This window comes from Methylobacterium sp. J-092 (assembly GCF_022829325.1).
Classification (GTDB): domain Bacteria; phylum Pseudomonadota; class Alphaproteobacteria; order Rhizobiales; family Beijerinckiaceae; genus Methylobacterium.
The window spans coordinates 1-56652 of sequence record NZ_JAKSXU010000180.1; the positions used below are offsets into that span (position 1 = coordinate 1).

Annotated in this window: 50 protein-coding genes, 1 tRNA gene and 2 pseudogenes (1 of these 53 only partly in view); 22 read left to right on the forward strand and 31 right to left on the reverse strand. The window is 69.3% G+C overall.

Annotation, left to right across the window (positions count from 1 at the left end; all coding sequences use genetic code 11):
- The 5 genes from MKK60_RS21130 to MKK60_RS21150 all read right to left on the reverse strand — a co-directional run.
- On the reverse strand, positions 1-1283 hold a 1283-nt coding region (locus MKK60_RS21130; protein ID WP_243988463.1), incomplete at its 3' end, for an ATP-binding cassette domain-containing protein.
- 2 nt (positions 1284-1285) lie between these two features.
- Complete coding sequence (locus MKK60_RS21135) at positions 1286-2707, reverse strand: M20 family metallopeptidase (protein WP_243988464.1); 1422 nt, start codon at positions 2705-2707, stop codon at positions 1286-1288.
- 50 nt (positions 2708-2757) lie between these two features.
- Positions 2758-3711 carry an ABC transporter permease gene (locus MKK60_RS21140; protein ID WP_243988465.1) on the reverse strand — a complete coding sequence of 318 codons (954 nt, stop codon included), beginning with the start codon at positions 3709-3711 and terminating at the stop codon, positions 2758-2760.
- Positions 3708-4622: an ABC transporter permease gene (locus MKK60_RS21145; protein ID WP_243949671.1), complete on the reverse strand. Its 915-nt coding sequence runs from the start codon at positions 4620-4622 to the stop codon at positions 3708-3710. Before MKK60_RS21145 ends, MKK60_RS21140 begins: the two co-directional genes overlap by 4 nt.
- Before the next feature lie 51 nt (positions 4623-4673).
- Complete coding sequence (locus tag MKK60_RS21150) at positions 4674-6200, reverse strand: ABC transporter substrate-binding protein (protein ID WP_409567437.1); 1527 nt, start codon at positions 6198-6200, stop codon at positions 4674-4676.
- Between the two features lie 171 nt (positions 6201-6371).
- On the opposite strand from MKK60_RS21150, the gene MKK60_RS21155 reads away from it, so the two are divergent.
- Positions 6372-7280, forward strand: coding sequence for a LysR family transcriptional regulator (locus MKK60_RS21155; protein WP_243949675.1), 909 nt, complete (start codon positions 6372-6374; stop codon positions 7278-7280).
- A 30-nt stretch (positions 7281-7310) separates the two neighbouring features.
- Here MKK60_RS21155 and MKK60_RS21160 read toward each other — a convergent pair whose 3' ends face one another.
- Complete coding sequence (locus MKK60_RS21160; RefSeq protein ID WP_243949676.1) at positions 7311-8321, reverse strand: 1-aminocyclopropane-1-carboxylate deaminase; 1011 nt, start codon at positions 8319-8321, stop codon at positions 7311-7313.
- 343 nt (positions 8322-8664) lie between these two features.
- Here MKK60_RS21160 and MKK60_RS21165 point away from each other — a divergent pair, with 343 nt between their 5' ends.
- The 3 genes from MKK60_RS21165 to MKK60_RS21175 all read left to right on the forward strand — a co-directional run bounded on the left by MKK60_RS21165 (position 8665) and on the right by MKK60_RS21175 (position 12453).
- Positions 8665-9936 carry a D-serine ammonia-lyase gene (locus tag MKK60_RS21165; RefSeq protein ID WP_243988467.1) on the forward strand — a complete coding sequence of 424 codons (1272 nt, stop codon included), beginning with the start codon at positions 8665-8667 and terminating at the stop codon, positions 9934-9936.
- A gap of 472 nt (positions 9937-10408) precedes the next feature.
- Entirely contained in the window at positions 10409-11074 is a 666-nt protein-coding gene (locus tag MKK60_RS21170; protein ID WP_243937460.1) for a winged helix-turn-helix domain-containing protein, read from the forward strand.
- Entirely contained in the window at positions 11071-12453 is a 1383-nt protein-coding gene (locus tag MKK60_RS21175) for an ATP-binding protein (protein ID WP_243988468.1), read from the forward strand. The genes MKK60_RS21170 and MKK60_RS21175 overlap by 4 nt, the downstream gene beginning before the upstream one ends.
- On the opposite strand, the gene MKK60_RS21180 is transcribed toward MKK60_RS21175, so the two are convergent.
- The 3 genes from MKK60_RS21180 to MKK60_RS21190 all read right to left on the reverse strand — a co-directional run bounded on the left by MKK60_RS21180 (position 12437) and on the right by MKK60_RS21190 (position 15772).
- Positions 12437-12784 carry a cytochrome c gene (locus MKK60_RS21180; protein WP_243988469.1) on the reverse strand — a complete coding sequence of 116 codons (348 nt, stop codon included), beginning with the start codon at positions 12782-12784 and terminating at the stop codon, positions 12437-12439. The genes MKK60_RS21175 and MKK60_RS21180 overlap by 17 nt on opposite strands.
- Before the next feature lie 15 nt (positions 12785-12799).
- Positions 12800-14032, reverse strand: coding sequence for a molybdopterin-dependent oxidoreductase (locus MKK60_RS21185; RefSeq protein WP_243988470.1), 1233 nt, complete (start codon positions 14030-14032; stop codon positions 12800-12802).
- 1086 nt (positions 14033-15118) lie between these two features.
- Entirely contained in the window at positions 15119-15772 is a 654-nt protein-coding gene (locus MKK60_RS21190) for a pyridoxal 5'-phosphate synthase (protein WP_243988471.1), read from the reverse strand.
- 654 nt (positions 15773-16426) lie between these two features.
- On the opposite strand from MKK60_RS21190, the gene MKK60_RS21195 reads away from it, so the two are divergent.
- Genes MKK60_RS21195 through MKK60_RS21205 form a run of 4 tightly spaced genes read left to right on the forward strand, consistent with a single transcriptional unit; the run spans position 16427 to position 19451 of the window.
- On the forward strand, positions 16427-17296 hold the full coding sequence (locus MKK60_RS21195) for an alkene reductase (protein WP_279604199.1): 870 nt from the start codon (positions 16427-16429) through the stop codon (positions 17294-17296).
- Positions 17293-17490: a hypothetical protein gene (locus MKK60_RS28520; protein WP_279604200.1), complete on the forward strand. Its 198-nt coding sequence runs from the start codon at positions 17293-17295 to the stop codon at positions 17488-17490. Before MKK60_RS21195 ends, MKK60_RS28520 begins: the two co-directional genes overlap by 4 nt.
- A 45-nt stretch (positions 17491-17535) precedes the next feature.
- A complete protein-coding gene (locus MKK60_RS21200) occupies positions 17536-18459 on the forward strand; it encodes a hypothetical protein (protein ID WP_243932960.1) in 924 nt (307 codons plus the stop codon).
- Entirely contained in the window at positions 18459-19451 is a 993-nt protein-coding gene (locus MKK60_RS21205; RefSeq protein ID WP_243988472.1) for a LysR family transcriptional regulator, read from the forward strand. Before MKK60_RS21200 ends, MKK60_RS21205 begins: the two co-directional genes overlap by 1 nt.
- Positions 19452-19890: 439 nt before the next feature.
- Here the strand turns inward: MKK60_RS21205 and MKK60_RS21210 are convergent, their stop codons facing one another.
- The 4 genes and pseudogenes from MKK60_RS21210 to htpG form a co-directional block, all read right to left on the reverse strand.
- Complete coding sequence (locus MKK60_RS21210) at positions 19891-21456, reverse strand: tyrosine-type recombinase/integrase (RefSeq protein ID WP_243988473.1); 1566 nt, start codon at positions 21454-21456, stop codon at positions 19891-19893.
- 25 nt (positions 21457-21481) lie between these two features.
- Positions 21482-21685: pseudogene (locus MKK60_RS28740) on the reverse strand (hypothetical protein); the annotation flags it as partial.
- Positions 21686-21774: 89 nt separating this feature from the next.
- Positions 21775-21864: transfer RNA gene (locus MKK60_RS21215), tRNA-Ser, on the reverse strand.
- A gap of 107 nt (positions 21865-21971) precedes the next feature.
- Complete coding sequence (gene htpG / locus MKK60_RS21220; protein WP_243988474.1) at positions 21972-23801, reverse strand: molecular chaperone HtpG; 1830 nt, start codon at positions 23799-23801, stop codon at positions 21972-21974.
- 286 nt (positions 23802-24087) lie between these two features.
- On the opposite strand from htpG, the gene MKK60_RS21225 reads away from it, so the two are divergent.
- Both MKK60_RS21225 and MKK60_RS21230 read left to right on the forward strand, forming a co-directional pair.
- Entirely contained in the window at positions 24088-27522 is a 3435-nt protein-coding gene (locus tag MKK60_RS21225) for an ATP-binding protein (protein ID WP_243988475.1), read from the forward strand.
- Positions 27515-28426, forward strand: coding sequence for a response regulator transcription factor (locus tag MKK60_RS21230; protein WP_243988476.1), 912 nt, complete (start codon positions 27515-27517; stop codon positions 28424-28426). Before MKK60_RS21225 ends, MKK60_RS21230 begins: the two co-directional genes overlap by 8 nt.
- Positions 28427-28462: 36 nt before the next feature.
- On the opposite strand, the gene MKK60_RS21235 is transcribed toward MKK60_RS21230, so the two are convergent.
- From MKK60_RS21235 to MKK60_RS21245, 3 genes are read right to left on the reverse strand one after another with little or no spacing between them, the layout of a single operon-like run.
- Complete coding sequence (locus MKK60_RS21235; protein ID WP_279604201.1) at positions 28463-29122, reverse strand: peptidase C15; 660 nt, start codon at positions 29120-29122, stop codon at positions 28463-28465.
- Positions 29119-30108 (reverse strand): methylmalonyl Co-A mutase-associated GTPase MeaB, encoded by a 990-nt coding sequence (meaB, locus tag MKK60_RS21240; RefSeq protein WP_147843398.1) that lies wholly within the window; start codon positions 30106-30108, stop codon positions 29119-29121. The genes MKK60_RS21235 and meaB overlap by 4 nt, the downstream gene beginning before the upstream one ends.
- Positions 30105-30431, reverse strand: a complete 327-nt coding sequence (locus MKK60_RS21245; RefSeq protein ID WP_243988477.1) for a hypothetical protein — start codon at positions 30429-30431, stop codon at positions 30105-30107. The genes meaB and MKK60_RS21245 overlap by 4 nt, the downstream gene beginning before the upstream one ends.
- A gap of 80 nt (positions 30432-30511) precedes the next feature.
- On the opposite strand from MKK60_RS21245, the gene MKK60_RS21250 reads away from it, so the two are divergent.
- Positions 30512-31549, forward strand: coding sequence for an alpha/beta hydrolase (locus tag MKK60_RS21250; protein WP_147728879.1), 1038 nt, complete (start codon positions 30512-30514; stop codon positions 31547-31549).
- 94 nt (positions 31550-31643) lie between these two features.
- On the opposite strand, the gene MKK60_RS21255 is transcribed toward MKK60_RS21250, so the two are convergent.
- Positions 31644-32531, reverse strand: coding sequence for a transglutaminase-like domain-containing protein (locus MKK60_RS21255; RefSeq protein WP_243988478.1), 888 nt, complete (start codon positions 32529-32531; stop codon positions 31644-31646).
- A gap of 253 nt (positions 32532-32784) precedes the next feature.
- On the opposite strand from MKK60_RS21255, the gene MKK60_RS21260 reads away from it, so the two are divergent.
- Complete coding sequence (locus tag MKK60_RS21260) at positions 32785-33138, forward strand: hypothetical protein (protein ID WP_147728881.1); 354 nt, start codon at positions 32785-32787, stop codon at positions 33136-33138.
- A gap of 128 nt (positions 33139-33266) precedes the next feature.
- On the opposite strand, the gene MKK60_RS21265 is transcribed toward MKK60_RS21260, so the two are convergent.
- Positions 33267-34187: an acyltransferase domain-containing protein gene (locus MKK60_RS21265; RefSeq protein WP_243988479.1), complete on the reverse strand. Its 921-nt coding sequence runs from the start codon at positions 34185-34187 to the stop codon at positions 33267-33269.
- Entirely contained in the window at positions 34184-35053 is an 870-nt protein-coding gene (mdcB, locus tag MKK60_RS21270) for a triphosphoribosyl-dephospho-CoA synthase MdcB (protein WP_243988480.1), read from the reverse strand. Before mdcB ends, MKK60_RS21265 begins: the two co-directional genes overlap by 4 nt.
- Before the next feature lie 171 nt (positions 35054-35224).
- Between mdcB and MKK60_RS21275 the strand changes: the two genes are divergently transcribed.
- Positions 35225-35788 carry a DUF533 domain-containing protein gene (locus MKK60_RS21275; RefSeq protein WP_147843403.1) on the forward strand — a complete coding sequence of 188 codons (564 nt, stop codon included), beginning with the start codon at positions 35225-35227 and terminating at the stop codon, positions 35786-35788.
- A 103-nt stretch (positions 35789-35891) separates the two neighbouring features.
- The gene (locus tag MKK60_RS21280) at positions 35892-36956 is read left to right on the forward strand and encodes an esterase (protein ID WP_243988481.1); all 1065 of its coding nucleotides are present in this window, start codon (positions 35892-35894) and stop codon (positions 36954-36956) included.
- 16 nt (positions 36957-36972) lie between these two features.
- Here the strand turns inward: MKK60_RS21280 and MKK60_RS21285 are convergent, their stop codons facing one another.
- Genes MKK60_RS21285 through MKK60_RS21295 form a run of 3 tightly spaced genes read right to left on the reverse strand, consistent with a single transcriptional unit; the run spans position 36973 to position 39691 of the window.
- Complete coding sequence (locus tag MKK60_RS21285; protein WP_147843405.1) at positions 36973-37842, reverse strand: SDR family oxidoreductase; 870 nt, start codon at positions 37840-37842, stop codon at positions 36973-36975.
- Positions 37839-38969 carry a tRNA epoxyqueuosine(34) reductase QueG gene (gene queG / locus MKK60_RS21290; RefSeq protein WP_279604204.1) on the reverse strand — a complete coding sequence of 377 codons (1131 nt, stop codon included), beginning with the start codon at positions 38967-38969 and terminating at the stop codon, positions 37839-37841. Before queG ends, MKK60_RS21285 begins: the two co-directional genes overlap by 4 nt.
- A gap of 29 nt (positions 38970-38998) precedes the next feature.
- The gene (locus MKK60_RS21295) at positions 38999-39691 is read right to left on the reverse strand and encodes a glutathione S-transferase family protein (protein WP_243988483.1); all 693 of its coding nucleotides are present in this window, start codon (positions 39689-39691) and stop codon (positions 38999-39001) included.
- A gap of 259 nt (positions 39692-39950) precedes the next feature.
- Between MKK60_RS21295 and MKK60_RS21300 the strand changes: the two genes are divergently transcribed.
- The 5 genes from MKK60_RS21300 to MKK60_RS21320 all read left to right on the forward strand — a co-directional run bounded on the left by MKK60_RS21300 (position 39951) and on the right by MKK60_RS21320 (position 44586).
- Positions 39951-40754, forward strand: a complete 804-nt coding sequence (locus tag MKK60_RS21300; protein ID WP_147727639.1) for an undecaprenyl-diphosphate phosphatase — start codon at positions 39951-39953, stop codon at positions 40752-40754.
- 112 nt (positions 40755-40866) lie between these two features.
- Entirely contained in the window at positions 40867-42738 is a 1872-nt protein-coding gene (locus tag MKK60_RS21305; protein WP_243988484.1) for a methylmalonyl-CoA mutase subunit beta, read from the forward strand.
- A gap of 109 nt (positions 42739-42847) precedes the next feature.
- On the forward strand, positions 42848-43234 hold the full coding sequence (locus MKK60_RS21310; RefSeq protein ID WP_243988485.1) for a hypothetical protein: 387 nt from the start codon (positions 42848-42850) through the stop codon (positions 43232-43234).
- 182 nt (positions 43235-43416) lie between these two features.
- Positions 43417-43839 carry a hypothetical protein gene (locus MKK60_RS21315; RefSeq protein WP_147843604.1) on the forward strand — a complete coding sequence of 141 codons (423 nt, stop codon included), beginning with the start codon at positions 43417-43419 and terminating at the stop codon, positions 43837-43839.
- 24 nt (positions 43840-43863) lie between these two features.
- Complete coding sequence (locus MKK60_RS21320; protein WP_243988486.1) at positions 43864-44586, forward strand: glutathione S-transferase family protein; 723 nt, start codon at positions 43864-43866, stop codon at positions 44584-44586.
- Positions 44587-44638: 52 nt separating this feature from the next.
- Here MKK60_RS21320 and MKK60_RS21325 read toward each other — a convergent pair whose 3' ends face one another.
- The 4 genes and pseudogenes from MKK60_RS21325 to MKK60_RS21340 all read right to left on the reverse strand — a co-directional run.
- Positions 44639-44971: a DNA-binding protein gene (locus MKK60_RS21325; RefSeq protein WP_243988487.1), complete on the reverse strand. Its 333-nt coding sequence runs from the start codon at positions 44969-44971 to the stop codon at positions 44639-44641.
- The gene (locus tag MKK60_RS28745; RefSeq protein ID WP_243988488.1) at positions 44971-45144 is read right to left on the reverse strand and encodes a type II toxin-antitoxin system RelE/ParE family toxin; all 174 of its coding nucleotides are present in this window, start codon (positions 45142-45144) and stop codon (positions 44971-44973) included. The genes MKK60_RS21325 and MKK60_RS28745 overlap by 1 nt, the downstream gene beginning before the upstream one ends.
- A 3-nt stretch (positions 45145-45147) precedes the next feature.
- The gene (locus MKK60_RS28750; protein WP_243988489.1) at positions 45148-45297 is read right to left on the reverse strand and encodes a hypothetical protein; all 150 of its coding nucleotides are present in this window, start codon (positions 45295-45297) and stop codon (positions 45148-45150) included.
- 65 nt (positions 45298-45362) lie between these two features.
- A pseudogene (locus tag MKK60_RS21340) lies at positions 45363-46265 on the reverse strand (YifB family Mg chelatase-like AAA ATPase); the annotation flags it as partial.
- Between the two features lie 79 nt (positions 46266-46344).
- On the opposite strand from MKK60_RS21340, the gene MKK60_RS21345 reads away from it, so the two are divergent.
- The 3 genes from MKK60_RS21345 to MKK60_RS21355 all read left to right on the forward strand — a co-directional run bounded on the left by MKK60_RS21345 (position 46345) and on the right by MKK60_RS21355 (position 50363).
- Positions 46345-47715 (forward strand): hypothetical protein, encoded by a 1371-nt coding sequence (locus tag MKK60_RS21345; RefSeq protein ID WP_243988490.1) that lies wholly within the window; start codon positions 46345-46347, stop codon positions 47713-47715.
- A gap of 47 nt (positions 47716-47762) precedes the next feature.
- Positions 47763-49547 carry a recombinase family protein gene (locus MKK60_RS21350; RefSeq protein ID WP_243988491.1) on the forward strand — a complete coding sequence of 595 codons (1785 nt, stop codon included), beginning with the start codon at positions 47763-47765 and terminating at the stop codon, positions 49545-49547.
- A gap of 192 nt (positions 49548-49739) precedes the next feature.
- Positions 49740-50363: a hypothetical protein gene (locus MKK60_RS21355; RefSeq protein ID WP_243988492.1), complete on the forward strand. Its 624-nt coding sequence runs from the start codon at positions 49740-49742 to the stop codon at positions 50361-50363.
- Between the two features lie 19 nt (positions 50364-50382).
- On the opposite strand, the gene MKK60_RS21360 is transcribed toward MKK60_RS21355, so the two are convergent.
- The 5 genes from MKK60_RS21360 to MKK60_RS21380 form a co-directional block, all read right to left on the reverse strand.
- Complete coding sequence (locus MKK60_RS21360) at positions 50383-52191, reverse strand: tyrosine-type recombinase/integrase (RefSeq protein ID WP_243988493.1); 1809 nt, start codon at positions 52189-52191, stop codon at positions 50383-50385.
- On the reverse strand, positions 52191-52646 hold the full coding sequence (locus MKK60_RS21365) for a helix-turn-helix domain-containing protein (protein WP_243988494.1): 456 nt from the start codon (positions 52644-52646) through the stop codon (positions 52191-52193). The genes MKK60_RS21360 and MKK60_RS21365 overlap by 1 nt, the downstream gene beginning before the upstream one ends.
- Before the next feature lie 435 nt (positions 52647-53081).
- A complete protein-coding gene (locus MKK60_RS21370) occupies positions 53082-53336 on the reverse strand; it encodes a hypothetical protein (protein ID WP_243988495.1) in 255 nt (84 codons plus the stop codon).
- Positions 53323-55302: an AAA family ATPase gene (locus MKK60_RS21375; protein WP_243988496.1), complete on the reverse strand. Its 1980-nt coding sequence runs from the start codon at positions 55300-55302 to the stop codon at positions 53323-53325. Before MKK60_RS21375 ends, MKK60_RS21370 begins: the two co-directional genes overlap by 14 nt.
- Positions 55303-55875: 573 nt before the next feature.
- Positions 55876-56652, reverse strand: partial view of a ThiF family adenylyltransferase gene (locus MKK60_RS21380; RefSeq protein ID WP_243988497.1) — the end only. The gene runs 1467 nt beyond the window's last position; the window shows 777 of its 2244 coding nt (coding positions 1468-2244); its start codon lies off the right edge, out of view; its stop codon occupies positions 55876-55878.

Below are 56652 nucleotides of genomic sequence, written 5' to 3' on the forward strand. Positions count from 1 at the left end.
CCGCCGGAGAAGGCGTTGGGGTAACGCTCGGCCGCGCTCGCCGAGAGGCCGACGAGGTCGAGGAGCTCGCGAGCCCGGGCGCGGGCCTCCCGCCGGGGCGTGCCGTGCGCGATCGGGCCTGCCGTGATGATCTGCTCGACGGTGCGGCGTGGGTTCAGGGATGCGAACGGGTCCTGGAAGATCATCTGGATGCGCCGGCGCTCGTCACGCAGCGCGCGCGGCGCCAACGCCGTGTAGTCGAGGCTGCCGAGGCGCACCGTGCCCCGGTCCGGCTCGATCAGCCGGATCGCGAGGCGCGCGGTGGTGGACTTTCCGGAGCCGGATTCGCCGACGAGGCCGAGGGTCTCCCCGCGGCGGACGTCGAAGGCCACCTCCTTGACCGCCGCGACCACGCGCGGCTTGCCGAACAGGCCGGCGCGCGTGGCGTAGGTCTTGGTCAGCCCGATGGCCGAGAGGGCGAGGGGCTCGGCCTCGCGGGAGGCGCGCGCCGGCGGCACCAGGCTCGGCACCGCCGCGAGCAGGGCCTGGGTGTAGGGGTGCTGCGGATGCTGAAGGACGGTCTCGGCGCTGCCCTGCTCCACCAGTCGCCCGCGCTGGAGCACGGCGACATGGTCGGCGATGTCCGCCACCACGCCGAAATCGTGGGTGATGAACAGGACGCTCATGCCGCGCCGCCGCTGCAGGTCGCGGATCAGCTGGAGGATCTGGGCCTGGGTGGTGACGTCGAGCGCCGTGGTCGGCTCGTCGGCGACGAGGATCGAGGGCTCGAGGGCGAGCGCCATGGCGATCATCGCGCGCTGGCGCTGGCCGCCGGAGAGCTGGTGCGGGTAGGCGCGCACGATCTGCCCCGGATCGGGCAGGCCGACCTCGGTGGCGAGCGCGACGGCCCGGGCCCTGCGCTCGGCCGGCGTCAGGAGGGCGTGCGCCTCGAACATCTCGGCGATCTGGTCGCCGATGCGCATGACCGGGTTGAGGGCCGTCATCGGTTCCTGAAACACCATGGCGATGCGGCGACCGCGAAGGCTGCGCCAGCCGCGCTCGTCCAGGGTGAGCAGGTCTCGCCCCTCGAACAGGATCTCCCCGCCGACCGGCTTCAGCGCGCGGGGCAGGAGGCCGGTGAGCGCGTAGGCGCTCATCGACTTGCCCGAGCCCGACTCGCCGACGACGCAGAGGATCTTGCCCGGCATCAGGTCGAGGGAGAGGTCCTCGACCGCGTGGGGACGGTCCGAGCCCTTCGGCAGCGCCAGGGTGAGATTCCGGATGCGGACGACGGGCTCGCTCATGCTCAGGCTCCCTTGAGGGCTTTGCGCCGGGCGAGCACCGCCGGCCCGGTCTCGGCGAGGTCCCAGTACAGGCCCGCCATCAGCATCAGGGCCTCGCGCGAGGGCGGCCCGAGCAGGTGCTCGTCGGGGCCGTGCTGGAGGCAGGCCGGGTAGGAATGCGGCACCCACAGGGTCGGTAGGCCGAGGATCTCGGAAAAGGCGTCGTTGGGCAGCGAGCCGCCGAGGTTCGGCAGCAGGGCCGGCCGCTTGCCCGTGCTCTCGGCGATCGAGGCCAGCGCCCAGTCGACCCACGGGTCCTCGACGGGGAGCCGGGTGGCGCGGAACACCTCCGTGCGCGCGGCACGGACCTCGACCATCGGGTAGCCGTGGGCGTCGAGATGGGCGCGCAGAGCCGGCAGGATGCCTTCCCAGTCGGTGCCGACGACGAAGCGCAGCTGCAGCGTCGCCTTGGCGGTGGGCGGCACGGCGTTGAGCGGTCCGTCCGGGTCGCCGGTCTTGAAGGCCAGCACCTCGAGGGTGTTCCAGCCGAACACGCGCTCGGCCGCGGTCAGTCCCGGCTCACCCCAATCCGCGTCGATCTTCGGCGCGGTCGGATCGGTGCCCACAGTGATGTCGGCCAGCGCCGCCCGCACGTTGACGGGGAGCCCCGGTGGCCGAAGGGCGTCGAGAAGGATTTTGCCGCGTCCGTCGACGAGGGTCGCGATGGCGTTGGCCAGCACCGTGCCGGGGTTGCGCAGCAGGCCGCCCCAGTTACCGGAATGGTGGCTGCCCTCACGCAGGTCCAGCACCATCTCGAAGGTGTAACCGCCGCGCGAGCCCAGGAAGACCGTCGGCCGCTCGGCGCTGACGCGGGGCCCGTCCGAGGCGATAAGCACGTCGGCCTTGAGCGCCGCGGCCTCGGCGCGGCAGAGGTCGCGCAGGCCCGGCGAGCCGGCTTCCTCGCCCATCTCGATCAGCAGCTTGGTGTTGAAGCCGAGGCGCCCGTCGCGCGCCGCCATCACCGCCGCCAGCGCGCCGAGGTTGAGGATGTGCTGGCCCTTGTTGTCGGCGGTGCCGCGGCCGTACCAGCGCTCGCCCTCGATGGTCACGGTCCAGGGGTCGAGGCCGTCGCGCCACTGCTCGGGATAGCCCCGCACGGTGTCGCCGTGGCCGTAGATCAGCACCGTGGGCAGCGCGTCGCCCTCGTGGCGCTCGGCGATGAGGAACGGGCCGTGGACGCCGTCCGGGTTGTCGAGGATGCGGCTGGTGAAGCCGAGCGGCGCGATCCGCGGCACCAGGAAGTCGGTGAGGTAAGCCTTCAGCTTCGGCAGCTGCCCCGAGGTCTGGCTCTCGGTCGGGCGGGCGACGGCGTCCTGCAGCACGCTGAGGAAGCCGCCCTCGTCGTAGTGGCGCGCGGCGCGCGCGATCGCGTCGTGTCGGGACATGGGCTCACTCGATCTCGGTGCGGTGGGGTTTTTTGCGGGGCAAGGGGGGCTCAGCGCCGCCCCTCGGGGGCGGTGACGTCGCGGATGCCGTCGCCGAGCAGGTTGATCGCCAGGACGAGGATCAGGAGCGCGACGCCCGGGATGGTGATCACCCAGGGCTGGAAGAACATGTACGGCTTGCCCTCGGCGATCATCAGGCCCCAGGACGGCAGCGGCGGCTGCACGCCGAGGCCGAGGAAGGACAGGGCGGCCTCGAGCAGGATGGCGTGCGCCATCTCCAGGGTCGCCACCACGATGAGCGCGTTGAGGATGTTCGGCAGCACCTCCTGGAACAGGATGCGGGCCGGGGAGAAGCCCGTTGCGCGGGCCGCGGCGATGAAATCCTGGTCGCGGATCTGCCGGGTCGCCGCGCGGGTGACCACGGCGAAACGGTCCCAGAGCAGGAAGCCGAGCACCAGCACCACCACCTTCAGCGAGCCGCCGACGAGGGAGGCCATGGCGAGCGCGACCAGCACCACCGGCATGGCCAGCCGCGTGGTCACGACGTAGCTCACCACCGCGTCGACCCGGCCGCCGAAATAGCCGGCGCAGATGCCGAGCGTCGTGCCGATCACGCCCGAGATGGCGGCCGCCGCGATCCCGATCAGCAGGGAGATCTGGCTGCCGTAGATCAGGCGGCTGAGGTAGTCGCGCCCGAGCTTGTCGGTGCCGAGCACGTGGTCCCACGTGCCCTTCGCCTGCCAGATCGGCGGGATCAGGCGCCGCGAGACGTCCTGGGCGTAGGGATCGTGGGGCGCGATCAGCGGGGCGGCGAGCGCGCAGAGCAGGATGGTCCCGAGGATGCCGGCACCGATCACAAAGCCGCCGTGGCGGAGACCGCGCCGAAGCGCCAGGGCGGTGGGCGAGCGGGCGGCGGGCAGCGCCGCCGGCCTATCGGCCGGGAGGGCCGCCGGCGTCTCGGGCAAGCCGGCGCTGAGCGGGGAAGCGGATGGCTGGAGGGTCATTGGCGCAGCCGGGGATCGAGGAAGGCGTTCAGGAGGTCGGCGGCCAGCGTCAGAGCGATGTAGATCATCGCCAAAACCAGCACGATCGCCTGCACCACCGGGAAGTCGTTGCGGGCGATGGATTCCCAGGCGAGCTGGCCGAGCCCCTGGAGCGAGAACACCGCCTCGATCACGATCGAGCCGCCGAGCATGAAGCCGAACTGGACGGCGGCGAGCGCGATCACCGGGATCACGGCGTTGCGCAGCGCATGCCGGATCAGGATCTTTCGCGGCGGCAGACCTTTGGCGCGGGCGGTCCTGACATAGTCCGAGGCCAGCACTTCGAGCATGCCGTTGCGGGTCAGCCGCATCACCGCCGGCATGGCGTAGTAGCCGAGCGCGATCGCCGGCAGCACGAAGTGCTTCCAGGTCGTGTTGCCGGAGACCGGCAGCCAGCGCAGGTTCACCGAAAAGATCATGATCAGGGTCAGGCCGAACCAGAAGCTCGGCATAGCCTGGCCCAGCACCGAGACCGAGAGGGCGGCCCGGTCGATCCAGGTGTCGCGCCGGACCGCGGCGAGCACCCCGAGGGGGATGGCCACGAAAAGCGCCACGGCCAGGGCCACCACTCCGAGGAACAGGGTGATCGGCAGGCGGGCGGCGAGCAGGTCGATCACGCTCTCGCGGAAGTAGAACGAGTTGCCGAAATCGAGCCGGATCGCCCGGCCCGCCCAGGCGGCGAACTGAGCCAGGAGGGGCTGGTCGAGCCCGTACTGGACCCGGATCGCCTCAACCTGGACGGAGGTCGCCTCCGGCCCCGCGATCGCGGTGGCCAGGTCCCCGGACAGGTGCAGCAGCATGAAGCTCGCCACCGACACCGTCACGGCGACCGCCAGGGCCACCAGACTTCGTTGGATCATGAATCGCAGCATGGTCCGGCTCCCTCGGTCGGTCGGCGGTCGGTCGGCTTCAGGCGCCGGCCGTCACTTCCATTGCGCCGCGTAGAAGCGCGGCAGCTCGTCGGGCTGCGCCGTGAAGGTCAGGTCCGACGTGAAGGCGTAGTTCGTCGAGTACGAGAACAGCGGCAGGGCGTAGGCCTGGCCGGCGATGCGCTTGAGCGCTTCGGCGTACTTGACCTTCCGCACCGCAGGGTCGGTCGCTCCGTCCCCGGCTTGGAGAGCCGCGATGGTCTCGGGGTCCTTGGTCAGATCCTCGTCGCCGCCGCGGAAGTAGACGCCCGTGAAGGCCGATACGTCGAGGACCGAGAACGAACCCCAGGTCTGGAAGGCGATCGAGACCTTGCCGCCGCGGATGAGGTCGCGGAGCGCCGCGTAGCGCAGGTAGTTCAGCCGGGCGGTGATGCCGACGGCGCGCAGGTAGCCGATCACGGCCTCGGCGTAGTCGCGCTCGCGGTAGGCGCCGAGATCGATCTCGAAGCCGTTCGGGTAGCCCGCCTCCTTGAGGAGCGCCTTGGCCTTGGCCGGATCGTAGCTGTAACGCGGCACGCCCTCGTCGGTGCAGCCGAACTGGTCGATGAAGCAGGCCGCGTTCATCACCCGGCTCCCGCCGCGCACGAGGTTGTCCACCATGGCCTTGCGGTCGACGGCGTACGAGATCGCCTGCCGGACGCGGGGATCCTTCAGGGGCGAGTTCTCCTTGGCCCGGCCGAGGGTGTCGAACTGCAGAAAGCCGACCCGCATGGTTTCGGCGCTGAGGACCGAGACGTTGGGGGCGCCCTTCAGCTGGTCGGCCTGATCGCTCGGCACGCGCCAGATCCAGTCGATGCCGCCAGTGACGAGCTCGGCCATGCGGCTGTCGGCGTCGGGGATGACGCGGAACTCGAGCTTGCCGATCTTGGCCGCGCCGATCGGGCTGCCGGGCCAGTACTTGGCGAAGCGCTCCATCTTGACGCCGCGCCCGTTCTCGACCGCGGTGATGCGGTAGGGGCCGGTGCCGACCGGCGCCTTGGCGAAGCCGTCGAGGCCGACGCGCCTAAAATAGGCCGCCGGGAAGATCGGGGTCGGCCCGGCGAGGTATTCGAGCGCCGCCGGGAAGGCCGCCTTCAAATGGATGCGGACCGTGTGGGCGTCGACGACCTCCGTCGACTTCATCCAGTCGACGTTCTGCTTCGTCACCGTGCGGGCTTCCGGCGTCAGCACGTAGTTGAAGGTGAAGGCCACGTCTTCCGGGCCGAAGGCGTCGGCGTTGTGGAAGGTCACGCCCTCACGCAGGGTCAGTTCCAGGGTGACGGGATCGACCCACCGCCAAGAGGTGGCCAGCATCGGCTGGTAGGTGCCGGTCTTCGGGTCGCGGTAGATCAGGGTGTCCCAGACGTTGCGGGCCAGGATGACGCCCTCGCGGGCGCTGTTGTGGTAGGGGCTGACGTTTTCCGGCTCGGTGTCGGAGGCGTAGACCAGGGTGTCGTTCGCCTTGCCGGCGACGGCCGGGACGCTGGCGGCCAGCATCAGCAGGGTGAGCGCGGCGCGTGCCGTGGAGCCGTGTCTCGCCATGATCCCGCTCGCCATGATGTCGGTCCTTTTCGCCCGTCCGCGCGATCGGCCTCGTGCCGGCCGCATCGGTATGCCGCTTTTTTCGTCGTGCCATGGTGTTGTGCAATTGGCATCGCAACAAGTAGAATTTCGCGATTGCTGCCGTGCCGTTTCGGCAATCGACAGGTTTCCATGAACGTTTCGGGCCTCCGCTACGTCTTGGCCGTCGCCAGAACCGGGTCGATCGCCGCGGCGTCGACGCACTTGAACATCGCGGCGTCGGCGATCAGCCGGCAGATCTCCAACCTCGAGAGCGAACTCGGCTGCGTCCTCTTCGAGCGGCGCCCGCGCGGCATGGTGCTGAGCCCGGCCGGGGAGCTGCTGGCGGAACACGCGCGCCAGACCCTCCTGCGCGCCGAGCAGGTCGCGGCCGATATTCAGGAATTGCAGGGCCTCGCGCGCGGCTTCATCCGCGTCGCCACCTCGGAGGGCTTCGCCCTCGACCTGCTGCCCAACGCGATCGCGGAGTTCCACGCCGCCCATCCGGGCATCCGCTTCGAGGTGCAGATGCTGCCCCCCGCCCAGGTCACGCACGTCGTGGCGGCGGGCGACGCCGACATCGGCATCACCTTCGCGCTTGCCCCCTCGAGCCTGGTCGCGGTCGCCTACGACAACGCCGTCGAGATGGTGGCGCTCAGTGCCCCCGATCATCCCCTGGCGCGCCGACCCGCGATCCGGCTCGCGGACCTGAAGGCCTACCCGATCGCGGTGCCGACCCTCGACACCACCGCTCGCCGGGTCTTCGACGCGGCCTGCCTCGCGGAGGGCATCACCATCGAGCCGACGCTCACGGCCAACATCCTCTCCGCCCTGCTGCCCTTCGTCCGGCGGACGAAGGGGCTCGCGCTGATGTCGGCCCTCACGGTGCAGACGCCGGTGCGCCTCGGCGAGCTCGTCTGCATCCCGGTGCATGCGCGGATGAGCCTGATGCGGGGCATCCAGGTCCAGGTGATGCGCGACCGCAAGCTGCCGCACGCCGTTCAGGCCTTCCTGCGCCGGCTCGTCGCCGCGCTGCCGCCGACGGAGCCCGGCGGCGTCTGACATCGGTCGGCCGGTCGGGCGCAAGACGGCTCAGCCGTTTCGGAAGGTGTAGCTGTAGCCGTTGAGCGCGGGGGCGCCGCCCAGATGGGCGTAGAGCACCTTCGCGCCCTTGGGGAAGAAGCCCTTCCGCACGAGGTCGATCATCCCCTGCATCGACTTCCCCTCGTAGACGGGGTCGGTGATCATGCCCTCCAGCCGGGCCGAGAGGCGGATCGCGTCCACCGTCTCCTTCGAGGGCACGCCGTAGACCGGGTAGGCGTAGTCCTCGTTGAGCACGATGTCGTCCTCGGCGATCGCCGGCGCGCCGACGAGGGCGGCGGTATTTTTTGCGATCTCCAGCACCTGAGCCTTGGTCTGGGCGGGCGTGCAGGACGCGTCGATGCCGATGACGTTGCGGGCGCGCCCGTCGGCGGCAAAGCCCACCACCATGCCGGCATGGGTCGAGCCGGTGACGGTGCAGACCACGATGTAGTCGAAACGCAGGCCCATCTCGGCCTCCTGGGCGCGGACCTCCTCGGCGAAGCCGACGTAGCCGAGGCCGCCGAACTTGTGCACCGAGGCGCCGGCGGGGATCGCGTAGGGCTTGCCGCCCTTGGCCTTCACGTCCTCTAGGGCCCTGGTCCAGCTCTCGCGGATGCCGATGTCGAAGCCGTCGTCGACGAGCTGCGTCTCGGCGCCCATGATGCGGGACAGCATGATGTTGCCGACCCGGTCGTAGACGGCATCCTCGTGCGGGACCCAGGCCTCTTGGATCAGCCGGCACTTCATGCCGATCTTGGCGGCGACCGCCGCGACCATGCGGGTGTGGTTCGACTGCACACCGCCGATCGAGACCAGGGTGTCGGCCCCGCTCGCGATGGCGTCGGGCACGATGTACTCGAGCTTGCGCAGCTTGTTGCCGCCGTAGGCGAGGCCCGAATTGCAATCCTCGCGCTTGGCGTAGATCAGCACGTCGCCGCCGAGATGGGCCGTTAGCCGCGGCAGGTGCTCGATCGGGCTCGGGCCGAAGGTCAGGGGATAACGCTCGAACTTCGACAGCATGGGCGACGTCCTTTGTTGGTCAGCCCGAGAAAGCTAGCAAAGTCGGTGCGGAAGGTGCTCTCGAAATGCGCCGTTGTTTCCTATTGCGATGAGACAGCCGGCGGTCTTAGCCGAAAGATCGTTGCGCCATCACCCATTGGAATGGAAGGATCGTTCATAAGCGCTCGGCGAGGGCGAACGAGCCGTGAGCTTCGCCGACGGCTTTATGATGGGCGGCCGCATGTGCGATGCCGTCCGGGCCCGGTGGACGAGGCCAGCCGCCCGGCCGCCGATTCGTCCCCGGCCGGCTCAGCACGCCGGCCCGGGCGATCCGAGCCGATTTCCGTCACAGGATACCGCCCGTATGAGCGCCGCCTGCACGCCCCCGCTCGATCTCCCCGATGCCGTGCGGGATGCCAAACCCACGGTCTGGCGCAACCCGCGCCTGGGCCGAGCCGCCGAGATCCTGCCGGGCCTGGCCTTCGGCCTCGCGGACGTCGCGGCGGCCGAGGCGCGCTGGCGCCGCTTCGATCCGCTCCTCGCCCGGCTGTTTCCCGAGCTCGCGACCGGTCGGATCGATTCGGCTCTCCTGCCGCTCTCCGCCGACTTGGCCGCCCTGGTGTCGGGACGCCCGGGGGCCTCGGCTTGGGTGAAGGCCGACCACGACCTCCCGATCACCGGCTGCATCAAGGCGCGGGGCGGCGTCTACGAGGTGCTGGTCGAGGCCGAGCGGCTCGGCCTCGCGGCGGGCTGGCTGTCGGGCGCGCCCTCCTATGCCCGCCTCGCCGACCCGGATGTCCGGGCGGCCTTCGGCGCCCACACGATCGCGGTGGGAAGCACCGGCAACCTCGGGTTCAGCGTCGGGGTGATCGCCCGCGCCTTCGGCTTCCAGGTCGAGGTGCACATGTCCCACGACGCCAAGGCGTGGAAGAAGCGCCGCCTGCGCGACCTCGGCGCCCGGGTGGTGGAGCATGCGGGCGATTACGGCCGCGCCGTCGCCGCCGCGCGGGTCGCCTTCGAGGGCCGCGCCGACGCGCACTTCGTCGATGACGAGAGTTCGAAGGACCTGTTCCTCGGCTACGCGGCGGCGGCCTTCGACCTGCAACGCCAGCTCGAGGCGGCGGGCGTGAGCGTGGACGCGGCCCATCCCCTGTGCGTCTACCTCCCCTGCGGCGTCGGCGGCGCCCCGGGCGGCGTCACCCTCGGCCTGAAGCTGCTCTACGGCGACGCCGTGCGCTGCGTCTTCGTCGAGCCCGTCGCCGCGCCCTGCATGCTCGTGCAACTCGCCGCAGGCTCGGCGCGGTCGGTGAGCGTCTACGAGATCGGCCTCGACAACCGGACCGCGGCGGACGGCCTGGCCGTGGCCGCCGCCTCGATGCTGGTGGCCGGCACCGTCGGCGCCCTCGTCGAGGCCGTGGTGACGGTGAGCGACGCCGACCTGTTCGCCTGGCTGCGCGATCTCTGGGACCGGGCGGGCTTGCGCCTCGAGCCGTCGGCGGCGGCGGCCTTCGCGGCGGTGGGGCCAGCCTGCGGCGTCCTGCCGGACGTCGCCCACGCGACGCACGTCGTCTGGACCACCGGCGGGGCGCTGCTGCCGGAGGCGGAGTTCCAGGCCGCCCTCGCGCAAGCGGCTTGAAATCAAGCAGCGGAGGCTGAGTGCTCAATCCAATGAAGGCCTGTCGTCCAATAAGCTGCGGCGCCGGCACCATACGGCAGACGTCATAACGTGCCGGGGCCGCCGTTCGTCCGGTTTCCTGGGAATTCGCCGACAGCTGTCCGACCGCTTTCCACCCGACGCGGTCGTAGAGCGGACAGACGGGTTCCGACCCATCCCGGTCGTAGAAGCCGGTCATGGCGACACCGCGGAAGCGGACAGCCGCCTCGTTGCCCGTCCGACGAAACGTCGGTCCAAGATGTACCTATTCGGAAGCAGCTCTTTCATCGCGGGAGAGCCGAAGGCGTAGCGTGTTCTTGAGCGCGCCGCGGAGGCATGACCGCAGCCTACAGCCGGATTCCGCGGACTGAACCCACAAAGTTGCCCCAAGCCGCCGCTAGCGTGGTACCTCGGCGCGATCGCGGCACATGCGCAACCCTGAAGCGAACGTTCGGTGCGCATCCTCGTGCTCGAAGACGACCCCGTGCTTTCGGACGGCCTGGTCTCAGGGTTGTCGTTGCATGGCATGACCGCGGACTGCGTTGCCACATGCGGGGACGCGATGTCGATCTTCGATGCAACGCATTACAGCGCGGCGATCTTGGATTTGATGCTGCCCGACGGCTCCGGACTGGACGTGCTAAGCCACATCCGCGCGCGGGACGACGCCACACCGGTCATGGTCCTCACCGCGATCGACGCCGTCGCCGACCGGATCGCCGGGCTCGACCGCGGCGCGGACGACTACATGGGCAAGCCGTTCGACCTGGGCGAGCTCGCAGCCCGGCTTCGTGTCATGATCCGGCGGGCGGCAGGACGCGCCTCTGCAACCTTCGCGTGGCGCGACCTCACGATCGACTTGAGCAGCCGGTTGGTCGCGCGGGCGGGCGTCGCGCTTAACCTTTCGCGCCGGGAGTTCGCCTTGCTGGAGGCGCTGATCGAGCGGCCCGGCCGTGTGTTGTCCCGAAGCCAGCTGGAAGCCCGCCTCTACGGCTGGAACGAGGAGATCGGCAGCAACGCGCTTGAAGTTCATGTCCACAATCTGCGCGCCAAGATCGGACGGGACGCGGTCGAGACCGTGCGCGGCCTCGGCTACCGCATCCGGGAGGAGCGTGCGTGAACTCCCTGCGCATGCGCCTGTTCGTTACCTTGGTCACGGCAACCGGGCTGGTCTGGCTCGCCGCCATCGCCTGGACCTATGTCGACAGCCGCGCCCAGTTCGAGAGCATCCTCGACCGCCGCCTCATGGAGGCGGCCCGCATGGTCGACAGCTTGTTCACGCCGGCGCGGGCGGGGGCCGCACGGCAGGTGGCCGGAAACGGCGACGCCCTTGCGCGGGTAGTGCGTTACGACCGTCATCTCAGCTGCCAGATCTGGTCCCTGGACGGGCGCCTGATCGGCGCCTCGGACGGGTCGCCGGATCCGGTCTTGTCGGACCAGCACGAAGGGTTCTCGAACCGCGTGGTCGAGGGTCAAGCTTGGCGTGTCTACGCCCTGTCCGACCCCGCCAAGGGCTTCCGCATCCTCGTGGGCGACAATCTCGGGCAGCGGCGGCAACTGGAGCACGGCCTGGTCGAAAGCCTGCTGCTCACCGCCGGTTGCGTCCTGCCGATCCTGGCGCCGCTCATCTGGCTCAGCGTCGGCCGGGGCCTGCGGCCGTTGAACCGCGCGACCCGCGACCTCGCCGCCCGGGATGCCGACAACCTGGAGCGGGTCGAGACCGGCCGAATGCCGTCGGAGATCCGGCCGCTGGTCGATGCGCTGAACCGGCTGTTCGGTAAGGTCGCGGCTGCGCGCGAACACGAGCGCACCTTCCTGGCCTATGCGGCGCACGAGTTGCGGACGCCGCTGGCCGGCCTGAAGACGCAGGTTCAAGTGGCCATGAAGGCGCCCGGCGCCGCCATGCGGGATGCCGCCCTCGCCCAGACCCTGCGCGCGGTCGATCAATCGGCACGCCTCGTCGAGCAACTCCTGACGGTTTCGCGCCTCGACAGCGGCGGGCGCCCAGCCACCATCGCCTGGATCCCCGTGGAGGAGCGCCTGCGCGATCTGCTTGCAGGGATGGGCGGCGTGCCGACGTCGGAGCGCGTCGCCTTCGCACCCGCCCTCATCAAGCTTGAGATCCAGATGGACGAGGACCTGTTCGACCTCGCCATGCGCAACCTGATGGAGAACGCCCTGTCGATGACCCCCCCGGAGGGGGCGATCACCTGGGATGCCGCGCTCGGCGCGGATGGAAGCGCCACCCTGTCGATCACCGACGAGGGACCCGGCATTGCCGAGTCGGAGCGCGCCCTGGTGATCCAACGCTTCGTGCGCGGCAGCCGGCGGGCGAAGCTCGGCAGCGGCCTCGGCCTCTCGATTGTCACCATGGCGCTGATGCAATCCGGCGCCCGCCTGCACCTCGACGGACGGGACGGCGGCCCCGGCCTCAAGGCGAGCGCGATCTTCGGCCCCGGGCTCGCCAGGCGTGCTCCGCCCGCTACGGCTCGCCTTTGACTTGGGCGAGGTAGTCGACGATCACCCGCGCATCCTCCGGCGTGATCAGAGCCTTGTAGGCGGTGATCATCTTGTCGACGACCGCATGCCACTCCTCCCGCGAGAGGGCGGGCTGGTTCAGGGTGTGGTCGGCGGAGTGACAAGCCGTGCAGTTCGACGCGATGACGTCGGAGCCCGGCCCGGCGGGGAAACCAACATCGTCGCCGAAGGGCAAGTCGATTTCGGGCGTCGGGCGAAGCTCCAGCGGCGCGGCGGCGAAGGCCGGCACCGGGCCGGCAAGAAAGCCGGCAATGAGGCCGGCCAGCAGGGTGGTGCGGAGGGATCGGGACATGGTCGCGCTCACCCCTCAGGCCGCCACGAGGTCGAGGGTCTCGACCTGGTTGGACATGTACCCCCCCGGGTTCCAGACGCGCCGCATCGGCTGCATCACCCGGTCGGTGTTGATGCAGCGGGCTATCACGGTGTGCGCCCCGCGAGCGGGGAGGCTGATCGTGGCCTGCCATTGCCGGAAGCTGTACGTGCCCTCATCCTTGCCAAGGGTCGTGGGCTGCCAGGTCCGGCCGCCATCGAGCGACAGGTCCACCGCGGCGACCCCGCGGTCGCCCCCGAAGGCGATGCCGCGCACCGGTTGCGGCGCCCCGACCGGGACGATGTCGCCCGGCTTGAGGTTGGTCACGAATGCGCGGGGCAGGTTCCGGGTGATCGGGATCATGCCGAAGCCCTTCTGCCCGGGCTCGACCGTGTAGTGGGGCGTATCAGGCACCCGGTAGCTCCGGGTCGTCCAGACGCTCGGGTCGGGGTGGTCTGTCACTTCGATGTCGTCGAGCATCTTGATCCAGTAGACGGCCGACCAGCCGGGGACGATGAGCTTGAGCGGGAAGCCGTTGAGCATCGGCAGTTGTTGGCCGTTCATCGCAAAGGCCAGCATGACCTCGCCGTCGCGGGCGTGATCGATGTCGAGAGCCTTCACGAATTTCGGTGCGTCAGGCAGCTGCGGCTCATCGAGCCCGCCGAACTGCACATGGGTGGCCCCGGCCTTCACGCCGGCGCGATCAAGGACATCCTTGAGGCGCACACCGGCATAGAGAGCGTTGCTCATGGAGCCGTTCGCCCATTGGGCACCGGCGACCCGGGGCTGCGCGTAGAGACGCGAATTGCCGGCGCACTGGCTGACCGCCGCGATCTCGAAGCGCGGCAGATCGTGGATCAACTCACGCAGCGACAGCGCCTGCGACCGCTCGACGAGGCCGTGGACCTTCAGGGCGAAGCTGTCGGTGTCGATGCGAGTCGGGAAGGTGGCCCAATGCCAGCTGACGAAGTGCTGGTCGTTCGGGGTGAACACGCCGGTGTCGAAGACCTCGAACGGCGTCTCCAGCCAAGGCGGCCGGGTGCGCTGGACGATCATACGCCCCTTCTCGGGATATAACGTGGTCATGGGCCGGGTGCTCGGGCCGCCCGGGATATGAAAATCAAAGGTGTCGGCGCGAGCTCGGCCGGCGAGCAGGCCCATCCCGCCGAGGGCGGCGGCCGACAGGAGGCCGCGGCGGCTCGGCGACGATAACGTGGTATGTTGAGGCATCGAATCCAAAGTTCCGCTGAGCCGGAGCCCAAGAGGCCGGCGCAGGGTCTCCGCGCCCCTCAGCTTAAGGGCACCTTAAATGCGCTGCGGCTCGTCTCGGAACGTGGATGGGTGAAGCGAGGCGTGAGGCTAGTCGCAGCAACAGCCGAGCCGCGTTTCCGATTGTAAATCGCAGACGTCAGCCTCGGTCGACTTGGTGGCCCAATCCCAGAGCGCATGCGCAAGGAGTGCGAAGAGGATCGCGAATGGGCGCGACAGCGTCTGCTTCTTCGAACTCTCGCTCAAAAGCGGACGGTCGCCAATCCACCCATGCTGGTCGCAGATCGCTACCCCAACGTGCAACCCGGAAACAGACGTTCCCAGCTTCGGCAACGGGTGGCTTTCGGCCGGTCTGCTTCTAATCGCTGAAGCATCGCAGCGGACATCGCACGACCTTCGACGGGCTTTGAAAGCAGCGGCGTGCGTTGGATTAGCGCCTAGCGCTCGGGGTATGCAGCGCTTTGAGGGGGGTAGCTGGCCAAGTAACGGGCACGCTCCCAGAGATCGATACCATGGCCGTTGGGCAGCGTTGCCGCGATGGCCTTAGCTTCATCATCGCTTTTCGCCTGGATCGTGAGACTCTCCCCCACGCTCCCATCTACCCTGAGGCTGAACACCCGATACAACCGTGGTCCCGGAGCAGGCTCATCGATACTGGTTGGTGAGCCTGACACGCGAAGAACAATCCAGTGCGGGCGGGACCAGGGATGATCGCCGCCTTGAGTTGCAGACGCCCACGCCAGCGGATCGAGGGGCTATAGAAACACTGGCATGGGCGCCACCGGTAAAACTGGCGAGATCGATTTTGCACAATCGACCACGAACCGCACCCCGGAAAAGTGCTCAAGCCTCGTTGGCCGCCCGCGACTTTTCTTGAGGAGGCGGCAGCGGTCTGAGCGACTGCGTCGGGTCGGATGCGGAATGGCTCGGGGTAGCTTTCCACCAGGTTGCTTCGGGGCGAAAAAGGTATCAGGGCGGTCGTCGCTTTCCCGCGCGCTCAGGCCCCACAACGGACCGTCGCTTGGCCTCACCCTGCCCCTAGGACTATCACGGCCACAGTCGCTCGCGCGTCCAGCCTCCGTGGTTCTCTCGCCGGTATCGCAAACGCGTATGTCTGCGTTCCTCGTCCGCCTGCCAGAACTCGACCTCATTCGGCTTGACGGCGTAGACCGCCCAGGTCGGTGATACGGTGGATGGGTCGGCCTCGATCCGACGACGCTGCTCGGCTAAGCCCGCATCCAATGCTGCGTCACTAACGAGGACGTCGCTCTGCCGAGCGAGCAAAGCGCCCGTACGCGAACCGATAGGGCGGGCCAAGAAGTCCGCCTCACAGATCTCTCGATCCATTTCGATAACCGGACCTCGCAGGCGGACCTGCCTACCCAGCGGTTGCCAGTAAAATGTCAGGGCAGCGCGGGGCTGGGCGGCGATTTGGCGGCCCTTGGGACTGAGCTTTGTGCTGGCGAAGTGCCACCCATCGGCATCCACGTTCTTAAGGATCAAGACGCGGGCATCAGGGTACCCCTGCTCATCGACAGTCGAGAGCGTCATGGCATGGGCTTCGGGTATGCCCCGATTGATAGCATCGTAGAGCCATGTATCGAAAAGACCGCGTGGGTCATCCGGGGTAGCGCCAGCATCGAACGGCGGGAAGGGACCGGCAAGGGACTTAAGGCCGCGAAGCCGCTCTTTGAGTGACATGAACTGCTCCGACATCGACTAACGGGAGGACGGCGCGAGCCAACCGACCGCCAATGAATAGTCAAGCTGTTTCCCACCCAACCCGGAGTTGCTGCGATGCTGTCGAACGGCTGCTTTAGAGAAACGCCGCCGGCAGTCCGAGCGGCTGGCTTGGGTCGAGACCTGTCCTCCGCTCTACGGTTGGGTCTCGCCGAGGATGCTGCCGCCGTCGGCCTCGCCGTCCTGGTGGTGTCGTCGGCCGAGCGCCATTCCCGAATGGCCGGCGCAGTCTCCCGCGCCCGTAGCTAGGGACCGTATGCCTTCACCCTAGATGGCCCGTCGAGGGGGCGCTCGATTGGGTCGAGGATGGAATGATTGACCGTCCTACGATCACCAGGAGGCATGGCGGAGGGAGGGGGGGGCAGCATCACGGGCCCTTGCTGAGCCGGTGCGGCCTACCGACCCCCCTCTTCCCCGCGGACGCAGCGATTGGGGACGTGGCGTCCCCTTAGATCCGATCCGATCCAACTTCCCACGACGTCGGCTGCGCTTATCTCTGATGAACGACGTGCCGCCGGAAGGCACGAACCGGCTGCCCAGTCCGAAAGGAACCTCGTGTCCCCATTGTTCACCCCGTATTCCCTCGCGGGGCTGGAGCTCGCCAATCGGATCGTGATGGCGCCGCTGACCCGGTCCAGGGCAGCGAACGAAGCCGCCGACACGATGACCGCGCTCTACTACACGCAGCGGGCCACCGCCGGGCTGATCGTCTCTGAGGGCACGACCATCAGTCGGGAAGGCCGCGGCTACCTGTTCAATCCCGGCATCTTCTCGCCGGAGCAAGTCGCCGGGTGGAAGACCGTCACTGGCTCGGTGCACGGTGCCGGCGGCCACATGTTCGCGCAGCTCTGGCACGTGGGGCGCGTGTCGCACACATCCCTGCAGAACGACGGGGGCCAGCCTGTCAGCGCCTCGGCCAGAACGGCGGCGGGTGCCAAGGCCTACGCGTACGACGATGCCGGCAAGCCAACCTTCTTGGAGACGTCTACGCCGCGAGCCCTGTCGACGGACGAGGTCCCCCGAGTGGTGGAGGACTTCGCGACGGCCGCCTCGAACGCCGTCGCGGCTGGGTTTGACGGCGTCGAGGTTCACGGCGCCAACGGCTACCTGCACGAGCAGTTTCTCAACCCGCACGTGAACGACCGCCCCGACCGCTACACTGGAGCGACGGTCGCGGGCCGCATCGCCTTCACGCTCGACGTGGTCGACGCCATTGCGGCGCGTATCGGGGCCTCCAAGGTCGGCATCCGGATCTCGCCCTATGGCCGGCTGTTCGACATGCCCGCCTACGACGGGACCGAGGTGACCTACCTCACGCTGGCGGCGGAGCTCGACCGGCGCGGCATCGCCTACATCCACGTCATGGACCAGTCGGGCTTCGACACCGGCGAGATGACGGTGGATGCGATCCCGGCTCAGCCCCCTTCTGGGACAAGCTCCGCAAGGCTTTCCCGACCGGTGCGATCATCCTCGCCGGGGGCATGACCCTCGACCGGGCGAACGCGCTCATCAGCGAGGGGACCATCGACCTCGCCGCCTTTGGGCAGGCGTTCATCGCCAATCCGGACCTGGTCGCACGTCTGCGGGAAGGCTTCCCGCTCGCGGTTCCGGACAAGGCGACATTCTACGGCGGGGGGGCTGCTGGGTACGTCGACTACCCGTCCTACCAGGCCGCTTGAGCCGCTCCCGCGATCCCGCGCTCCGCCTCATCCAAGGATACGATCTTGCCCAAACTCACGACGACCGTCGATTACGCCCACCGCGATAAGCCTATCGCAATCAACTCCTACACTACGGTGCTCCGTCACCCGAAGGTGCCGCACGAGCTGTTCGCCACCTACTGGCGGGACGTGCACGGCCCGCTGTGCTCGCGCATCCCCGGGCTCGGCTGGTACGTACAGAACCACCTCTCCCGCGAGCAGGACGCACGCCTCTGGCCGGCAATGGACGGCATCCGGCCCTTCCCAAACTACGACCTGGATGGCGGCGTCGAGATCGGCTTCCACTCCGCAGAGGACCAGGCCGCCTTCAACGAGGCCTGCCCGATCCTGTTTGCGGACGAGCAGAACATGTTCGCGGCGACGGTCGCCTACGCGCTGCCGAAGGGGTCAACGACGCTGGTCGACCGGGTTGCGGAACCCTCCCCGAACGCTGACGATGGTCTCGACCGCATTCACCTGCATCTCGGTGCCGCCCATGACGATGCGGCAGTGTTCGGCGACCGCATCGGTCGTCTCGCCCGCGCACTCGCCGCCGAGGAGGCGGTGCTGCGGGTTCGCCTCCATCTGCCGGAGCCTTACGACAACGCCCACCCGGCTCCCCCGGCGCCCAATGTCGGGCACGAGGTCCCGGCCGAACGTCGCCTGATCGCGATCCTCGACCTCGCCTTCGCCTCACCCCTGGACCGGAGTCTGTTCTACGCGTCCGACGCCTTCCTGCAAGCCAGCGAGGGCCTGGCGGCCGATGTCGCGTATGCGTCGCCGTTTGCGGTGAGCGGCGTCTACACGTATGTCCGCGACAAGGAACTGACGCTCGCCGGCCTGCGGGGCAGCCGTCCGGCGCAGCTCATCGAAAGGCTCGGCGCCCGCAACCAGGTCGCCGCCAATGTCCGCCACCTGCTGCACACCGGTACGCTTCTCGACCGCTGATGACCCAGACCGGGGTGCCAGTGCGGCTTCGGACCGGCGATCCCCACGCCGAAACCGGGACCGCGTCGCACGGCAGTCCCACCATGTCGCCTGAGCGCATCGAGGACATCGTCGCGTTCGTGCACGCGGCGGACGCGCGGAGCTTCACGGTGGCGGCCGAGCGGCTCGGCCTTTCGCGGTCCACGGTTGGCAAGCGGATCACGCGCCTGGAGGCACGCCTCGGCGCTCGCCTGCTGCACCGCACGACCCGCAGCGTGACGCTCACCGACGAGGGCGCAAACTTCCACGGGCAATGCGCGGAGATCCTGGAAGCGTTGGAAGCCGCCGAGGCGGTGGTGACGGCACGGGGTATCGCGCCGAGCGGACGCTTGAGGATTGAACTGCCGGTCTCGCTTGGGCGCCTGCAGGTGCTGCCAGTCCTCCAGCGGTACATGCGCCTCTGGCCGGCAGTAAGGTTGAACGTCAGCTTCAGCGACCGTTACGTCGACCTCGTCGACGAGGGAATCGACGTCGCGGTCCGCGTCGGCAGCAGGGTCGACAGCAATCTCGTGACCAGGAAGGTGGCGGCCCACACGCTCGTGACCTGTGCCGCGCCGGACTACCTCGCCCGCCGGGGCACGCCGGTGACCATCGAGGACCTGCTGGATCACGATTGCCTGACGTTCTCTCATGGCGGCCGCCCGGTCGAATGGCGGTTTCGCGACCACGGCGCCCGGCGGACGGTCGCGGTTGGGGGCCCGCTGACTTCCAACAACGCGGAGGGGCTGCGCGACCTGGTCGTCGCCGGCCTCGGGATCGGGCAGTTGGCCACGTTCCTCATCTCCGACGAACTGAGGGATGGCAGGCTCGTGCCGATCCTCGCGGGCCACGCGTCTGAAGGCGAGCCGCTGTCGGTCGTGTACCCGGTCCGTCGGCTCCTGCCGCCCAAGGTCACGGCGTTCGTGGAACTGCTTGTCGCGTCATGGCAGCCGCGGCCGCCCTGGGACCTCTGATCGGGTCTAACGTAGTGAGCCGACGGCAGCAGCCGAAACGGCAAGGATTGGTCATGGGATGGCTCGACTCGATGGAGGGGAGCCAGGATCTCACATCCAGGTCAGACGGCCCTCAATCAGCACATGAGGCAGGCATCAATCCGCAAGCCTCGAAGCTGTCACCCATCCCGCGGGAGCGGGTTCGTTCGACCGCCAAGTTCAGTCGAACTTGGGCCCTGACTTCACGTCCGCTTATGGGCGGACTAAAAAAACGGGTGAGAGGCCAGGTTGGGTCGAATACAGAACGTCCGCTTCTGGCCGGTCGGTCAACGCGCTCTCGTGCCTCTATACCAACGCCCGTCATCCGCACGCTGAGATCAAACGAGGTAGGCTGCTTCACCGCGCTCCGCCCCCCTGTGGAACGGCGGAAGTAGCCATTGAAAGCGTACGCGGGATCGTATCAACTGCATGTACGTACAAAGTGAAGCGCATGCAAAAACAATGGCTTAGATAGCGGTCTGGGTCGACCTTGCGCTGGGTGTGAATCCTGGCGCCCCACCCATTCCCAGACTAAAGACTTATGCGAGTCCAGTCGGTGCGGGAATCTTCTCCATCTCCGGACATAACGTTGAATTGAGTAGTCTTCGCCGTAGAGCTCGCTGGCGTCACAACTACTATGCCCCATCAGTCTATCCCTGATTTCTGGAGGCACGCCGAAGTTCTTGCATAGCGTGGAAAAGCGATGCCTGAAGGAATGGCTGGGGCTGATACGGGAGTCTTTGATTTCCAATTTCTCTCTGACCCAGCGACTGATCACTTTCGTCGCATTGCCTCCTCGATTGCCAAAGCGGTCCGGCGTTGCGTCCGAAAATAGATCCCGGCTGTTCGAGCGCGAGATGAAGTCCAAGAACCCTTCTCGAATGAGCCTCGAGTGGACCGGAATGATTCGCTTCGAACTATGATTTTTGAGATTCTTTTTGGTTTTCTTCATGTCGGAGGTTTCCGTCCCCTCCCCTTCGTGGTCATACTCGGTGGTCATCCGAAAATAGTGCATGCCCTTGGATGTGATGATATCGGCTCGCTCGAGTTGGCAGATCTCAGAGATCCGGGCCCCGGTGAAGCAAGCGATCCAGGGAACCCAGCGCCGATAGCCCGTACGATCGCGTGCTGCCTTCAGGATGCAGACGGCTTCCGCGTCGGTGAAATCCCGCTTTGTCGATCGCCGTTGGCCTTTCACGGCAGCTTTGGGCTGCTTCAAACCCGTGAACGGATTGACCGGGCATTTTCCATTCGCCACGGCCCAGCCGTAGATCGCTTTGACGGCGTAAAGATCGTTCGAAACGCTCTTCGCTGACCGGTCGACGAGCGAAGCGATCTTCCAGTCCGATGCGTCCGACAGACAGGCGCTTTCGAACGTGACACCGCGCTCCGCAAGGAAGGCAGTCCACCGGCGCACCTTGCTGGAGAACGTATAGAAGGTTTTCTCGGTCGGCGCCTGATCCGTCTTCCAGCCTTCCAGAATCTGCTCCGGGCTCGGTGCCTCGATCCTCTCCTGCTTCGGCCGAGACACGGCGTCCATTCGAAGGTCTTCCTTCGTCGGGGGCGAGGGTGTGGGGCGGGTATTCCCGGAGTGCCGGTCCTTGACGATGGTCATGACATCGAGTTCGGCTTCGACGAACGCCAGATGGAGACGACGATCCCCTAGCGATCCGAACGCGATGTTCAGTCCGGCATCGAGCACGGTCATCATCGCATCGAAATCGAAATGCGTGGCGGTGCAGTCCCCGCGCGCGTTGGCATCGCGCAACTCGGCCTCCCGCGACGCGATCTCCCGTCCGAGTGCTTCGAACCCTTCCCGGCTGAGGGGGTCGGCGCCGCGCCGCCGCGCTTCATCCGCGGCGAGCTTGCGATGGCGGAACGTCGCGACCAGACCCTGAAGAACCGTGTCGTCGAGGTCCGAGAGTTTCGGCTGAGCGCTGAGGCAGACGGCGCTTCGCCAAGCGGACGAGCGCGTCCGCCTCGCCATCCAGCCGGCGGGCCCGATCGCGTGCCACGTCCGCGTCGCGGGTGCCGAGGCTGACCCAGAACTCCCGGCCGGCCCGCCTTCCCTTCAGCGAGACGGGCGCGCTTTCGTCGAAGATGCCAGGCCCTGCGGTTCCGAGCACGGCCGGCATGTCGGCGCGTAGCGCATCCGGGATGGTGCGACAAACATAGAAGATGCCCCGACGCTGGACCAGACCCACCATCTGCCTCATGGCTTCGTAGCACGCCTTCGTAGCAGGAGCGCGCTGAAAGGCCTACGGCATCAGGAAGATACCGTCATCACAGGGGCTTAGAGGTGATTTGGCGGAGAGGGGGGGATTCGAACCCCCGATGGGCTTGCACCCATGCCGCATTTCGAGTGCGGTACAATCAACCGCTCTGCCACCTCTCCGCGAGGTGCCTCGTCGAGACCGGCGGTGCCTAGCATGAAGCACCGCCGGATCACAAGCCGGAATGCGATCTTTCGATCGTCGTCGCCGGCGAAGGTCGCCGTGCGCCTCAGGCTTTCGCGGCGAGCGCCGCCGCGACGACCTGGGCGAAGGCGACCGGGTCGCGCGGGGTGTCGCCGTCCTGGATGCGGGCGAGGTCAAGGAGGGTGCCGGCGGCCGGGGCGATGGCGTCCTCCGGGCCTTCGGCCAGCGCGCGGATCAGCGGGTGGCGCGGGTTGATCTCCAGGATCGGCTTGCCGCCGCCGGCGGCGCGGCCCGCCCGGCGCAGCAGGCGCTGCATCTGGAGGTCGGGGCCGCTGCCGCCGGCGGCCAGCACCACCGCGCTGTCGACGAGGCGGTCGGTGGCGCGCACGTCCGAGACGGCCTCGGACAAGGCCGCCTTGATCTTCGCGACGAGGCCCTCGATCCCGGCCGGGGGCTCGGCAGCCTCGCCGTCGCCGGCGAACTTCGAGAGGTCGAGGGCGCCCTGCGTCACCGAGCGCAGCGGCTTCTCCTCGAAGCGCGCGAGCTGCTCGGGCCAGAACGCGTCGACGTGGTCGGAGAGCAGCAGCACCTCGAGGCCGCGGGCGCGGAAGCCTTCGAGCTGGGGCGAGCGCGCGAGCGCGTCGGCGTCGTCGGCGACGAGGTAGTAGATCGCCTCCTGGCCGTCCTTCATCCGGGCGACGTAGTCGGCGAGCCCGGTCCAGCCCTCGACCGCGGAGGACTTGAAGCGCAGCAGCGGCGCGATCTCGGCCCGGCGCTCGTGGTCCTCGTAGATGCCCTCCTTCACCACCGGCCCGAAATTCTCCCAGAAGGCCTGGTAGCCCTCGGCGTCCTTGACCCGGCTCGTCAGCTCGGAGAGCACCCGGCCGGTGACGGCGCGGCGGATCTTGGCCAGCGCCGGCGTGGTCTGCAGCATCTCGCGCGAGACGTTGAGCGGCAGGTCCTCGGTGTCGACCACGCCCTGCACGAAGCGCAGCCAGGACGGCAGCAGCTTGGCGTCGTCGGTGATGAACATGCGCCGGACATGCAGGCGAACCTTGCTCTCGCGCTCGCCCTCGACCGCCTGGAACGGCTTCATCCCGGGCACGAACAGCAGCGCCGAGAACTCGAGCGCGCCCTCGGCGCGCCAGTGCAGCGTCGCCCACGGCTTGTCGAAGTTCATCCCGACCGAGCGGTAAAACTCTTCGTACTGCTCCGGCGTGATCTCGGATTTCGGCTTGCGCCAGAGCGCGGTGCCCTGGTTGGCCGATTCCTCCTTGCCGTCCTCGACGATGGCGATCGGCACGGTGATGAAGTCGGCCCATTTGCGCACGAGGTGGTCGAGCCGGTAGCTCTCCAGGTACTCGTCGGCGTCCTCCTTCAGGTGCATCACGATCGTGGTGCCGGGTTCCTCGCGGGTCGCCGGCTCGAGCGTGTAGCTGCCCTGGCCCTCCGAGGCCCAGGTCCAGGCCTCGTCGGTGCCCGCGCGGCGCGAGGTGACGGTGACCCGGTCGGCGACCATGAAGGCCGAATAGAAGCCGACGCCGAACTGGCCGATCAGGCTCGGCTTCTCGTCGGGCTTGGCCTCCGCCAGCGTCTGCGAGAAGGCCCGCGTGCCCGAGCGCGCGATGGTGCCAAGGTTGGAGGCGAGGTCCTCCTTGCTCATGCCGATGCCGGCATCCGAGACCGTCAGCGTGCGCGCCGGCTTGTCGGGGGTGATCCGCACCTTCGCGTCGGCGGGCAGCGCGCTCGCCGCCGAGGTCAGCGCCTCGAACCGGCGGCGGTCCATCGCGTCGGCGGCGTTGGCCACCAGCTCCCGCAGGAAGATCTCGCGGTCGGAATAGAGGGCGTGGACCACGAGATCCAGCAGCCGCCCGACTTCGGCACCGAATTCGTGCCGCTCCACCGTCTCGCTCACGTTCGTCGCTCCACTTCACAAGGCGCCGCCGGACGAAGTGGACGTCGGTTCGTCGTCGGGCAGCGCATCAGGACAGGTCCGCGCGGCGCCCGATCCCGCAGGACCCGGGGCGCGGATGCGGTGGCGATATGCCGTCGCGGCCCCGCAAATTCAATGCTGTCGGCCCCCCCGCGAACCGCGCGGGCGGCGCACGATTTTTGCGTATCCTGCGCCGATCCGGCCTATCGATGCCGCACGGTCCGCGGGCCACGCCGTCCGGGGACGATTCGGGACCGACCACCACGCCATGAGCGGGCGCCAGCACATCATCCCGATCCGCCGGGACTACAACCGCCTCGTCGCCGACGAGACGCTGGAGGATTACGCGCTGCGCTTCACCGCCAAGAAGGCGCGGCGCTGGTCCGCGTTCCAGGTGGCGCAGACGGCGCTCGGCTCGCTCTCGTTCCTGGCGCTGGAGGCGATCGGCGGCACGCTCGTCCTGGCCACCGGCTTCCCCAACACGCTGGCCGCCGTCCTCGTCGTCGGCGTGCTGATCTTCGCCACCGCCGCGCCGATCACGATCTACGCCGCCCGCTACGGCGTCGACATGGACCTGCTCACCCGCGGGGCCGGCTTCGGCTATCTCGGCTCGACCGTGACCTCGCTGATCTATGCGAGCTTCACGTTCCTGTTCTTCGCCATCGAAGCCGCGATCATGGCCTTGGCGCTGCAGCTCTGCTTCGGCCTGCCGCTGTGGATCGGCTATCTCGCCTGCGCCGCGATCGTGATCCCGCTCGTCGTCTACGGCATCCGCCTGATCAGCCGGTTCCAGATCGGGACCCAACCCTTGTGGATCGGCCTCAACCTGCTGCCGCTGGCCTGCATCGCCTGGAAGGGCGACGCGCCGCTCGCGGCGCTGCTCGCCTTCCCCGGCCTCGCCCCGGGCGCGGGCACCGGGCTCGACGCGGCCCGCTTCGGCCTCGCCGTCGGCGTGCTGCTGGCGCTGCTGGCGCAGGTCGGCGAGCAGGTCGACTTCCTGCGCTTCGTGCCGGAGGCGAAGGGGCGGCAGGCGGGGCGGATCGACCGGCGCTGGTGGGCGGCGGTGCTGGCGGCCGGCGCCGGCTGGATCGTGCCGGGGATGCTCAAGATCCTGCTCGGCGCCTTCCTCGCGGTGCTGGCGATGGCGCACGGCGTCGCGCCGGAGAACGCCGCCGACCCGACGCGGATGTACGCGGTCGCCTTCGGCTACGTCACGCCCTCGCCGGAGGCCGCGCTGCTCCTGATGACCGGCTTCGTCGTGGTCTCGCAGCTCAAGATCAACCTGACCAACGCCTATGCCGGCTCGATCGCGTGGTCGAACTTCTTCTCGCGGCTCACCCACAGCCATCCCGGCCGCGTCGTGTGGCTGGTGTTCAACGTCGCCATCGCGCTGCTCTTGATGGAGCTCGGCATCGACAAGACCATCGCCAGCACGCTGCCGCTCTACGCGGTCGTGGTCTCGGCCTGGGTCGGGGCGCTGGCGTCGGATCTCGCGGTCAACAAGCCGCTCGGCCTGTCGCCGCCCGGCATCGAGTTCAAGCGCGCGCACCTCTACGCCGTCAACCCGGTGGGCACCGGGGCGATGACGCTGGCGCTGCTCGCCGGCTACCTCGCCCATGCCGGCCTGCTCGGGCACGCCCTGCAACCGTTCGCGCCGCTGCTGGCGCTCGGCGTCGCGTTCGCGGCGGCGCCGCTGATCGCCTGGGGGACGGGCGGGCGCTACTACCTCGCCCGGACGCCGAAGGCCGACTGGGGGGACTCCGAGATCGTCTGCCGGGTCTGCGAGCTGCCGTTCGAGGGCGAGGACATGGCCCATTGCCCGGCCTATGACGGGCCGATCTGCTCGCTGTGCTGCTCGCTCGACGCCCGCTGCGGAGACCTGTGCAAGCCGCACGGCAAGCTGGAGGCGCAGGCGCAAGGCGCGCTCGGCCGGATCGTGCCGGCACGCACCGCGGCCTGGATCGGCGCGCCGCTCGGGCGCTACCTCGCCCTGATGCTGACGCTGGTCGCCGTGGTCGGCCTGATCCTCGGCATCGTCCATGCCGGGGCGACGCTGGAGCATCCCGAGCACCGCGCGGCGTTGCAGGCGGCGCTGACCAGCGTGTTCTTCATCCTGATCGTCATCCTCGGCGTCGTCGCCTGGCTGTTCGTGCTGGCCCACGAGAGCCGCCGCGTCGCGCAGGCCGAGACCCGGCGCCAGACCGCGCTGCTCGAGGCCGAGATCGAGGCGCACAAGGTCACCGACGCCAAGCTCCAGGCGGCCAAGGAGACGGCGGAAGCCGCCAACCTCGCCAAGAGCCGCTACGTCGTCGGCATCAGCCACGAGCTGCGCACGCCGCTCAGCGCGGTGCTCGGCTACGCCCAGCTGCTCGAAGGCGACGCCGCGATCCCGCCCGCGCGCCAGAACGGCATCCGGGTGATCCGGCGCAGCGCGCAGCACCTGTCGGGCCTGATCGACGGCCTCCTCGACATCTCGCGGATGGAGGCGGGCCGCCTGCAGATCCACCGCGACGAGATCCGCATCGCCGACGTGCTCGACCAGATCGTCGACATGGTGCGGCTGCAGGCGCAGGCCGCGGGCCTCGACTTCCGCTTCACCCGGCCCGAGATCCTGCCCGCGGTGGTCGCCACGGACGAGAAGCGCCTGCGGCAGGTGCTGCTCAACCTGCTCTCGAACGCGATCAAGTTCACGCAGAGCGGCCACGTCGCGCTCGACCTCAGCTACCGCAGCCAGGTGGCGGTGTTCACGATCCGCGACACCGGGCCCGGCATCCCCGAGGCCGACCTCGAGCGGATCTTCGAGCCGTTCGAGCGCGGCGCGACGCCGGCCGCCGCCGGCACGCCGGGGACCGGGCTCGGGCTCACCATCGCCAACCTGCTGGCGCAGGTGATGGGCGGCGAGATCTCGGTGACGAGCGAGCTCGGCCGCGGCACCGCCTTCCGCTTCCGCCTGATGCTGGCCTCGGTCTCGCGCCCCGCGCCGACGCCGCTTCCGCTGGCCGTCCCGGCCCGGGCCTACGGCGGCGCCCGGCGGACGGTGCTGGTCGCCGACGACGATGCCGGCCACCGCGCGCTGATGCGCGAGATCCTCGAGCCGGAGGGCCTCGTCGTGATCGAGGCCGCCGACGGGGCGGCATGCCTCGCCGCGGCGCAGGCGGATCGGCCCGACCTGCTGCTCCTCGACATCGCGATGCCGGGGCTCTCGGGCTGGGCAGTCGCCAAGCGGCTGCGCGAGACCGGGTTTTCCGGGCGGATCGCGATGATGTCGGCCAACGTCCACGAGATCAGCCCGATCCGCGGCGACGACGCCCCGCACGACGCGATCATCGCGAAGCCCTTCGACCTGCGCGACTTCCTCGAGCGGATCACGCAGCTGCTCGGCCTGGAATGGACGGGCACGCAGGAACCCGAGCCCGAGCCGCCGCCGGCCCCGGGCACGCCGCCGCCGGAGGCGCCCGCCGGGCCGTCGCCGGAGCAGGTCGGCGACCTGCTGCGCCTCGGCCGGATCGGCCACATCCGCGGCATCGAGGCCAAGCTCGCCGAGATGGCGCAGGATGCGCGCGTGCCGAGCGCCTTCGTGGCGGAGATGCGCGGCCTCGTGGCGGATTTCGACATGCGGCGCTACCTGCGCATCCTCCAGGAGATGTCCGAGCAGGCCGTGGAGCGGACGGTGGATCGGGAAGGCCTCGCCTCGGATGCCTGAGCCGCAGCGCGACATCGTCCTCGTCGTCGACGATTCCCCCGACACCCTCAGCTTCCTCACCGAGGCGATCGAGCGCTCCGGGGCCACCGTGCTCGTGGCGGTGGCGGGCGACCTCGCCCTGGCGCTGGTCGACGAGATCACCCCCGACGTGATCCTGCTCGACGCGATGATGCCGGGCATGGACGGGTTCGAGACCTGCCGCCGCCTCAAGGCGAAGCCGCAGGTCGCGCACGTGCCGGTGATCTTCATGACCGGGCTCACCGAGACCGAGCACATCGTGAAGGGGCTGGGCGCCGGCGGCGTCGACTACGTGACCAAGCCGATCGCGCCGGACGAGATCCTCGCCCGCATCCGCGTCCACCTGGCGAGCGCCCGCGCCGCCCAGAGCGCGCGTGCGGCCCTCGACACCGCGGGCCGCACGCTGTTCGCCGTGGACGCGGCCGGCGCGGTGGCCTGGTGCACGCCGCAGGCCGCGCGCCTGCTCGCCGACCTCGCGACCGATCCCGGCGCGTCGCTCGCCCTGCCGGCGACGAGCCGCGCCTGGCTGCGCGACGCCCTGGACGGCGGCGCGGCGGCGCCCTTGAGCCTGCGCGACCGCGAGGGCCGCGCCCACGTCCTCAGCTTCATCGGCCGGACCGGCGACGAGATCCTGCTGCGCCTCTCGCGGGACGACACCGCCGCGGGCCTGGACCGCCTGCGCGATCGGCTTCGCGTCACCGGCCGCGAGGCGGAGGTGCTGCTCTGGCTCTCGCGCGGCAAGTCGAGCCGCGACATCGGCGAGATCCTGGGGCTGAGCCCGCGCACGGTGACGAAGCACCTGGAGGGCATCTACGCCAAGCTCGGCGTCGAGAACCGCACCGCCGCCTCGGTGATCGCGGCGCGGCACCTGCAGGATCTGGGGTGAGCGACGCGGCGGCGACGTGAGACATTCGACGCAGCATCACCGTTTCGAGGCGGCCGCCCGTCCCCGAACGCAAAGGAACAAGGCCACCTCCGTGAGCGCCCGCGCCTGCGCCGCGGGATCGGGTCGGCCGTGCCGCGGGCGCGCCGCGTCGCGGGGCCGCCTCACCGCTGCCGCCGGCGGGATGTGGACGAACAGCACCGGGCAGGGCTCGGCCAGGGCGCGGAAGTAGCTGGCGTTGCAGAGGTAGCGCCCGGCATCGCGCGAGCGCCCCGCCGCCAGCCCATGCCGGCGCAGGATCGCCAGGGCCTGGGGCGCGACGAAGGCACGGCGGGCCGGCGGCCCGTCCGGATCGAGGGTGAGGTGGGCGGACGGGCGCCCCGACGCATCGGGGTAGAACCGGCTCGCCCGGTTGCAGGCCCGCGCCTCCACGCGGATGCGCTTGGCCCGGGAGGCGACGCCGAGCATCAGCACCGCCGCGGGCGCCTGCGCCAGCGTCGGCACGAGCTGCGTGCCGATCGCGTCGTAGGTGGTGTCCAGCACCCGCACCCGCAGGGCGCGACCGAGGGCCGACCTGAGGCGGCTCGACCTTTCGAGGCGGCGCGCCAGCGCCGCGCTCGGGTTGCGCGGCATGCCGGGAAACGGGCCGAACCCGGTGATCAGAAGAACCGGCGATCCGCTGGAAGCCGCCAGGCTCAAAGCCCGATCAGCTCGGCGATGGCGGCCGCGCCCGCGGCCGGCGAGGCTTCGCCCTGCGCGACGCGGCCTTCCGCCTCCGCCGTCTGCTTGCGCACCTCCGGCGTGCCGACGAGGCGCTGGTGCAGGCGCTCGTGGACGAGCGCCCACATCCACTTCACGTCCTGCTCGCGGCGCTTCCTCGCGATCTCGCCGGTGGCGGTGAGCTTCTGGCGGTGGTCGACGACGCGGTCCCACATCGCGTCGAGGCGCAGGTTGTGGAAGCCCGAGATGGTGACCACCGGCGGCGTCCAGGTGGCGGAGGCCGGCGTCAGGATGTGGAGCGCCGCGCGGTACTCGCCGGCCGCGGCGTTGGCGCGCCGCTCCGCCTCGCCGTCGTCGGCCTTGTTGACCGCGATCATGTCGGCGAGCTCGAGGATGCCCTTCTTGATGCCCTGCAGCTCGTCGCCGGCACCCGGCAGCATCAGCACCAGGAAGAAGTCGGTCAGGTCCGCCACCGCCGTCTCGGACTGGCCGACGCCCACCGTCTCGACCAGGATCACGTCGAACCCGGCCGCCTCGCACAGCAGCATGGTCTCGCGGGTCTTGGCCGCGACGCCGCCGAGCGTACCCGACGAGGGCGACGGACGGATGAAGGCGTTGGGATCGAGGGCGAGGCGGGCCATCCGGGTCTTGTCGCCGAGGATCGAGCCGCCGGTGCGCGTCGAGGACGGGTCGACCGCCAGCACCGCCACCTTGTGGCCGGCGGCCGTCAGGTTGGCGCCGAGCGCGTCGATCGTCGTCGACTTGCCGACCCCGGGCACCCCGGTGATGCCGACGCGGATCGCCTGCCCGGTCTGCGGCAGAACCGCGTCGATCAGGTCCCGCGCCAGCGCCCGGTGATCGGCCCGCTTCGACTCGGCAAGGGTGATGGCGCGGGCGAGCGCGGCCCGGTCGCCGGCGAGCAGCCGCGTGCGGAGCGCATCGATGTCGAGGGAAGGAGGCGTCATCCGCCCTTCATGCCGGGGCGGGCGGCGTTCGTCGAGGGGCACGGACCGGGTCGGCCCGCGCCGATCGCGATCCCGGCATCAGCGCCGCCGGTGCCGGACAGGACAGAGGCGGCGGTGGCCAGGCCGATCGCGCGACGCGCCGGTGACGATCTGGCGATCGAAAGGGTTTCGCGCTGTGAACACGGCGGGTCCTTTTCCAATCGTGAGGCATCCCCCTGCCCTTCCGACCGCCGTATGCCGCCGCCGTTCAGGAGGAGGCTCCCGGCCGCCGCGCCGGATGCCCGCAATCCACCGGACGAACGGTCACGCTTACGCCCTGCCATGGTCATGATCCTGCGGCACAGGCTAGGTCTCGGAGCCGGACACATCGCCGTCTCCCCTCGTGCCGGACAGACCCGAGATCATGCTGCGCCAGCCTCCGACCCGCCGCGCCTTCGTCCGCCTCGGTGCCCTCGGGGGGGCCGCCGTGCTGGCGCCGTCCCTCGGGGGCTGCGTCACGGACAGCCTCTCGACCGGGACGGTCGCGCTGCCCGAGAGGCAGTCGGCCCTCGACGTGATGCCGGTCCTGCTCGTCGCCACCACGCGCAAGCCCGTCGGCAGCCCGCCCAAGCCCCCCTACTTCAACGCCGAGCGCGGACGCGGCCTGAGCTTCGCCGAGGTGCGGCTGTCCCCGCCCGACCGGTCGCTGCTCGGCAAGGTCTCGTCGGTGATCTCCGGCGACTGGACCATCGGCGCGGTGCCGAAGGTCGAGACCGGCCCCGGCGCGGCCAACGCCTTCGCGGAGGCCGCCCTCGGCCGCGACGTGCTGATCTACGTCCACGGCTACCGCGAATCGTTCGAGTCGGCCGCCGTCAGCGCGGCCCGGCTCTCGGACGGCATCCGCTTCCGCGGCGTCTCCGGCCTGTTCACCTGGCCGTCGGCCGCTGCGACCTTCGATTACGGCTACGACCGGGAGAGCGCGCTGTGGTCGCGCGACGCGTTCGAGGACCTGCTGAAGGCCCTCGCGGCGACCCAGAGCGCGGGCAGGATCAACATCGTCGCCCACTCGATGGGCACGCTGCTGACGCTGGAGACCCTGCGGATGCTGCGCGCCGAGGCCGGCGACGCGGCGATGAATCGGATTGGTGCCGTGGTGCTCGCCGCCCCCGACATCGACATCGACCTGTTCACGGGCAGCGTCGCCAAGCTCGGCGCGGACGTGCACAAGATCACGGTGATCTCGTCGACCAACGACCGCGCGCTCGAGCTCTCCGGCGCCATCGCCGGCGGCGTCGTGCGCGCCGGCGCCGCCGACCGCGACCGCCTGGAGGCGCTGGGCGTGCGCGTCGCCGACGCCTCGGATTATGGCGGCGGCCTGATCAACCACGACCTGTTCCTCTCGAACCCCGAGGTGCAGGGCGTGGTCAAGCGCGCGATCTCGCGCGGCGGCAGCGGGGCCTGAGCCCGGATCGTGATCCGGCCCCCGCGACCGCGGGGCGGCGGGCGTCCGCCGGGCCTCATGGGTCCCGACCCATACGACCAAGAATGAACGCTCCTCACCCCATCCGGGTCGTCATGGTCTGCGGCGGCAGCGGCTCCTCCGGCTCCTCGGCGGCCTCCGCGTCGAGGTGGTCGATCACCGCGACGGCGTCGGCCCAGACCCGGAAGCCGACCAGCGGGTTCGGGCCGAAGGTGTGGGTCAGCGGCACGTCGGCGGCGTCGCGCCCGCAGGCGACCATCACCCGGCCGATGCGCGGCGCGTTGTTGCGCGGGTCGAACACGTGCCAGCGCCCACCGAGATAGACCTCCATCCAGGCGCAGAAGTCGCCCGCCGGATGCGGCTCGGGCTCGCCGATGAAGCTGATGTAGCCGGTGCAGTAACGGGTCGGCAGGTTCAGCGCCCGGCAGAACGCCACCGCGAGATGGGTGAAGTCGCGGCAGACCCCGCGCCCGCCCTGGTAGGCGTCGAGCGCGGTGCGGTCGCGGTGGGCGAACTCGTAGCCGAAGGCGAGGTGGGCGTGGACGAAGTCGCACACCGCCTGCACCCTGGCCCAGCCGGGCGGCACGTCGCCGAACAGCCGCCAGGCCTCGTCGGCGAGCAGGTCGGATTCGCAGTAGCGGCTCGGCAGCAGGAACAGCAGGGTCTCGGCCGGCAGGTCCTCGACGCGGTGCTGCTCGGCGTCCCGCTCGGCGGGATCGGGCAACCCGTCGTCGGCGACGACCCCGTCGGTGCCGATGGTGAACGCGCCGGCCGGCGCGATCAGGCGACCGCACAGGTTGCCGAAACTGTCCCGGTACGTCTCGACCGGCACCTCGGGATGGGTGACGATCGCATCCGGGGCCTCGAGGGCGTCGGCGCAGGAGGGATGCAGGTTGAGCATCACCACCATCGGCACGGGATAGGGGAAGGCGTAGCGCATCTCGCAGCCGAGCCTGATCCGCATCCGGGATGATCCTTCTTTCCTGGGCCGGCGCCGGCCACGCCATGCCGTCGCCGGGTCCAAGCAGGAGGCGGACCGCGGAGGGCTCGGACGGCGCGATAATTCGGGGTTGGCGGGTGTACCGTTCCCCCCTACAGCATCCCCGCGACCGGATTGAGAGCGGTGCGCTGAAGTTCCAGAGCTTTCTTGCGGCGCAGGCGCGAACGGCCCGGATGCGGGGCCTTCCGCAACCACGGTAACCAGAGGGAAGTCAGCGATGTTCACGCTCGAGATCGAGGGCAAAGCCGTGGCGGTCATCAACGGCGACGAGGAGACCGCGCGCGACCTCTTCACCTGCGACGGCTTCAAGGAAGACATCCAGAAGATGACGAGCGACGGCGCGCCGCTCTGGAACGGCACCTCGGAGCTCAAGATCCGCGCCGCCAGCGAGGACGAGATCGAGATCTTCGAGGACGCGCTGGCGGAGGACGACGGCGAGGGCGACTTCGAGGACGATCCGCGTCACGCCGCCGCCAACGACGCCACCACCGAAGAGGGCGAGGACGACGAGGACGAAGCCGACATCGTCTTCCTCCTCGACATCGACGAGGCCGACGCCCTCGATTCGTGACGGGTTCGGGCGCGCTGGCCCGCCGGGCACCGGGCTACCGGGCCCACTGAACGCTCCGGCGCCCAGCTTCACGTCCCCCCTCCCCCCTCCGCGGGGGGGGAGGGAGAGCGCTTCGGGCGCAGCGTTCCCTAGGCCGAGAGCCACTCCGTCACGCCCGCCGCGGAACGGAAATCCTCCAGCGCCCGCACCCGCGCGTCGGGGAGCGCCGCGGCAGCCATCGTCGCGAGCGCGTGGCCGGGGCCGAGCTCGAGCACGGTGGTGGCGCCGTATTCCCGGCAGGCGTCGAGGCAGGCCGCCCAATCGATCGTGGTGGCGATCTGGCGCGCGAGCTTGTCGAGCCCGGCCGCGGCATCGAACACGGTGCTGCCGTCGAGCCCGCTGACCAGACGGGGCGCCGTGCGCGCCGGCTTGTCAGGAAGAGCCTCGCGCAGGGTTTCGCGGAAGCGGGCGGCGGCGTCCGCGAGGAGCGGGGTGTGCGACGGCGTCCGCACCGGAAGCAGCACCGCGCGCTGCGCGCCGGCCGCGAGGGCGTCGCGGCGGACGGCCTCCAATCCGCCGACCGCTCCGCCGATCACGACGCTGTCGGGCGCGTTCCGGATCGCGAGGTGGCAGCCCTGCGCGGTCGCCATCGCCGCGACCCGTGCCTGCGGCAGGCCGCGGATGCCGGCGAGGCCGTACCCCGATCCGGAGGCCGCATCCATCGCCTCGGCTCGGGCCGCGGCGAGCGCCAGCACGGTCTCGGCCGAGAAGCGTCCGGCGCAGCCCCAGGCGGCCAAGTCGCCGATGCTGTAGCCGGCGACGATCCGGCGGCCGGGCGCCGCCTCCGAGACGAGGGTCCAGGCGGCGAGCGCCGCGACGCAGCACAGGATCTGCCCGGTGCGGTTCTCGTTCAGGGCGTCGCCGCCGGCGCGTGCGAGGTCGCGCGGGTCGGCCCCGAGCAGCGGCCGCGCCGCCGTGAACACGGCCTGCACCGCCGGCAGGTCGGCGGTGAGATCGAACATTCCGGGATGCTGGGCGCCCTGCCCCGAGCAGAGGATCGCCAGCGTCATGGGCACGGCGCCTCGATCGCGTCCACGAACAGCGTCATCGCCAGCAGGTCGGCCGCGCCGCCGGGGCTGAGGTTGCGCGCGACGAAGGCGCGGTGGAGGTCCTCCGCCGCGGCGCGCCAATCCGACCGGCCGACGCCGCCGGCCGTGATGAAGCCGGCGGCGGCGTCGCGGGCGAAGGCGTAGCCGGCCTCGCCGCCGCGATGCAGCAGGTTCGTGTCCTCCAAAGTGGCGATGAGCGCGAGGCAGGCCTCGACACGCGCCGCCTCCGGATCGTCCGGCCGCAGGCGCCGGCCGCGGTCGAGGGCCGGTAGGCCGACCCCGTAGAGGTGGGGGAAGCCGGAGGCCGCCTCGTGCGGCGCGCCGCCGACCCCGTGGCGGCGCCGGGCCTCGGCTCCGGGGGCGCGCAGCAGGACCGGGCCGTCGAGGATGGCGTCGCCGTAGCGTTGGCGGATCCGGACGCCGAGCCCACCGGCGGGGATCGTCTCGCCGGTGAACGACCCGGCGGCCGCGCAGAGCAGCCCGAGGCCGAAGATCGCGCCGCGATGGGTGTTCACGCCCCCGGTCGCCGCGCGCATCGCCGCCTCGGCCGCGATGCCGATGCGGCGCAGCGCCGGCATCGTCGCCTCCTGGGCGCCGGCGGCCGCGAGGTCGGCGAGGTAGGGCTCGATCGCCGCCGCGCTCGCCGCGAAGGTGGCGGCGTCCATGTCGGCATGGCTGCCGCTGTCGACGCGGCTGACGAGGCCGGGCTTGGGGTAGGTGTCGAGCTCGAGCCGCAACGCGGTTGCGGCCACGGCCGCGATGCGCCTGGCGCGCTCGGCGTCCCGCAGAGGCAGGCTCGGGCTCTTGGATCGTGCGGCTGTCGTCATGGCCTCTCGGCTTAGGGGACGGGGAAGGAGCGCCATCGGCTGGTGCCGCCCTCTATCGCCGCCGCGCCCGAATCCGGCAACCGCCACCGGCGCGACGGAAGATGCCGATGAACCTTGGCCCCGTCCGGTCGTTGCCGGTCCGATCCCCGCCCGCGTTCGGAGTAGCCCGCGATGCCCGATCTGAACAAAACCGCCGACGCCAAATTGCCCGTCGATCCCAAGAAGTCCGTCGACGCGAAGTCGATCGTCGACGCCCTCGTCAAGGCGCGCGGCGGAGCCCTGGCCGGCGCGGCCCTGGGCGGCCTCGCGCTGATCGGCGGCCTCGCCTTCCGGGCGCTGCGCGGCGGCAAGCCGGACGAGGCGCAGACGGCGGCGTTCCAGGACGTACCGGAAGACGAGGCGCGCCTGATGCTGCGCGCGATGGTGGCGGCGACCGTGGCCGACGGCCTGGTCGACGCGGCCGAGCGGCGCCGGCTCGACGAGGCCGTCGCGGCGGCCGGCATCGATCGCGACGGGCGCGCCTGGCTCGAGCGCGAGCTCGCCAACCCGGCCGAGATCGACGAGATCGCCGACGCGGTCGACGATTCCGACGCCGCCGCCCGGATCTACGCCGCCGCGGCCCTGGCGATCGACCTCGACACGATGCAGGAGCGCCAGTTCCTCAAGATGCTGGCCGAGGCGCTCGACGTGCCGGCCGAGGCCGCGGCCCGCGTCGAGCGTGAACTCTCGGCCTAATCGTCGCGCCGCCGCACCTTCCGGTTGATGCCGGCGGGCGCGGCGGTGCTAGGTTCCGGCTGCGGCGCCACGGAAGACGGCGTCGCGGGGAACCGGGAACCGCATGTCCGAGGACAACACGACGCCGCCGCGGCGTCTCGCCGCCATCGCCCTGATCGGGAGCCTGCTCGCCCCGCCCGCCGCGGCGGCCGAGCCCGCAGGGCCGCTGACGATCGCCCGGCAGGGCAGCCTCTTCGTCGGCGGTCGCAGCGTCGCCTCCGACACCCTCTCGACGCTGCCGGCCTACGCACCCTCGGGCACGATCAGCGTCGACCAGGTCTACGTGCGCTACCAGATCCCGGTGGAGGCCAAGCGCCCGGCGATCGTCCTGATCCACGGCTGCTGCCTCACGGGCAAGACCTGGGAGACGACGCCGGACGGGCGCATGGGCTGGGACGAGTTCTTCGTCCGCGCCGGGTTCCCGACTTACGTGATCGACCAGGCCGGTCGCGGCCGCTCGGCGGTGGACCCGTCCAGGATCAACGCGGTGAAGACCGGCCAGGCGGCGCCCGAGACGCTGCCGCCGGTGGTGTCGGCCGGCCAGGAGCCGGCCTGGGCGATCTTCCGCTTCGGCCCGAAATATCCGGAGGTGTTTCCCGGGATGCAGTTCCCGCTGGAGGCGCAGGCCGAGTTCTGGAAGCAGATGGTCGCCGACTGGGCCGCGACCCTGCCGACCCCGAACCCGACCGTGCCGGCCTTGTCCGAGCTGGCCAAGACGATCGAGAAAACCGGGCTCGACGGCGCGATCCTGATCAGCCACTCGCAATCGGGCATCTACCCGTTCCAGACCGCCGCGCTCGATCGCGCCGGCATCCGCGGCCTCGTGGCGATCGAGCCGGCCGCCTGCCCCGATCCCGCCAAGGACGACCTGGCACCCTACAGGGACCTGCCGATCCTCGTGCTGTGGGGCGACTACGTCGAGCGCGTGCCGCGCTGGGCCCCGCGGCTGAAACTCTGCCGCGCCTTCGTCGAGGCCGCCAACAAGGCCGGCGGCAAGGCGAAGCTGGTCCTGCTGCCCGACGTCGGCATGGCGGGCAACTCGCACATGCTGATGCAGGACAGGAACAGCCTCGACGTGGCCGCATGGCTGGCCGCCTGGCTCGACGCGCACGTGCCGCCGCGCCCGTGACGGCGGGCCGGCTCCGTCAGCCGGCCGCCTCGTCCTTCAAGGCCTGCAGCCCCTCGCGATAGGTCGGGAAGGCGAGGTCGACGCCGAGTTCCGCGCGGATCAGGCGGTTCCGCACGCGCTTGTTCTCGCCGTAGAAGCTGCGTGCCATCGGCGAGAGGTCGGCGGTCTCGAAGTCGACCTCCGGCGGGAGGGGCAGGCCGGTGAGCGCCGCGGCGTATTCCGTGACGGTCTGGGGTGGCGCCGGCTCGTCGTCGGTGACGTTGTAGACCGCGCCGTTGCGCGGCCGGTCGAGCGAGGCGAGCAGCGTCGCGGCGATGTCGTCGATGTGGATGCGGTTGAAGACCTGCCCCGCCTTGACGATGCGCTGGGATCGGCCGTCGCGCAGCTTCACGATCGGGTTGCGGCCCGGGCCGTAGATGCCCGACAGCCGAAACACCTGCACCGCCTTGCCGGTCTCGGCGCCGAGCGCCCGCCACGCGTTCTCGACGGCCAGCCGCCCTTGCGAGCGCGCGCTCTTCGGCGTCGCCGGCGCGGTCTCGTCGATCCAGGCGCCGCCCTGGTCGCCGTAGACGCCGATCGTCGAGAGGTAGCCGATCCAGCCGATCCGGCTCCGGGCGATGTCGTCGCGGAACCGCCGCAGCACCGGGTCGCCGTCGCGGTCGGGCGGGACCGAGACGAGCAGCGCGTCGGCCGCCGCGAGGTCGGCGGGGATGCGCGGGTCGTCGGCCTCGGGGCCGAAGGCCCTCATCGACAGTCCGGTCTCCGCTTCGATCGCGCGGGCCTTGTCCGGCTCGGTCACCGTCGCGACGATCTGGGGAAACCGGCCGCGCGCGCATTCCGAGAAACGCCGGGCCGAGAAGCCGAGGCCGAAGACGAACAGGGTCATGATGGCATCTCCGCGGGCGGGTCGAGCGCGGCACGCCACTCGGCCCGAACGTCCGGATCGGTCTCGCCGAGCCCGTGGCGTTCGTAAAGGGGACGGCAGGCCGAGGCGCCGAGAAGCCTGCCGCAGGCCCAGACCGCCATGCCCCGCACGATCGCGGCCGGGTCCGCGAGGTTCCGCACGGCGGAGGACGCCAGCGCCGGGTCTCCCGAGTTGCCGACGGCGATGAGGACGTTGCGCAGGAAGCGGTCGCGGCCGGTGCGCTTCACCGGCGTCCCGGCGAAGCGCCTGCGGAAGGCGGCGTCGTCGAGGGCGGCGAGCTCGGCCAGCGGCGGCGCGTCGAGGCCGGGATCGGCGGCCATGCGCGCGTCCTGCGCGACGCGGGCGAACTTGTTCCAGGGGCAAACGGCGAGGCAGTCGTCGCAGCCGAACACCCGGTTGCCGATGGCGGTGCGGAACTCCGCGGCGATCGGGCCGGCATGCTCGATCGTCAGGTAGGAGATGCAGCGGCGCGCATCGAGCCGGTAGGGGCCCGGGAAGGCGTTGGTCGGGCAGATGTCGAGGCAGGCGCGGCACGAGCCGCAATGGTCGGGCTCGGGCGCGTCCGGCTCCAAGTCGGCCGAGGTGTAGATCGCGCCGAGCAGCAGCCAGTTGCCGTGATCGCGCGACAGCAGCACCGTGTGCTTGCCCTGCCAGCCGAGGCCGGCCGCCGCGGCCAGGGGCTTCTCCATCACCGGGGCGGTGTCGCAGAACACCTTCACCCGCACGTCGCCCTTGGCCGAGAGGTAGCCGCCGAGCTCCTTCAGCCGGCCCTTCACCACCTCGTGATAGTCGCGGCGCTGGGCGTAGGCCGCGATCGCGCCGCGATCCTTCTTCGCGAGCAGATCGAGCGGGTCGGTCTCCGGTCCGTAGTTCGTGGCGAGCACGATGATGCTGCGCACCCCCGGCCACAGGGTTTTGGGCGATGCACGCTGGTCGGCGCGGTCTTCCATCCAGCCCATCGTGCCGTGCGCGCCCTCGCCCAGCCACGCGGCGAGGCGTCCGGGCAATTCCGGCACCGCCTCCGGGCGGGTGACCTGCAGGTCGCAGAAGCCCAGGTGGCGGGCGCGGGCCTCGACGAGGCGGCGCAGGTCCCGGCCTGCGAAGATGCGGCGGTCGGTCAGAAATCCAGGTCCGCGTAATGCCCGGCCGGCGGCATGCCCGCGACCCGGTCGGCGAGCAGCGCGCGGAAGGAGGGCCGCGATTTCACCCGGGCGTACCAGTCGCGCGCGGTCTCGTCCTCGTCCCACGGCACGTCGCCGAGGTAGTCGACGCAGCTCAGGTGCGCCGCGGCGGCGAGGTCGGCATAGGTCAGGTGGTCGCCGGCGATCCAGCGGCGCCGCGCCATCAGGTAGCCGATGTACTTCAGGTGGTAGCGGACGTTGGTGCGGCCGGCGCGGATCGCGTTCATGTCCGGCGGGCCGCCGCCGGTGGCGCTGGTCATGAAGCGCTTGGCGATCTTCTCGGTCACGAGGTAGCCCGTGACCTCCGCCTCGAACTTGACCAGGAACCAGTCCATCAGCCGGCGCACCTCGACCCGCTCGGCCGGATGGTCCGGCATCAGCCGGCGCCCGGTGAGGCCGAGGCCGCGGGTCTCGTCGAGGTATTCCGCGATGATGCCGCCGCCGGGCACGACCAGGCCGCCCTGCTCCATCAGCACCGGCGTGGTGCCGGCCGGGTTGATCAGCAGGAACTCGTCGCGCCTGTCCCAGGGCCGCTCCTCGACGAGGCTCGGCTCCAGGCCCATCTCGGCCAGGACGAGGCGGATGAAGCGCGAGTTGGCGCAGAAGGGAAAGTGATAGAGCGTCGCCATCGAGGCCGTTGTCGGACTGAAAAGGGCCGGCGGGACGCGCCGCACGGGACACCCGCGGGACCGAGCGTGGGATGATCATGATTGCTCGATCGTTGCCGCCTCATTAACACGCCGCACGGAACGCGGTAACCGCTCGTTCACCATCGTCGGCGAAGCCTGTGGGCGTCCCGCCGCGGGCGGCGATTCCACTCCCTCAGGCCGGTCGCCGGCCGGCGCGGCGCGAACGGTCGAGACCAGCGATGATGCGAGATCTGCGATGATGGATGCGATGAGCATCGCGAAGGCGGTCGTGCTCGCGGTCGTCGAGGGCGCGACCGAGTTCATCCCGGTCTCCTCCACCGGGCACCAACTCCTGGTCGGGCACTTCATCGGGTTCCACTCGCCCAACAACACCTTCGAGGTGCTGATCCAGCTCGGCGCGATCCTGGCGATCCTGGCGGTGTATTTCCGCCGGCTGCTCGGCATCGCGTTCGCCCTGCCGAACGACCCGCAGGCGCGCCGGTTCGTGCTCGGCATCCTCCTCGCCTTCCTGCCGGCGGCGATCATCGGCGGCCTGTTCTCGAAGGTGATCAAGGCCTACCTGTTCAACCCGTGGATCGTCTGCGCGACCCTGGTCGCGGGCGGGCTCGTGCTGCTCGTCCTGGACGACACCGACCTCGAGGTGAAGAAGACCGACGTCTACGACTTCACCCTGCCGATGGACCTGAAGATCGGCATCTTCCAGTGCCTGGCGATGATCCCGGGCGTGTCGCGCTCCGGCGCCACCATCGTCGGCGCGATGCTGATGGGCGCCGACAAGCGCTCCGCCACCGAGTTCTCGTTCTACCTCGCGATGCCGACCATGGCCGGCGCCTTCGCCAAGGACCTGCTCGACAACTACAAGAACCTCAACGGCGACGACGTCGGGCTGATCGTCATCGGCTTCGTGGTGGCCTTCGTCTCGGCCCTCGTCGTGGTGCGGACGGTGCTCGACTACGTCTCCCGCCACGGCTTCTGGCTGTTCGCGTGGTGGCGCATCATCGTCGGCTCGGCGGGCTTCGCCGGCCTGATCATCTTTGGATAAAAAATACGGTCGCCGCCGTCGATTGCCTCGCCAGCGGGGCCGTGCGAGGGCAGACGGATGGGGAGAGCGGGCGAAAGACCCGCATCCCGGCACCGTTTGAAGGCCCTCCGCGATGGAAGACAGACCGCTTGCCGACCTCTTCGAGCCCGCGACCCGCGCGCGCTGGCTCGGCCTCGTCGAGGGCGTTCTGAAGGGCGCCGACTACGAGAAGCGCCTCGTCTCCAAGACGGCGGACGGCCTGCGCATCCAGCCGCTCTACGAGGCGGCCGAGCCCGTGCCGCAGCCGGTCCGCGCGGCCGGCCCGTGGCGCATCGCCCAGCGGGTCGACCATCCCAAGATCGAGCAGGCGAACCGGCAGGCGCTGGCCGACCTCGAAGGCGGCGCCGATGCGCTGACCCTGGTGTTCTCCGGCGCGCCGGCGGCCCACGGCTACGGCCTGACCGCACGCACGGTCGAAGAGCTGGAAGCCGCGCTTGCCGGCGTGATGCTGCCGCTGATCGGATTGCGCGTCGACGCCGGCCCGCTCGGGCTGGAGGCGGCCCGCCTCGTGGTCGAGCTGGCGAAGGCGCGCGGCGAGGACCTGTCGGCCTGCGACCTTGACCTCGGCATCGATCCGGTGGGCACGCTTGCCGCCTCGGGCAGCCTCGGGGCGGTGTGGTCCGAGATCGCGCCGAAGCTCGGGCAGGCGGTAAAGGACTTCGACGCCGCCGGCTTCACCGGGCGTGCGCTCCTGGCCGACGGGAGGCCCTATCACGAGGCCGGCGCCGGCGAGGCGGCCGAGCTGGGCGCGGTGCTCGCCACGGCCGTGACCTATCTCCGGGCGCTGGAGGCGGAAGGGGTGTCGCTGGAACGGGCCCGCGACGCGGTCGGGATCCTGCTCGTGACCGACGCGGACGAGTTCCTCACCATCGCGAAGTTTCGGGCGATGCGCCGGCTCTGGGCCCGCATCGAGCAGGCCTGCGGGCTCGCTCCGAAGCCGCTGCGGCTCCAGGCCGAGACCGCGTGGCGGATGATGACCCGGCGCGACCCCTTCGTGAACATCCTGCGGACCGCGATGGCGGCGACCGGGGCCGGGCTCGGCGGCGCCGACGCCGTCACCGCCCTGCCCTACACCCAGGCGCTGGGTCTCCCCGACGCCTTCGCCCGGCGGGTGGCGCGCAACAGCCAGATCGTGCTGATCGAGGAATCGAACCTCGCCCGCGTCGCCGATCCGGCCGCCGGCGCCGGCGGCTTCGAGAGCCTGACCGCGCAGCTGGCCGAGGCCGGCTGGGAGGCGTTCCGGGCGATCGAGCGCGAGGGCGGCATCGTCGCCTCGCTCAGCGTCGGCAAGCTCCAGCGCCGGATCGAGATCACCCGGGAGACGCGGGCGAAGAACGTCGCGACGCGGCGCGAGGCGCTGACCGGCGCCACCGAATTCCCCTACCTCGCCGAGAAGTCGGTCGCGGTGTTCGACGTGGCGCCCGTCGCCGCCCCCCCGGCGGCGAGCTTCGGCAGCGGAACGGCGGTCGCCTGCGACGCCCTGCCGTCGCAGCGGCTTGCCGAGCCCTACGAGGCCCTTCGCGACGCCTCCGACGGCTTCCTCGACAAGACCGGGAAGCGCCCGCAGGTGTTCTTGGCCAATCTCGGCCCGGTCGCGGTGTTCAACGCCCGCTCGACCTTCGCCGCCAACGCCTTCGCCGCCGGCGGCATCGAGGCTCTGAGCAACGACGGGTTCCCCGACGATGCGAGCCTCGCCGAGGCGTTCGAGGCCTCGGGTGCGGCGCTCGCCTGCTTGTGCTCCTCCGACGCCGTTTACGAAGCCCGCGCCGTCTCCGCGGCGAAGGCCCTGGCGGCGGCCGGCGCCGGGACGATCTACCTCGCGGGCAAGCCGGGGGCGGATCTCGCCGAACCGCTCGCGGCGGCGGGCGTCCACGGCTTCCTCCATGCCGGCGGCGACCTCCTGGCGCTGCTGAACGACGCCCTGAGGCGGGCCGCCCGCGCCTGAGCGGGGAAATCGGCAACCGATCCGGCCGTCGCGTGTTTCGAAGCGGACATGCCTGCACGCCCGCGCGGTGCGTGCCGGGCACTCGACACGCTCGCCCGATCGGGATCCGATGAAAGCACTGACGCTGGCCTCCGCCTTCCTCGTCCTCGCAGCCGCCGGCCTCAGCCCCGCCGACGCGGCCCGGAAGAAGGTCCAGATCCCCGATCGCTACGACGGCAAATGGAGCATTGAGGTCATCACCGAATCCGGCATCTGCGACCGGGCCTATCGCTACGGCGTGCGGATCCAGCGCGGCGAGGCCAGCTATCCCGGCGGCGATTTCGCGATCAGCGGCCGGGTCGCGACCAACGGGTCGGTGCGCGCGACGATCTCGAACGGGGCGGCGACCGCCAACGTCGTCGGGCGCCTCGGCCGCCAGGGGACCGGCACCGGCACCTGGTCGACCCAGGGCGGCCCCGAATGCAGCGGTCGCTGGAACGCCGAGCGCCGCGGCTAGGACGCTCCCAGGCGAAACCGGCGGTCGAAGCGGCGGTGGCGGGGGCGCCGCTGTGACGCGGAAGCGACGATGGCGCAGGATCGCGCCCGGCGCGTGCGCTGCGGCGCGGACGGCCCTGTTCCCGACAAAATCCCTGGGGAATACTCGCCTCGATCGATCACTCGTTCGAGGCTTCCCGCGCCATGAAGACCCCGCTGCTCGGTGCGCTCGCATTCCTCCTCGCCCTCGCGCCGGCCACGGCGCGCGAGCGTTCGAAGCCCGAGGCGGACAAGGTGCTGGCGCCGCTGCAGCAGGCCGCGACCGATTGCTTCGCCGAGACGGTGATGGCCAACCCGGGCGCGATGAACCACGCCCGCGCCGGTCGCTGGTTCCAGGCCGCCGGCGTGATCGGCTTTCTCTGCCGTCCCGAGGTCGACGCGATGATCGCGGCGCATGATCGCCTCTACGGCGGCGGCACCGGCGCCAAGTTCTTCAAGGGCGCCTACGCCCGCCATCTCGACCAGCAGCTCGCGCTCCGCCTCCAGCCGATGCTGGAGCGCAAGACCGTCGCCAGCGCCGAGCCGCCGGCCGACAAGGCCGCCGCCGACGAGGCCCCGGGCGAGTGACGCCGCGCGCGTGACGGCGCGGCGATGCCCTACGAGCTCTATTACTGGCCGATGCTGCAGGGCCGCGGCGAGTTCGTGCGCCTCGCCCTGGAAGAGGCCGGCGCGGCCTACGTCGACGTCGCCCGCGAGGCGGAGACCGACGGTCTCGGCCTGCCGGCGCTGACGCGAATCCTGGAGGATCTCGACGAGCCGCGCCCGGCCTTCGCACCGCCCTTCCTGCGCGACGGCGACGTGGTCGTCGGGCAGACGGCGGCGATCCTGCTCTATCTCGGCCCGCGGCTCGGGTTGGTCGGCGCGGCCGAGGACGAGCGGATCTGGACGCACCAGATCCAGCTCACCATCGCCGACATGGTGGCCGAGGCGCACGACACCCACCACCCGATCGCGGCCGGCCTCGCCTACGAGGACCAGACGACCGAAGCCGCGCGCCGCGCCGCGCATTTCCGCGCCGACCGCATCCCCGAGTTCTTGGCGTGGTTCGAGCACGTGCTCACCCGCAACGACGGCACCCACCTCGTCGGCGATCGCCTGAGCTACGCCGACCTGTCGCTGTTCCAGCTGATCGACGGGCTGCGCTACGCCTTCCCGAAGGCGATGGCGGCGCGGCTCCCCGACCATCCGCGCGTGGCCGCGCTGCACGCGACGGTCGCGGTGCGCCCGCGGATCGCGGCCTACCTCGCGAGCCCGCGCCGGATCCCGTTCAACGAGCAGGGCATCTTCCGCCGCTACGCCGCGCTCGACGGATGACGCCGGGGCGGCGGCCCTGAGCGATCTCGGGGCGCCAACGCGAGGGCTGCGATCAGCTGGACGCGGTCGACCGCCCCGCCGTCACCGTGAGACGCAGGCTGGCTTCCTTCTGAACGGTGCCGAGGATCGAGAACAAGTTGCTGGCCGTCGGGTTTCCGTCGGCGCTGAGCATCCGCATCAAGCTCTTCGTCGAGGAACCGGTTTCGGCGGCAAGGCGGTCGAACCCGATGGTCGCGTGGATGTAGTCGCGCAACACCGTCTTGCCGACGTCGAGCTCGCCGGCAAGGAAGCTCTCGACCGCCTCCGTCAGCAGGGCCTCCCGAAAGGCCGGATCGCGTGCGGCACGCGCCTTCACGGTGTCCTTGAAACTGCGCGTGAGCGGCATCAGTGTCCTTGCGCCTTGCGGTGCTTGTAGGCGACCCAATTCTCGATCGCCCGATCGATGTCGGCTTGCTGACGGCGCTTCGTGCCGCCGCAGAGCAGAATGATCAATGTTTCGCCGTCTCTGCCGAAATACAATCGGTAGCCCGGACCGAAATCGAGCCGGTATTCCTGCACCCCCTAGCCGACGGATTTGACATGGGAAAGATTGCCCTTCTCGATCCGTGCCAGCGCGATCGTCACCTTGGCCGCAGCGAACGGATCGAGCCTGTCGAACCAGTCGGCGAACGGCGATCGATGGGAATCGTCGATGAATTCGAGGATCTTCACTCAGGATAGTACCATATAGGGCACCATACAAGGCGACATCGTTCCGCTCGTCAGCGTTGCCCATCTCACGAGGCCGCCTTCTCCCCCCGCCCGCGATACGACAGCGCTTCGGCGAGGTGGAGGCGGCGAACCGTCGGCTCGCCGTCGAGGTCGGCGAGCGTGCGGGCGACGCGCAGCGTCCGGTGGAAGCCGCGGGCGGTCAGCCGCATGCTCTCGGCGGCGGTGCGGATCAGCGCGGCGCCGTCGGCATCCGGGGCGGCGACCCGCTCGATCAGGCTGGCCGGGCAGGTCGCATTGGTGGTGCCCGCGGCCAAGCCCGCGGCGTCGTAGCGCGCGGTCTGGCGGTCGCGCGCTGCCGCGACCCGCGAGGCGGCCTCGCGCGAGCCCTCGGCCGGCGGCGGCAGGATCAGGTCGGCTGCGGTCACCGCCGCGACCTCGATGCGCAGGTCGATCCGGTCGAGCAACGGCCCGGAGATGCGGGCGCCGTACTGCGCCATGCAACGTTCGTTCGGGCCACGTCGGCAGGCATAGCCCGGCTCCAGCGCCTGCCCGCACCGGCACGGGTTCATCGCGGCGACCAGCTGGAAGCGGGCCGGGTAGGTGATGCGGTGGTTGGCCCGCGCGATCATGATCTCGCCGGTCTCCATCGGCTGGCGCAGCGAATCGAGGACCTGCGGCGTGAACTCGGGAAGCTCGTCGAGGAACAGCACGCCGCCATGGGCCAGGGAGGCCTCGCCCGGCCGCGCGTTGATCCCGCCGCCGACGAGCGCCGCCATCGAGGCCGAATGGTGCGGCTGCCGGAACGGGCGCCGGTCCGACAGCCGCCCCTCCTTCAGCTCCCCGGCCACCGACTGGATCATCGAGACCGCGAGCAGCTCGCGCGGCGTCAGCGGCGGCAGGATCGAGGGCAGGCGCGCGGCGAACATCGACTTGCCCGCGCCGGGCGGCCCGTTGAACAAGAGGTTGTGACACAAATCCAATGACGGTTTGTGGTTGGCCCAGGCGAACCTAAGATACCCCGAGAGCGCCGATGCAAGGAGGATGCGAATGCGGATCGACGATAAAGTCTTCGTCCATCACCCAGAGCTGATCGGTCTCGATCCCGAAACGGCGGCCTGCGAGGATTTGGAAAGCGCATTGCATGAGGCGGCCGCCGGGGCGACCGAGATTTCGATCCTCGGGGGCTACTACAACACCGACCGAATGATAGCGCTGTGCAAGCGCGTCCCACGCGCTTACCGCAGGGACTGCCGCGTCAGGATCGCGATCGGGCTTGAGGCAACCGCCCTGATCCCTCGGACCTGGACGGACATGCGGGGTGTGGAGGGCAAGCTCCGACAAGCGGGCTTCCGCGACATCCTCGTGTCCGTGGTCACGAGTTCACCCGTCCACTTCCACACCAAGCTGTTCCGTATTCTGCGGACGACGCAGCCGATCTGGTTCATTGGGTCGGCCAACCCAGGCAGCAGACGTCACGAGCTGATGGTCAGGCTCTCGGGGCGGCACGATGCCCTATCCGCCTACGTCAAGGCGGTGTTCGAGACGGCGCAGCCGGTGACGAACGCGCCTCCACCCATTGGCGAAATCATCACGCCGCGTGAGTTCTTCCTAACCGGTGTCCTCTGCCATAAACCACCCGTCACGCGCCTTTTCACCTTCGATGCCTTCAGGTTTAGCCCGTCGGCACGGGACCTTCTGGCGGCGATCCTCGCCGGCGAGGCCGGTGTAGAGCACGCGCGACCCCGGACTGAGGGGTTCGGTTTCGGGCTGAGAAGTGCCCTCGGAATGGAGGAGTCCGACGGCGCCGAACCCGAAGAGACCGTCCAGCGCATTCAGTACCGACGTTCCGCTATCGAGACGGTCTTGGGCCTATGGATGCCGCGCGCCTACGCGGCCGAAATCGAACGCCGCGTCGAAGGCGAGGAAGACACGCGGTTGATTCGACTTTCCGCTCTGGCTGCCGCCCTGCGTAGCGAAGCCGGAAGGGAGCGCGCCGTCGCGGCCTTCGCGGACCATGTCCGTTCGATGCAAACGGTACTCGATCGGCACAACATCCCGGCGCAACCGGTTCAGGACCGACAAGGTGCCTTCGCGCGCTTCCTCGACTCGCGGAACAGGACGCTTGCCGACGAGGATCGCCGGATACGCCTGTCTCGCGTCCTGACCCTGACGGACATGCCGGACATCTGGGGGGACGTTCACGCAGCTGACGCGTTCGAGACATCGTTCCACGAGGACCTCGCATCCCGTCTCGCCGCCGGTGGCGTCGGTGCCGGGCGGATCGTACGAAGCCTCGCCCGGGGCATCGATCTATCGGGTGGGGAAACTCCCGAGGAAATTGCCGCCGCACTCGCGTACAGGCTTGAAGCGCGACCCTGGATCGACGACGAGTGGACGATCGACGGATCGGGGGCGTGACGTGACGGCGGAATTGAAACGCGGTTGGTGAGCCGCACGCGAACGGCGTGGCGGCCTTTCCAAGGATACGTCAATCGCTGTTTGCCATCCTGTCGACCATGCCCATCGCCTATTCCTACATTCGAATGTCCCGCCCGGAGCAGCTCCGGGGCGACAGTCTGCGCCGGCAGATGGCGGCTGCGGCCGAGTGGGCCGCCAAGCGCGGCGTGGAGCTCGACGACAGCCTGCGCGACATCGGCGTGTCTGCTTATAAGGGCAAGAACCGCGATGTCGGCGCGCTCGGCACGTTCATCCGGATGGTGGAGGACGGCACCGTCCGATCGGGCTCGTTCCTGCTGGTGGAAAGCCTGGATCGCCTAAGCCGTGAGACCGTGATCGAGGCGCTGCCGCGGTTTATCGATCTCGTGAACGCGGGCATCATCGTCGTTACACTCATCGACGGGCAGGAATACTCGAAGAAGCGGCTGAAGGCGGACTGGACCCCGCTCATCGTCTCTCTCGCCACGATGGCGCGCGCTCACGAGGAGAGCAAGACAAAGGGGATCCGGGTCCGCGAGGCCTGGGACGCAAAGCGAGCGAAGGCCGGGCAGAAGGTCCTGACATCGCGTGTCCCGGCTTGGCTGACGGTCGTGGATGGCCAGATCCGGACGGTTCCGACACGGGTCGAACTGGTCCGGCGCATCTTTAGGGAGACCGGCGACGGGCAAGGCCGTCGCATCGTCGTCCGGCGCCTCAACGACGAGCGCATTCCCCCGTTCATGGGTGGAAAGGTAGGTTGGCAGCCGAGCTACATCGCCAAGCTGCTGTCGAACCGTGCAGTGCTCGGCGAGTTCCAGGCCTACCGGCGAGGCGAGGATGGCAAGCGCCGGCCCGAGGGGGACCCGGTCCCCGGGTACTTCCCCGCGATCGTCACGGAGTCGGAGTTCCACCACGCCAACGTCGCCCGGTCCTCGCGCACGTCGGCGCCGGGTCCGCGTGGCAACGGCGTGCCGAACCTGTTCACCGGCATAGCCAAGTGCGGGGTATGCCGCTCTTCGATGGTCATGCTGAACAAGGGAGCTTCGCCAAAGGGCGCGCGCTATCTCGTATGTTCGAACGCCGATCGATCCGCTGGTTGTGCGAACGATCGCCGATGGCGCCTGGACGGGGTCGAGGTCGCCGTGCTCGGCATCATGCATCGCGTCGACATCTCCAACCTCGTCGAGCGCGCACCCGAACACAAGCGGGAAGCGGAAGACCTGAAGGCTAAGCTAGCGGCCCTGAACGCCCGGAGGGAACGGCTGCTTGATCTGGTCGAGGACGGTGACGAGGCCGCCAAGGCCAGGTTCAAGACGCTCGGTTCCGAGATCGGCAACCTGCGCGAGAGTATCGACCGTTCGGAGCATCAGGAACGGGTTGATGCGACCCAACCGTCCCACGAGGAGCGGCTCGCATCGATCCGCGAGATACAACGTCTTCTTGCCATGGCCACGGGGGAGGCCCTGCGAGACCTTAGGCTGAGACTGGCGCAGCACCTGCGCGGCACACTGCTTAGGATCGATTTCGACACCCGGGTCGTCACGTGTCGCGTCAGGCTCAATCGCACGGCAGGCTATCGTTGGACTGCCGATCGCTATCCCGATGGCGTGCCCATGATCGCGATCGACGAGCGTCGCTCAACCTGGGAGCCGCACGAGTTCGACGATCAGGATGCCCAAAGGTCCGAGCCTGGTGGAAAACTGCCAGCAGACGTGGGGAGGATGATCGAACTCCTGGGCTCCCCCGCAAGGGCTCCCTCTCACACCCCAGGGAGCCGATCCCTCGTGAACCGAAAGAACCGTTCAAAGTCTTGATGAGGGACGTCGTCTGCGGCTTGCCGATCCCGATCCAGCGGCCATCGGCGGAATGCCATCCGTGCGCACCTTCTCAGGGGTGGGATTTCTGAACGCCAACGACGATCCCACAATGACCGTAAGCGTCCCCGCGGTGGGGCGTGTGCAGCCCTGACGCTCGAATCGGTATGCTGCCCCATGCAGAGGGGCGCCATGCACGAGCTTCGCCGAACGTTCTTCGAAATCATCGCCCGCGGCATGTCCACGGTCGACCGCTTTTCAATGAACGATCCCGACGGAGACCTACCGCATCAGTTGTCGTCCAACCCGGAAACGATGGCGGTCATTGAGGACACGATCGACGCCCTCTTGGATGCCGCACCCGAGATCGAGATGCGCCATGGGGACGACGTGCGCCTCAGGTTCGTCGATAATTATCCCCTGACCATGCGGGTGGTGGAGGGCCTTCATGAGGTTGCACAACACGTGCGGGAAGCGTTGCCCGGTATGAAGACGGACCAGATGGCGAGCGCTGCCAAGGTGATCTCAGCACTCGAAACGCTGCCATCCCGTACCCACGACGTCCGTTTCGAAATGACCTTCGTCGGCGAAGACATGGGCGGTGGGCACGGATGGGCTAGCATCGCCATCGACGACACGTCCATACGACTCGAAGCGGGTGAAACCGTGCGGGGCGACTATGGATCAGATCATTCCAGCGGAACGATCTCCGGGCGTTGGCCGAATGGGTCGACCGGGGATCCGGGTGCCTGTCTCAGCCATGTTTACGGCGCCCTCCTTTTGAAGGTCATGCAAATCGACAATCTCAAGACATGACCCAGCGCGCTAGCCTCCCTCAAACGAATTGGCCCAGCAGGGACGAGATACGGTCCTCCAACTTCTCAGCCTCCACCCTTTGCATTTTTAACGCCCGAGCGAGTTCCACGAAATCCGCGTCGGTCGGATCACTGTGGGATTCGGCTGCGGCACACTCTTGGGAAAAAGCGTCCCGAAGGGATCCGAACCCAGTAGACGCCGCGCTTAAGTCCCCTTCTGCCCCATCCAGAGGCGATCTGGATTCATCATGAATTCCCAGGATGGATGATGCAACGTCGAGCCGCAGGTCCAGTTGGCTATCTGGTTCGCAATCAGTTCGCAAACAGGCGTTCGACTCTGTACAGATATGTTCGTCTCCAGTGTTTTCCGGCAAAGTTTTGAAACACCATTCGCAAGCCGCTGCAGGCCAATTATCTTCTTGAGTAGAACGAGTTAGCAGCGAGATGCCAGATGCTTGAGATGCATCTGATCCAGAGGGGCATTCTGTGCGTGCGGGGATAGTCCCGCCCGAGGACTTCGAGGTCTGGCAAGGGGTTAGCCCTTTGGAGGCGTCCGGGTTCTCAACCGGTTCGCGAAGGGCGATCTTGCCGGTGCCGACCCCGGTGGAGCCGAGACGGGCCTTGGCCTTGCCGAGCTTCGCGACCATGTGCGCCTCGGCGGCGAGGGCGCCGTCTACGACCGCCTTGCTCATCACGAAGGCGTAGGCGGTCGTGGTCACCCGGATATCGCGATGATGCAGCCGATTCATCACAATTGTGATGTCCCCAGTCGCCCGAAGGGTCTCCGTGCCGAAGGTCCGCCTCAGGTCGTGCGGCCGCGCATTGGGGATCTTGGCGCGGGCGCAGGCCGCCTTGAAGGTCTGATAGAACCTTAGGCCTTGCATCGGGTACAGCTCGCCCTTGACCTGCCAGACCTGGCCCGCCGGCCCGGTCTGCGTCGACAGCGCCCTGATCTTGAAGACCGCGTCGTCAGGATGGGCCGGCGGATACAGGTGCCGCTGGGCGACCAGTATGTCCTCCACGAGCGGCGTCAGGGCGACCTCGCGGTCGTGGCCGCCCTTGACGACGACCTTGATGATCTTCTCCTCCCAGTCGACCTGCGACCACAGGAGCTCGACGCCATTGCGCAGACGCAGGCCGGTGAACAGGAAGAAGTAGAGGACCCGCGCGTAATCCGGTGTGAGCTTGTCCTCAATCCGCACAATCTCTTCGGCTGTGAAGTACCTCTTGCGCGGCTTGCAATCGAACTTGAACCTGCTGAAGTTCGGCTTTTCCGGGAGGTAGACGCCCCAGTCTTCCTTGGCCATGTCGAGCATGGTCGCGAGCGTGTTCTTGACCGCCTTCATGTAGCTCTCTGCGTAAGGCTGGGGCTGCCCTGAAACGGTCCTTTGAGCTTGTCGCATACGCAGGACGAAGTCGATCACGAACGGCCTGTCGATCGCCGAAAGCTGCGTAGCGGGATCGATGAAACTCATAACCATCGCGCAATACCGATGGACATTCTCCGGCCTACTAAGCTTCTTCGCCCGCTGTGCCTCCATGTACCTTTCCATGCCCATCCTCAGGGACATCGACATGATCTTGCCGTTGGGAGCCCGATCTACCTTCCGCTGTTGGACTTCCAGGTAAGCTGCCGCATAGGCTCGATCCTTGATTGCGCGGGCCTCGGTCGGATCCGAAGTCTCGGTGGAACCGGAGAAGCCAAGTCCCTCGATATTGAAGCGGTAGTGATAAAACCTCGACTTTTGAGGAATGTAGAGGTTCCTGGGATGCTTGCGCCTCTTGTTGGCCTTCGCCCTAGGCTTAATCCCCCCGGTAGTTCCCGCCATCACACATCCCTCCTTTGTCTCTTGTGCCTGTCGCAAGACTCGCCGAACGCGGCCGATCGGTATTGCTCTATCGTGGTCTTGATACCGGCGCGGCTAGGCTCCCGCCGGACCGGCTCCACGCGGCGCCCATCAACGAAGGCCTGCAGCCCCTCCTCCAGGACCCTGAGATCACGCCTCTGCCTGCCCCTGCCTACGTTGAAAGCCTGGAGCGCCCCGTCTGAGACGAGGTGCTCGACCTGCCGCAGGCTCAGCCCGAGCGTCTCGGCAACCTCCGCCAGCGTGTAGACCCGTCCGATGGCCATCTCGATCTCGCCATCGGGCGCCGCCCAGTCGACCGGCGCGCGAGATACATACGTTCGGCGCGGGCCGGCGCATTGATCGTTCATGGGGCATGCTCGCTGAACTGCGTAAGTCACGTTCGGACAAACCATCACTTCTTCGTACATCGTATACATGACGCCATCCTCAAGATATCAATTTGAAATCAATCAACATCTTCCGTAATGCGTAAGACGTTGTTCACCTTACGAGGAGGATAGGCTGCCTCCTGCAATCGCCGTGCTACGGTTTTCCGTTCACCGCGCCCCATCGATCTGATGCTCGTTCGTATTATGAGACGATCCATCTTATTTCGACACACGCGGATATGGACCGCGGCCTTCGAAGCATTAGAACTCAATCACCTTCGAATGGCTTCGCGGTCTTGCACAGATGGAGCTCTTAATGACTCCAAGCGTGATGCCACGACGGACTTTGGTCGGTTTCGCTCATGGAGCTGGAGAAACCCAGTAGCGGTTCCAGAGGCGGTGCCCCACCTCCTGCTTTCGACGAAAAAAGCCCCCACCGTCATCGGGTACATGGGCCCCGAAACCGACCACGTCGCGATGCCTCTAATTCCCTTCATCGAGAGGCTCGGGCGCGAGCCGACGAGCGAACGCAGTGACCCGAACCGTCGATGCGGACGTGGCCTCGCGGGCGGCGACGATCCGCCCCCGCCGCTCGGCCTCCTCCAGGGCGGCGGCCCCGAGCGCCGCCAGGACGCGTCCCACCGTGCGTTCCCACGCGGGCTCGCCCAGCTCGACGCGCATGATGCTCAGCCGACGGAAGAGCTCGCCGACGGCGCGGTCACCCTCAAGCGGCTGCATGGCGACCTCCATCAAGCTCGGCCTGCACGACGACGCCGTGGTCGGCGAGGATGCGGCGGACGTCATCCCCGCCCACGACGAGGTCCGCGACCAGCCGGTCCGCCAGGACCTCGATCGCCTCCCGATGCTCCGACACGAACCGCTTGGCCCGCGCGTACAGCCCGTCGAGGTCGCGCTGCACCTTCACGCGGAAGTCCGCGTCGGACCACAGCAGGGGCCAGACGTCCTCCCGGCGCGCCAGGAACAGCAGGCCGTCGCCGAGGCCGTGGGTCGCGTGCGCCATGGCGATCAGGCCCGTGGCGGTGGCGAGATCGGAGCCGAGGTCGCCGCCCGCCCCGCTGTTGGCGTGCCCGTCGCGCTCGTCCTGCGCGCGGCCGACGAGGGCGACCACGGCGGCATCGTCGACCTGCGGCCGGGTCATCATGAGCCGGTGGTGGAGCCGGGAGCGGGTCATCCCCACCGTCGTCTCCCGCAGGACGATGCTGACGTCGCGGACGGTCCCCACGCCGAGGGCCTCGGAGGCGACCGCGTGGGCCGCCTCGTGCCGCGCGGCGATCAGGGTCTCCTCGGCCGTGCGCTGTCCCGAGGGGGCGATCCGCGCCGCCAGGTCGGCCACCGCGAGGGGCCGGCCTGCCTCGCGGGCGGCTTGCCGGGCACCCTTCACAAAACCAGCGACCTCGGCCCCGGTCGACCCGGCGGCCAGGTGGGCCAGCGGCATCAGGTCGACCCCCGCGAGGTCGCCCCCGAGGTGCTGGCGCATGATGCCCGCCAGCGCGGGGGTGTCCGGCGGCTTGATGCTGATGACCGGGTGCAGCCGCCCCGGTCGCACGAGCGCCGCATCGAGCTTGTCCGCGTGGTTGGTGGCCCCGATGACCACCAGGCGGCTGGCCGGGCCGGACATCGACGCGTCGAGCGCGAGCAGGATGCTGTTGACCACGGGGGTCCACCACTCCCGCGCACGGTCGGTGAGGCGGGCGCGGTCGGGCAGGCCGTCGAGCTCGTCGAGGAACAGGATGGCCGGCGCCTGCGCCGCGGCGAGCCCGAAGACCCTGTCGGCTTCCTTGATGACGCCGTCGAGGTGACCGGACGACCCGCTGAACCATGCGGCGACGTTGGTCGTGATCAGCGGCAGGCCGGCCGACTTCGCGACGGAGCGCACGAAGGTGGTCTTCCCCAGGCCGGGGGCGCTCGCCAGGACGCAGGTCCGGGTCACGGCCTCCCACGGGACGCGGCCCGCCCGCCAGTCGGCGAGATCGCGCACCATCGACTTGGCCCAATCGGCGGCCTCGCCGTAGCCGTGGAGCGCCTCCAGGGGCGGGACGTCGCGTTGTCCGGCGACGGAACCGAACTTGGCCGCCGAGGCCGCCTGCAGCCGCCGCACGCACCGGGCCGGGGACGATCCGACTCGGATGGCGGAGCAGATCTCCCCGAAGTCCAGTCCGACACCGATGTCCGGGGGCATGCGCCGCGCGGGCCGGCCGGTCGCGAGCAGGATCGCCCGGCCGATCTCCCGACGGCCGGGCATCTGGACCGTCACGCGCACGTCGGCAGAGGCGACGAGCGTCGACGGGAGGTAGCGCTCCGGCGCCGTCGAGATGCCGAGCACGGCATCGTTCGAGCCCAGGTGGGCGGCCACGTGCTGGTTGCCCTCGGTCGGCTTGTCCTGCCGCGGGGCGGTGCCGGTCCGGTTGAAGACGTAGCCGAAATCGCCGAGCCCGCGGATCACCAGCTCCACCTCGGCGGCGATGTCGGCGGTGGGGATCTCGACGACCACCGCCACCCCGCGCTTGCGGATGCGACGCAGGTCGGAACCCTTGAGGGCCTTGGCGACCGCGAGGCTCGCGAGGGTGTCGTGCGGCCCCTTGAGGCCGTCGGGCAGGGCGTGGGAGCGGTCGTCGAGGAGCTCGTCCTCGGGGAACTCGACGACGGGCTTGGTGGTGGTCTTGGTCGCGGTACGCTTGGTCATGGCTGCCTCCATCGCGAGGCAGCCGTACGCATTCGCGCGCCGGTCAGGCCTCGGGGGGTGTCTCGGGAATGCGCGTGTGGCGAGCGGCGCCGGCCAAGCCGACGCAGGTCGCCAATCGGCCCTCGGGCCGGATGCGCAATTTCTGACGGGGGCTGACGACGGTCGTCACGGAATGCTTCCTCGGGATGCGCCGAACGTATCGGCGACGCCGGTTTACGGGAACTGAACCGGCGGGGGCGCCACGGAGGCGCAGGAGAACGAATAGGGACCATCGCCCCGGTCCGTCAACGGGAATGCTCGTCGTTGGTTGCCGTCCAGGCTCGTGGCGTGGATAACGGGGAGGGATGACTATGAGGTCGAAATATCGTTCGCCGTCTGTATATCCCCTCATCCGCGACCTGATCGGACCAGTGGTACTACGCTTCGGCGCTACCGGACGCCGCCATCCACGTATCTGGATGAACGACGCAAGCTGGCTTGCAGGACTTACAGGTACATGCTTGCTGTCCGACCACATCCGACTCGCGGAGCAGCGACTGCACCCATGTTACTCACGGGTCATGCATAGCCTCGTCATCCCACTTCTCCGAGTAGGACGTTGAGCCCTTCGTCACCAATGATGAACGACAGGGCGGGGAGGCTCTCCAGCGAGGCCTTCATCGCCGAGCGGCATAGCTGAACGACATCCGTAGGGCTGGGTGTCAGGGGACAGTCCGGGGGGTGAGAGTGCCATTCCCCAATGTATTGCAGCTGGTCCATGGTCCGGGCCAACCTACCGGTCACATCGTCCGAAAGGCCGGCGATGCCCCTTTCGAACCCACGGGGCGAACCCTTGCTGTCCGGAGGGGCCGGCAAGGGCTCGACCAAGTGAACCTTGCGGGCGAGACTATCGACGATTCCGATCGCTGAACCACCGGTCTCGCTCGGCAGAGTCCCGTCCCTCATCGCAACCATCCGGGCGTGCGCCCACTCATCAACGGTGATCTCCCAATTCAACAACGGATATCTGGTGACGGGTGCGACGTCCGGATCGCTCACCGATACCCGGCCGTCCATATCGGTGGACCACACACGGATCGTAGCGTCGGCATTCCCAAGGGACTGCGCCAGTCCCGCCGCCACGAGCGACGACAACAGGGCGATCCGGCTCGCCGGCACACGATTGGTGACCGCGCGGCATGCGCCGGTGTAGGCGAAACGCTGGCCGACCGCGGTCAGGTGGCGTTCCAGTTCCGGGCGCTGGAGGACGGCGCGGTAGTATTGTGCCTCCAGGTCACGCAGGGTCAGTGACCGATCCTCGGGCTCTACGATGGCCACCACGGCCTCGGCGGAGGGATTGAAGAAGACGCT

Coding starts and splice junctions, on each gene's coding strand:
- MKK60_RS21210 (WP_243988473.1), bottom strand. CDS start 21,456: ATGGCGAGGCGGACGCGCTCGTCCGCTTGGCGAAGCGCCGTCTGCCTC.
- MKK60_RS21310 (WP_243988485.1), top strand. CDS start 42,848: ATGAAAGCACTGACGCTGGCCTCCGCCTTCCTCGTCCTCGCAGCCGCC.
- MKK60_RS21365 (WP_243988494.1), bottom strand. CDS start 52,646: ATGTATACGATGTACGAAGAAGTGATGGTTTGTCCGAACGTGACTTAC.
- MKK60_RS21165 (WP_243988467.1), top strand. CDS start 8,665: ATGAGCGCCGCCTGCACGCCCCCGCTCGATCTCCCCGATGCCGTGCGG.
- MKK60_RS21265 (WP_243988479.1), bottom strand. CDS start 34,187: ATGACGCTGGCGATCCTCTGCTCGGGGCAGGGCGCCCAGCATCCCGGA.
- MKK60_RS21250 (WP_147728879.1), top strand. CDS start 30,512: ATGCTGCGCCAGCCTCCGACCCGCCGCGCCTTCGTCCGCCTCGGTGCC.
- MKK60_RS21195 (WP_279604199.1), top strand. CDS start 16,427: ATGGCGCCGCTGACCCGGTCCAGGGCAGCGAACGAAGCCGCCGACACG.
- MKK60_RS21345 (WP_243988490.1), top strand. CDS start 46,345: ATGCGGATCGACGATAAAGTCTTCGTCCATCACCCAGAGCTGATCGGT.
- mdcB (WP_243988480.1), bottom strand. CDS start 35,053: ATGACGACAGCCGCACGATCCAAGAGCCCGAGCCTGCCTCTGCGGGAC.
- MKK60_RS21325 (WP_243988487.1), bottom strand. CDS start 44,971: ATGCCGCTCACGCGCAGTTTCAAGGACACCGTGAAGGCGCGTGCCGCA.
- MKK60_RS21140 (WP_243988465.1), bottom strand. CDS start 3,711: ATGACCCTCCAGCCATCCGCTTCCCCGCTCAGCGCCGGCTTGCCCGAG.
- MKK60_RS21180 (WP_243988469.1), bottom strand. CDS start 12,784: ATGTCCCGATCCCTCCGCACCACCCTGCTGGCCGGCCTCATTGCCGGC.
- MKK60_RS21280 (WP_243988481.1), top strand. CDS start 35,892: ATGTCCGAGGACAACACGACGCCGCCGCGGCGTCTCGCCGCCATCGCC.
- MKK60_RS21160 (WP_243949676.1), bottom strand. CDS start 8,321: ATGCTGTCGAAGTTCGAGCGTTATCCCCTGACCTTCGGCCCGAGCCCG.
- MKK60_RS21230 (WP_243988476.1), top strand. CDS start 27,515: ATGCCTGAGCCGCAGCGCGACATCGTCCTCGTCGTCGACGATTCCCCC.
- MKK60_RS21145 (WP_243949671.1), bottom strand. CDS start 4,622: ATGCTGCGATTCATGATCCAACGAAGTCTGGTGGCCCTGGCGGTCGCC.
- MKK60_RS21300 (WP_147727639.1), top strand. CDS start 39,951: ATGGATGCGATGAGCATCGCGAAGGCGGTCGTGCTCGCGGTCGTCGAG.
- MKK60_RS21190 (WP_243988471.1), bottom strand. CDS start 15,772: ATGTCACTCAAAGAGCGGCTTCGCGGCCTTAAGTCCCTTGCCGGTCCC.
- meaB (WP_147843398.1), bottom strand. CDS start 30,108: ATGACGCCTCCTTCCCTCGACATCGATGCGCTCCGCACGCGGCTGCTC.
- MKK60_RS21245 (WP_243988477.1), bottom strand. CDS start 30,431: ATGGCAGGGCGTAAGCGTGACCGTTCGTCCGGTGGATTGCGGGCATCC.
- MKK60_RS21375 (WP_243988496.1), bottom strand. CDS start 55,302: ATGACCAAGCGTACCGCGACCAAGACCACCACCAAGCCCGTCGTCGAG.
- MKK60_RS21315 (WP_147843604.1), top strand. CDS start 43,417: ATGAAGACCCCGCTGCTCGGTGCGCTCGCATTCCTCCTCGCCCTCGCG.
- MKK60_RS21370 (WP_243988495.1), bottom strand. CDS start 53,336: ATGCAGCCGCTTGAGGGTGACCGCGCCGTCGGCGAGCTCTTCCGTCGG.
- MKK60_RS21135 (WP_243988464.1), bottom strand. CDS start 2,707: ATGTCCCGACACGACGCGATCGCGCGCGCCGCGCGCCACTACGACGAG.
- MKK60_RS28520 (WP_279604200.1), top strand. CDS start 17,293: ATGACCCTCGACCGGGCGAACGCGCTCATCAGCGAGGGGACCATCGAC.
- MKK60_RS21260 (WP_147728881.1), top strand. CDS start 32,785: ATGTTCACGCTCGAGATCGAGGGCAAAGCCGTGGCGGTCATCAACGGC.
- MKK60_RS21225 (WP_243988475.1), top strand. CDS start 24,088: ATGAGCGGGCGCCAGCACATCATCCCGATCCGCCGGGACTACAACCGC.
- MKK60_RS21185 (WP_243988470.1), bottom strand. CDS start 14,032: ATGCCTCAACATACCACGTTATCGTCGCCGAGCCGCCGCGGCCTCCTG.
- MKK60_RS21255 (WP_243988478.1), bottom strand. CDS start 32,531: ATGCGGATCAGGCTCGGCTGCGAGATGCGCTACGCCTTCCCCTATCCC.
- MKK60_RS21355 (WP_243988492.1), top strand. CDS start 49,740: ATGCACGAGCTTCGCCGAACGTTCTTCGAAATCATCGCCCGCGGCATG.
- MKK60_RS21275 (WP_147843403.1), top strand. CDS start 35,225: ATGCCCGATCTGAACAAAACCGCCGACGCCAAATTGCCCGTCGATCCC.
- MKK60_RS21320 (WP_243988486.1), top strand. CDS start 43,864: ATGCCCTACGAGCTCTATTACTGGCCGATGCTGCAGGGCCGCGGCGAG.
- MKK60_RS21305 (WP_243988484.1), top strand. CDS start 40,867: ATGGAAGACAGACCGCTTGCCGACCTCTTCGAGCCCGCGACCCGCGCG.
- MKK60_RS21285 (WP_147843405.1), bottom strand. CDS start 37,842: ATGACCCTGTTCGTCTTCGGCCTCGGCTTCTCGGCCCGGCGTTTCTCG.
- MKK60_RS21205 (WP_243988472.1), top strand. CDS start 18,459: ATGACCCAGACCGGGGTGCCAGTGCGGCTTCGGACCGGCGATCCCCAC.
- MKK60_RS21360 (WP_243988493.1), bottom strand. CDS start 52,191: ATGGCGGGAACTACCGGGGGGATTAAGCCTAGGGCGAAGGCCAACAAG.
- MKK60_RS21295 (WP_243988483.1), bottom strand. CDS start 39,691: ATGGCGACGCTCTATCACTTTCCCTTCTGCGCCAACTCGCGCTTCATC.
- MKK60_RS21150 (WP_409567437.1), bottom strand. CDS start 6,200: ATGGCGAGACACGGCTCCACGGCACGCGCCGCGCTCACCCTGCTGATG.
- MKK60_RS21155 (WP_243949675.1), top strand. CDS start 6,372: ATGAACGTTTCGGGCCTCCGCTACGTCTTGGCCGTCGCCAGAACCGGG.